52 protein-coding genes, 1 tRNA gene, 1 other RNA gene and 1 pseudogene (2 of these 55 only partly in view) are annotated in these 56,604 nt (G+C 62.9%); 22 read left to right on the forward strand and 33 right to left on the reverse strand.

Translation table 11 applies throughout. The features are described 5' to 3' along the window. The 8 genes from rimI to NKI96_RS16570 all read right to left on the reverse strand — a co-directional run. Nucleotides 1-215: the start of a ribosomal protein S18-alanine N-acetyltransferase gene (rimI, locus tag NKI96_RS16535; RefSeq protein WP_352459199.1), read on the reverse strand. It extends 280 nt beyond the left edge of the window; only the first 215 of its 495 coding nucleotides appear in the window; its start codon is at nt 213-215; the stop codon falls past the left edge of the window. After that, on the reverse strand, nt 215-892 hold the full coding sequence (gene tsaB / locus NKI96_RS16540; RefSeq protein WP_352805222.1) for a tRNA (adenosine(37)-N6)-threonylcarbamoyltransferase complex dimerization subunit type 1 TsaB: 678 nt from the start codon (nt 890-892) through the stop codon (nt 215-217). The genes rimI and tsaB overlap by 1 nt, the downstream gene beginning before the upstream one ends. Nucleotides 893-999: 107 nt before the next feature. Continuing rightward, nucleotides 1,000-2,115 (reverse strand): DUF1513 domain-containing protein, encoded by a 1,116-nt coding sequence (locus NKI96_RS16545; RefSeq protein ID WP_352805225.1) that lies wholly within the window; start codon nt 2,113-2,115, stop codon nt 1,000-1,002. A 3-nt stretch (nt 2,116-2,118) separates the two neighbouring features. Continuing rightward, nucleotides 2,119-3,198: an imelysin family protein gene (locus tag NKI96_RS16550; RefSeq protein ID WP_352805227.1), complete on the reverse strand. Its 1,080-nt coding sequence runs from the start codon at nt 3,196-3,198 to the stop codon at nt 2,119-2,121. Continuing rightward, nucleotides 3,198-4,787, reverse strand: coding sequence for a di-heme oxidoreductase family protein (locus NKI96_RS16555; RefSeq protein ID WP_352805230.1), 1,590 nt, complete (start codon nt 4,785-4,787; stop codon nt 3,198-3,200). The genes NKI96_RS16550 and NKI96_RS16555 overlap by 1 nt, the downstream gene beginning before the upstream one ends. 12 nt (nt 4,788-4,799) lie before the next feature. Further along, a complete protein-coding gene (bfr, locus tag NKI96_RS16560) occupies nt 4,800-5,285 on the reverse strand; it encodes a bacterioferritin (RefSeq protein WP_023669537.1) in 486 nt (161 codons plus the stop codon). Beyond that, nucleotides 5,251-5,562 (reverse strand): (2Fe-2S)-binding protein, encoded by a 312-nt coding sequence (locus NKI96_RS16565; protein WP_023669536.1) that lies wholly within the window; start codon nt 5,560-5,562, stop codon nt 5,251-5,253. The genes bfr and NKI96_RS16565 overlap by 35 nt, the downstream gene beginning before the upstream one ends. A 59-nt stretch (nt 5,563-5,621) precedes the next feature. Beyond that, nucleotides 5,622-6,914 carry an imelysin family protein gene (locus NKI96_RS16570; protein ID WP_027049334.1) on the reverse strand — a complete coding sequence of 431 codons (1,293 nt, stop codon included), beginning with the start codon at nt 6,912-6,914 and terminating at the stop codon, nt 5,622-5,624. Nucleotides 6,915-7,405: 491 nt separating this feature from the next. On the opposite strand from NKI96_RS16570, the gene NKI96_RS16575 reads away from it, so the two are divergent. Beyond that, the gene (locus tag NKI96_RS16575; protein WP_023821520.1) at nt 7,406-8,659 is read left to right on the forward strand and encodes an NAD(P)/FAD-dependent oxidoreductase; all 1,254 of its coding nucleotides are present in this window, start codon (nt 7,406-7,408) and stop codon (nt 8,657-8,659) included. Between the two features lie 131 nt (nt 8,660-8,790). On the opposite strand, the gene NKI96_RS16580 is transcribed toward NKI96_RS16575, so the two are convergent. After that, nucleotides 8,791-10,068, reverse strand: coding sequence for a 4-aminobutyrate--2-oxoglutarate transaminase (locus tag NKI96_RS16580; RefSeq protein ID WP_023821519.1), 1,278 nt, complete (start codon nt 10,066-10,068; stop codon nt 8,791-8,793). Nucleotides 10,069-10,266: 198 nt separating this feature from the next. Here NKI96_RS16580 and NKI96_RS16585 point away from each other — a divergent pair. Beyond that, nucleotides 10,267-11,038, forward strand: a pseudogene (locus NKI96_RS16585) (efflux RND transporter permease subunit); the annotation flags it as partial. A 10-nt stretch (nt 11,039-11,048) separates the two neighbouring features. On the opposite strand, the gene NKI96_RS16590 reads toward NKI96_RS16585, so the two are convergent. The 12 genes from NKI96_RS16590 to ffs form a co-directional block, all read right to left on the reverse strand. Beyond that, nucleotides 11,049-11,387, reverse strand: a complete 339-nt coding sequence (locus tag NKI96_RS16590; protein ID WP_023821517.1) for a hypothetical protein — start codon at nt 11,385-11,387, stop codon at nt 11,049-11,051. Between the two features lie 14 nt (nt 11,388-11,401). Continuing rightward, nucleotides 11,402-12,151: an ABC transporter ATP-binding protein gene (locus NKI96_RS16595; protein ID WP_023682022.1), complete on the reverse strand. Its 750-nt coding sequence runs from the start codon at nt 12,149-12,151 to the stop codon at nt 11,402-11,404. Next, nucleotides 12,148-12,984 (reverse strand): ABC transporter ATP-binding protein, encoded by an 837-nt coding sequence (locus NKI96_RS16600; protein ID WP_023821516.1) that lies wholly within the window; start codon nt 12,982-12,984, stop codon nt 12,148-12,150. Before NKI96_RS16600 ends, NKI96_RS16595 begins: the two co-directional genes overlap by 4 nt. A gap of 10 nt (nt 12,985-12,994) precedes the next feature. After that, nucleotides 12,995-13,915, reverse strand: coding sequence for a nickel transporter permease (gene nikC / locus NKI96_RS16605; RefSeq protein WP_023692597.1), 921 nt, complete (start codon nt 13,913-13,915; stop codon nt 12,995-12,997). After that, nucleotides 13,912-14,979: an ABC transporter permease gene (locus NKI96_RS16610; RefSeq protein WP_023692598.1), complete on the reverse strand. Its 1,068-nt coding sequence runs from the start codon at nt 14,977-14,979 to the stop codon at nt 13,912-13,914. The genes nikC and NKI96_RS16610 overlap by 4 nt, the downstream gene beginning before the upstream one ends. A gap of 19 nt (nt 14,980-14,998) precedes the next feature. Further along, nucleotides 14,999-16,642 (reverse strand): ABC transporter substrate-binding protein, encoded by a 1,644-nt coding sequence (locus NKI96_RS16615; protein WP_023682026.1) that lies wholly within the window; start codon nt 16,640-16,642, stop codon nt 14,999-15,001. A 264-nt stretch (nt 16,643-16,906) separates the two neighbouring features. Then, complete coding sequence (locus NKI96_RS16620) at nt 16,907-18,184, reverse strand: lytic murein transglycosylase (protein WP_023692599.1); 1,278 nt, start codon at nt 18,182-18,184, stop codon at nt 16,907-16,909. Between the two features lie 195 nt (nt 18,185-18,379). Beyond that, on the reverse strand, nt 18,380-18,985 hold the full coding sequence (gene recR / locus NKI96_RS16625; protein ID WP_023692600.1) for a recombination mediator RecR: 606 nt from the start codon (nt 18,983-18,985) through the stop codon (nt 18,380-18,382). Nucleotides 18,986-19,081: 96 nt separating this feature from the next. Next, nucleotides 19,082-20,050 carry a cell wall hydrolase gene (locus NKI96_RS16630; RefSeq protein WP_023692601.1) on the reverse strand — a complete coding sequence of 323 codons (969 nt, stop codon included), beginning with the start codon at nt 20,048-20,050 and terminating at the stop codon, nt 19,082-19,084. A gap of 218 nt (nt 20,051-20,268) precedes the next feature. Next, nucleotides 20,269-20,592 carry a YbaB/EbfC family nucleoid-associated protein gene (locus NKI96_RS16635; RefSeq protein ID WP_023669519.1) on the reverse strand — a complete coding sequence of 108 codons (324 nt, stop codon included), beginning with the start codon at nt 20,590-20,592 and terminating at the stop codon, nt 20,269-20,271. A 31-nt stretch (nt 20,593-20,623) separates the two neighbouring features. After that, complete coding sequence (locus NKI96_RS16640; RefSeq protein ID WP_023669518.1) at nt 20,624-22,435, reverse strand: DNA polymerase III subunit gamma/tau; 1,812 nt, start codon at nt 22,433-22,435, stop codon at nt 20,624-20,626. 204 nt (nt 22,436-22,639) lie between these two features. Continuing rightward, nucleotides 22,640-22,736: signal recognition particle sRNA small type (ffs, locus tag NKI96_RS16645), an RNA gene on the reverse strand. A 157-nt stretch (nt 22,737-22,893) separates the two neighbouring features. Between ffs and NKI96_RS16650 the strand changes: the two genes are divergently transcribed. The 3 genes from NKI96_RS16650 (at nt 22,894) to NKI96_RS16660 (ending at nt 24,671) form a co-directional block, all read left to right on the forward strand. Continuing rightward, on the forward strand, nt 22,894-23,313 hold the full coding sequence (locus tag NKI96_RS16650; protein ID WP_023682032.1) for an HIT domain-containing protein: 420 nt from the start codon (nt 22,894-22,896) through the stop codon (nt 23,311-23,313). Nucleotides 23,314-23,348: 35 nt separating this feature from the next. Beyond that, complete coding sequence (nudC, locus tag NKI96_RS16655) at nt 23,349-24,290, forward strand: NAD(+) diphosphatase (RefSeq protein WP_023807724.1); 942 nt, start codon at nt 23,349-23,351, stop codon at nt 24,288-24,290. Between the two features lie 75 nt (nt 24,291-24,365). Further along, nucleotides 24,366-24,671 carry a Dabb family protein gene (locus NKI96_RS16660; protein ID WP_023692603.1) on the forward strand — a complete coding sequence of 102 codons (306 nt, stop codon included), beginning with the start codon at nt 24,366-24,368 and terminating at the stop codon, nt 24,669-24,671. A gap of 7 nt (nt 24,672-24,678) precedes the next feature. Here the strand turns inward: NKI96_RS16660 and NKI96_RS16665 are convergent, their stop codons facing one another. After that, complete coding sequence (locus NKI96_RS16665) at nt 24,679-25,542, reverse strand: prephenate dehydratase (RefSeq protein WP_023692604.1); 864 nt, start codon at nt 25,540-25,542, stop codon at nt 24,679-24,681. A gap of 23 nt (nt 25,543-25,565) precedes the next feature. Then, on the reverse strand, nt 25,566-26,291 hold the full coding sequence (locus tag NKI96_RS16670) for a 3-deoxy-manno-octulosonate cytidylyltransferase (protein ID WP_023669513.1): 726 nt from the start codon (nt 26,289-26,291) through the stop codon (nt 25,566-25,568). 193 nt (nt 26,292-26,484) lie between these two features. Between NKI96_RS16670 and NKI96_RS16675 the strand changes: the two genes are divergently transcribed. The 7 genes from NKI96_RS16675 (at nt 26,485) to NKI96_RS16705 (ending at nt 36,047) form a co-directional block, all read left to right on the forward strand. Beyond that, the gene (locus NKI96_RS16675) at nt 26,485-27,150 is read left to right on the forward strand and encodes a c-type cytochrome (RefSeq protein ID WP_023692605.1); all 666 of its coding nucleotides are present in this window, start codon (nt 26,485-26,487) and stop codon (nt 27,148-27,150) included. Between the two features lie 151 nt (nt 27,151-27,301). Beyond that, a complete protein-coding gene (locus NKI96_RS16680) occupies nt 27,302-29,179 on the forward strand; it encodes an extracellular solute-binding protein (RefSeq protein ID WP_023692606.1) in 1,878 nt (625 codons plus the stop codon). Next, nucleotides 29,179-31,047 carry an extracellular solute-binding protein gene (locus NKI96_RS16685; protein ID WP_352805237.1) on the forward strand — a complete coding sequence of 623 codons (1,869 nt, stop codon included), beginning with the start codon at nt 29,179-29,181 and terminating at the stop codon, nt 31,045-31,047. Before NKI96_RS16680 ends, NKI96_RS16685 begins: the two co-directional genes overlap by 1 nt. Nucleotides 31,048-31,221: 174 nt before the next feature. Continuing rightward, entirely contained in the window at nt 31,222-32,319 is a 1,098-nt protein-coding gene (locus NKI96_RS16690) for a microcin C ABC transporter permease YejB (RefSeq protein WP_023669509.1), read from the forward strand. After that, nucleotides 32,319-33,458: an ABC transporter permease gene (locus NKI96_RS16695; protein WP_023682037.1), complete on the forward strand. Its 1,140-nt coding sequence runs from the start codon at nt 32,319-32,321 to the stop codon at nt 33,456-33,458. The genes NKI96_RS16690 and NKI96_RS16695 overlap by 1 nt, the downstream gene beginning before the upstream one ends. Further along, nucleotides 33,455-35,086, forward strand: a complete 1,632-nt coding sequence (locus NKI96_RS16700; RefSeq protein ID WP_023692608.1) for an ABC transporter ATP-binding protein — start codon at nt 33,455-33,457, stop codon at nt 35,084-35,086. Before NKI96_RS16695 ends, NKI96_RS16700 begins: the two co-directional genes overlap by 4 nt. Before the next feature lie 19 nt (nt 35,087-35,105). After that, entirely contained in the window at nt 35,106-36,047 is a 942-nt protein-coding gene (locus NKI96_RS16705; protein ID WP_352805239.1) for a 2-hydroxyacid dehydrogenase, read from the forward strand. 12 nt (nt 36,048-36,059) lie between these two features. Here NKI96_RS16705 and NKI96_RS16710 read toward each other — a convergent pair whose 3' ends face one another. Then, nucleotides 36,060-36,416 carry a hypothetical protein gene (locus tag NKI96_RS16710; RefSeq protein WP_023692609.1) on the reverse strand — a complete coding sequence of 119 codons (357 nt, stop codon included), beginning with the start codon at nt 36,414-36,416 and terminating at the stop codon, nt 36,060-36,062. 103 nt (nt 36,417-36,519) lie between these two features. Then, nucleotides 36,520-37,452 carry a class I SAM-dependent DNA methyltransferase gene (locus NKI96_RS16715; RefSeq protein ID WP_023692610.1) on the reverse strand — a complete coding sequence of 311 codons (933 nt, stop codon included), beginning with the start codon at nt 37,450-37,452 and terminating at the stop codon, nt 36,520-36,522. Nucleotides 37,453-37,556: 104 nt separating this feature from the next. On the opposite strand from NKI96_RS16715, the gene NKI96_RS16720 reads away from it, so the two are divergent. Further along, on the forward strand, nt 37,557-38,567 hold the full coding sequence (locus NKI96_RS16720; RefSeq protein WP_023692611.1) for a ligase-associated DNA damage response exonuclease: 1,011 nt from the start codon (nt 37,557-37,559) through the stop codon (nt 38,565-38,567). A 244-nt stretch (nt 38,568-38,811) separates the two neighbouring features. Continuing rightward, nucleotides 38,812-40,410, forward strand: coding sequence for a cisplatin damage response ATP-dependent DNA ligase (locus tag NKI96_RS16725; RefSeq protein ID WP_023692612.1), 1,599 nt, complete (start codon nt 38,812-38,814; stop codon nt 40,408-40,410). A gap of 7 nt (nt 40,411-40,417) precedes the next feature. Here the strand turns inward: NKI96_RS16725 and NKI96_RS16730 are convergent, their stop codons facing one another. Both NKI96_RS16730 and NKI96_RS16735 read right to left on the reverse strand, forming a co-directional pair. Continuing rightward, nucleotides 40,418-41,677: a hypothetical protein gene (locus tag NKI96_RS16730; protein WP_023692613.1), complete on the reverse strand. Its 1,260-nt coding sequence runs from the start codon at nt 41,675-41,677 to the stop codon at nt 40,418-40,420. A 57-nt stretch (nt 41,678-41,734) separates the two neighbouring features. Then, the gene (locus tag NKI96_RS16735) at nt 41,735-41,956 is read right to left on the reverse strand and encodes a hypothetical protein (protein WP_155927300.1); all 222 of its coding nucleotides are present in this window, start codon (nt 41,954-41,956) and stop codon (nt 41,735-41,737) included. 72 nt (nt 41,957-42,028) lie between these two features. Between NKI96_RS16735 and NKI96_RS16740 the strand changes: the two genes are divergently transcribed. The 6 genes from NKI96_RS16740 to NKI96_RS16765 all read left to right on the forward strand — a co-directional run bounded on the left by NKI96_RS16740 (nt 42,029) and on the right by NKI96_RS16765 (nt 47,914). After that, nucleotides 42,029-42,104 (forward strand) — tRNA-Thr (locus NKI96_RS16740). 492 nt (nt 42,105-42,596) lie between these two features. Beyond that, entirely contained in the window at nt 42,597-42,785 is a 189-nt protein-coding gene (locus NKI96_RS16745) for a hypothetical protein (protein WP_352805244.1), read from the forward strand. After that, entirely contained in the window at nt 42,785-43,966 is a 1,182-nt protein-coding gene (locus NKI96_RS16750; protein WP_352805247.1) for an acyltransferase family protein, read from the forward strand. The genes NKI96_RS16745 and NKI96_RS16750 overlap by 1 nt, the downstream gene beginning before the upstream one ends. Next, nucleotides 43,963-45,075 carry a glycosyltransferase family 2 protein gene (locus NKI96_RS16755; protein ID WP_352805250.1) on the forward strand — a complete coding sequence of 371 codons (1,113 nt, stop codon included), beginning with the start codon at nt 43,963-43,965 and terminating at the stop codon, nt 45,073-45,075. Before NKI96_RS16750 ends, NKI96_RS16755 begins: the two co-directional genes overlap by 4 nt. Continuing rightward, nucleotides 45,072-46,118, forward strand: coding sequence for a glycosyltransferase family 2 protein (locus tag NKI96_RS16760; RefSeq protein WP_023708196.1), 1,047 nt, complete (start codon nt 45,072-45,074; stop codon nt 46,116-46,118). The genes NKI96_RS16755 and NKI96_RS16760 overlap by 4 nt, the downstream gene beginning before the upstream one ends. Then, nucleotides 46,118-47,914: an ABC transporter ATP-binding protein gene (locus NKI96_RS16765; protein WP_352805252.1), complete on the forward strand. Its 1,797-nt coding sequence runs from the start codon at nt 46,118-46,120 to the stop codon at nt 47,912-47,914. The genes NKI96_RS16760 and NKI96_RS16765 overlap by 1 nt, the downstream gene beginning before the upstream one ends. Nucleotides 47,915-48,037: 123 nt before the next feature. On the opposite strand, the gene NKI96_RS16770 is transcribed toward NKI96_RS16765, so the two are convergent. Genes NKI96_RS16770 through NKI96_RS16790 form a run of 5 tightly spaced genes read right to left on the reverse strand, consistent with a single transcriptional unit; the run spans nt 48,038 to nt 53,277 of the window. Further along, entirely contained in the window at nt 48,038-48,868 is an 831-nt protein-coding gene (locus tag NKI96_RS16770; protein ID WP_023688780.1) for a dipeptide ABC transporter ATP-binding protein, read from the reverse strand. Beyond that, complete coding sequence (locus NKI96_RS16775; RefSeq protein ID WP_352805253.1) at nt 48,868-49,713, reverse strand: ABC transporter ATP-binding protein; 846 nt, start codon at nt 49,711-49,713, stop codon at nt 48,868-48,870. Before NKI96_RS16775 ends, NKI96_RS16770 begins: the two co-directional genes overlap by 1 nt. Next, on the reverse strand, nt 49,713-50,597 hold the full coding sequence (locus tag NKI96_RS16780) for an ABC transporter permease subunit (protein WP_352805268.1): 885 nt from the start codon (nt 50,595-50,597) through the stop codon (nt 49,713-49,715). Before NKI96_RS16780 ends, NKI96_RS16775 begins: the two co-directional genes overlap by 1 nt. 26 nt (nt 50,598-50,623) lie before the next feature. Beyond that, a complete protein-coding gene (locus NKI96_RS16785; RefSeq protein ID WP_352805255.1) occupies nt 50,624-51,631 on the reverse strand; it encodes an ABC transporter permease subunit in 1,008 nt (335 codons plus the stop codon). A gap of 47 nt (nt 51,632-51,678) precedes the next feature. Continuing rightward, nucleotides 51,679-53,277: an ABC transporter substrate-binding protein gene (locus NKI96_RS16790; RefSeq protein ID WP_023669491.1), complete on the reverse strand. Its 1,599-nt coding sequence runs from the start codon at nt 53,275-53,277 to the stop codon at nt 51,679-51,681. 475 nt (nt 53,278-53,752) lie between these two features. On the opposite strand from NKI96_RS16790, the gene NKI96_RS16795 reads away from it, so the two are divergent. Then, nucleotides 53,753-55,744: a long-chain fatty acid--CoA ligase gene (locus NKI96_RS16795; protein ID WP_352738728.1), complete on the forward strand. Its 1,992-nt coding sequence runs from the start codon at nt 53,753-53,755 to the stop codon at nt 55,742-55,744. A gap of 28 nt (nt 55,745-55,772) precedes the next feature. Next, nucleotides 55,773-56,480, forward strand: coding sequence for a class I SAM-dependent methyltransferase (locus NKI96_RS16800; RefSeq protein ID WP_031242494.1), 708 nt, complete (start codon nt 55,773-55,775; stop codon nt 56,478-56,480). Nucleotides 56,481-56,564: 84 nt separating this feature from the next. On the opposite strand, the gene NKI96_RS16805 is transcribed toward NKI96_RS16800, so the two are convergent. Then, nucleotides 56,565-56,604, reverse strand: the end of a protein-coding gene (locus NKI96_RS16805; RefSeq protein WP_156932359.1) for a hypothetical protein. The gene runs 182 nt beyond the window's last position; only the last 40 of its 222 coding nucleotides appear in the window; the start codon falls outside the window, past its right edge; it ends in the stop codon at nt 56,565-56,567.

Below are 56,604 nucleotides of genomic sequence, written 5' to 3' on the forward strand. Positions count from 1 at the left end.
AGCACGAAGCCGACCGGCGGCTTGGCGCCCTGGCCGATTTCGCGCGCGGCATAGCCGAACACGGTTTCCTGTTGGAGCAACGCGGCGAATTCGCCATCGGTCCAGGGCCGGACGAAATCCTCGCGATGCAGCACCGACGCTGCCGGGCTGTCGGCGATGGTCAGCGGCTCGAGCGCATAGTCCCTGCGGCGCGGCTGGAGGAAAGGGATGCGCATCACTTTTCCTGCCTCGACAGGATGAACCCGGCCTGCGGCTTGGCATCGGCGCCGCGCAGATAGAGTGGCTTCGGCTTGTCGCCCTCGCCTTTTGCAGCGGCGAGCCGGGCGTAGACGGCAATGTCGGCGGTGGCAGCCGTCGGGCCGATATCGAAATCGCGACCGGCCGCGGCTGCGATCTGCACGGCGGCCGTGCCGGCAAGCACCGGACGATTGTCCGCCGCCATTCCCGCGGCTTGTGCAAGTGTGGTCACCGCCGGACCATAGCGCAAAATCGTATCTGCGTCGTAAAACGCGGCATGGATTTCCTCGCGGCCGGCATCGAGAGCGGCCAGGACCGGGCGGCCGGGAAATGCTGCCCTCGCCTCGGCCGCCAGCGCCTCCAGTGTCGTTACCCCGATCGCCGGGATCTTCAGCGCCAGCGCCAGGCCGCGCGCCGCCGAGACGCCCACCCGCAGGCCGGTGAAGGAACCCGGACCGATGGAGACCGCAACGGCGCCAAGGCCGGCATAATCGGTGCCGTCCGCTTTCAACGCTTCGTCAATGACAGCCATCAGGTGTTCGGCGTGGCCTTTGCCGAGATCGAGTACCGTGCGGCCGAGCTCTCTGCCGCCCGATGCGTCATAGACGCAAGCGGCGCAGAGATTGGCGGCACAGTCGATGGCGAGCAGTTTCATGGGCGACCGGTTCGAAAAACAGTCTCCCTCTGCCCGCCACGGCGCGCCGCCGCAAGAGCCAGCGCGTAAATTGTTAAGCGGCTTCGCTTCGGTGCAGGCCGGACGGCTTACGCCGCCGGCGCGATGCGCAGCATGTGGTTGTCCCAGACATAGTCGGGCTCGGAGCGCGTCGCGCCGCTGCCTTCGATGATTTCGCCGGCACCCGTGGTTGCCATGAAGCCCGGGCCGTCGGGCGCCAGGCCGCAGACCTCGACCAGCGCCTTGGTGGCGACGATCTTGCCGCTGGCGGCGTCGATCACGGCCAGCGAATTGCCTTCCGGCGAAGACACCGCGACCGTGCCGGCAATCGGGTTGGTGGCGACTGAGCCGATGTAATTCCGGAAGCCGGATAGCACGTCCTGCGGCATGTCGAGCAGCTGCAGCCCCTTGCCGCGCGTGGCGCGGCCGACCAGCGGTGGCCGCTCGGTGCCCGGCCCGCGGTACTGGCAGCCGAACCAGATGGTGCCTGTGGGGTCGGCATCCATGTGGCGAATCGACAGCTGGTGCAGAGCCGGCGGCAGTTCGTGCTTTTCGATGAGATCGCCGGTTGTGCGATCGACCAGCACATAGGACGGCTTCATGGTGGCGATGTTGAGCTCGGCGCGGCCATAGTCGGGATGGGTCTCGATGCCGCCATTGGCGATGGCGATCGTCCGGCCGTCTCCGAGCAGCAAGAGCTCATGCGGCCCCATGCCATAGGTCGGAAACTCGCCGATGCGGCTGAACTTGGCCCGTGCGTCGTAGATCCCGACGACGCCGGCGGCATTGTCGAAATTGTTTTCGGTGGCGTAAAGCAGCGCGCCGTCGGTGGAAAACACACCGTGGCCGAAGAAATGCCGACCGGTGATGCTGGCGATGGTCAGCGGCGGCTCGCGGCCGGCATGGTCGAAGACCACGGCGAAGGTGCCGGGTTGCCGGGCGAAGACCACGGAGCGCTTCGAGACCGGATCGAACGTGACGTCGTGGCCACGGTCGGGCAGGTCGATCGCATGCAATACTTTTCCGGCTTCCGACAACACAGCGGCGCCAAAGCTGCCGTCGCGCTTGACGAAGGCGGTGGCAAAGACGGCATCGGCGGCAAGCGTGTCCGCCCAGGCCCGCGGCGCCATTGACGCGACGAAGCCGGCGCCGGCAGCTCTGAGAAAATCGCGGCGGTCCATCAGCGGCGTGCGTGTCGCAACCATTGGTCAGTCCCCGTCCAGTGACGAAAAGCCGGCGGTCAGGCCGAACTCGGCGGTTAGCCGGGTGCCGATCAAGCCCGACAGGCTGGAGGTGATCAGCGCGAAATGTTCGAGTTTTCCGCGCTCCGCGGGATCGGCGAGCGTCTTGTCGATCCGACCCTGGATGGATTTGGCAGTAGCAACGCCATTGATGAGCTGGATATGGATGGATTCCGCCATCCATCTGCTATCCTCGGGCAGCGCGTCGCCGAGCTTCGAGGCCTGGAACAGCGCATCAATGCCGGAGAGGTTGCCGGCTAATGAAAGGCCGGTGTTTTGCGAGCGCCAGTAGATCGCTTGCCTCGGCTTGTCACCCTGCGGTTTGGCGCCGAGAAAACCTTTGAGGCGCACGTCGCGGACCATTTCCAGCTCGTTGATGAAGACGCCGACCAGTTCGGTCACCGCTTCGGTGCCGTCGCGGTAAAACGCATTGTCGGGTCCGGGATTAGCCCACAAGGCTGCAAAACCGTCCGGTTTTTTCCAGGCCGCGTCGACATCGGCCGCCATGGTCTCGATGTTCTTGGCGACTGCCGCGCCATAGGCGCAGCGATAGGGCTCGTCCTTGCCGACGAGCGTCTCGGCGCCGTCGCCGTAAAGCACGAACTCAAGCGCCCCTAATCCCTGCATCGCGACACTCTTGCCCGCCAGCTGCGCCGGATCGGTGGCGGTCGGATCCTTGCCGGCCAGCGCCGCCTGCACCTGCTTCAGGCCGATGCTCTTTCGGTCCGGCCAGTAGAGCATGCGCTCCAGCCGGTTGTTCTCCTTGATTGGCCCGAAGCCGATGATTTCAGCCGACGACCAGGCTGCGACCGTGGCCGAGAATCCGGCATGCGCGGCATCGAGGTTGCCCTGCGACGGCGCCTGGCAGAGCGCGTCCATGGCCTTCGCCAAGGTGCCGGCATGGCCATGCAGGCTGGCATAGGCGGGGCGGACAAATCCGTCGATCGCTCTTTGAATGACATCGGAGGCTTTCACCGAGGCCGATGCCGGGGACGCACCGAACAGAGCCAATGGGAGGAGTAGAACAGGCAAAACCCGCTTGAGCATCAGAATGACTCCAGGAATTTTATGAGAGCATCGCGGTCGGCCGTATTGGCGGCGGCAAAGCGATCGCGCGCCTTCTGCCCCTCGCCGCCATGCCACAGGATCGCTTCGGTAAGCGTGCGCGCACGCCCGTCATGCAGGAAGAAAGCGTTGCCGTTGACGGTCTTTGTCAGGCCGATGCCCCATAGCGGCGGGGTGCGCCATTCACTGCCCGTGGCATCGCCCACCGCCTGGCCGTCGGCAAGGCCAGGCCCCATGTCGTGCAGGAGAAAGTCGGAATAAGGCCAGATCAGTTGGAACGCCTGCGCCTTGTTCCCGCGCATGGTGACGAATTTCGGCGTATGGCAGGCAATGCAGCCCATCTCGTAGAACAGCTTCTTGCCGGCGAGCACGGCGGGTGCGCCGACATCGCGCCGCGCCGGCACCGCAAGGTTCTGTGAATAGAAGGTGACGAGGTCCATCACCGGTGGTGGCGCCTCGACCGGGCCGAGCCGCTTCTGCACGCCATTGGGCATGGCTAAGCAGGCCTCTTCGGCTGCGGTGCAATCGCCCCAGTGGCTAGGCTCTTCCGGCGTCGAAATGCCGATATCGCCGGCAAAGGCGTCCGCCGCCTGCTGGCGGATCGATGCGGTCTGCGCCTTCCAACCGAAGCGGCCAAGCGTCAGTTGCCCGCTGCTGAGGTCACGCACCATGTTGGGCTTGCCGGAAATGCCGTCGCGGTCGTCGGGATCGGCATGGGCAAGGAGGTCGGCCGGCGCGATCTGCTCGATCAGGCCAAGGCCGATCATTGGCGGCGTCAGGCGCGGCGACAGCGTGGTGCGCGGGTCAAGCGGGCCGTAGCCAAGCCCGCCGACCGAATAGCTCGGCTTGCGCAGCCAAACCACGCTGCCGTCGCCGAGCGTGACCTTTTCCTCGCGATAATCGACATACATGCGGCCTTCGCCCTTGAGGCCGGGCACCGCCAGTTCCTGCAACTGCGCGCCGTAGACCGGATCGGGGAAGTTCAGCACCTTGTGCACGGCAATCTCGGCCTTTTCCTCGGCCGTGCTCGCATCGCGCGCCAGCCGCAGGAACATCGACGTGGTGCGGCGGTCGGCGGCCGGCGGTCGGCCGCGGCCATCCTTCAAATGGCAATTCTGGCAGGCGCGCTCGTTGAACAGCGGTCCGAGACCATCCGAGGCCTGGGTCGAGGATGGCGACGACACCCAGTTCTTGCGGAAAAGCGCATTGCCGAGCTTGAAATTGCCCTGTTCCTCGAAGGTGATGTTTTCAGAGGGTTGCGAGAAGGCGTCGCGGTCGACCTGCTTGCGCGACGTGCCGCCGCCGCCTTGCATCGTTTCGAAGGATTCGGGCTTGGAGAAATCCTGGGTTGGCCTGGTAACGGCAAGGACGCGGGCCTGGTCCTTCGGCGTCAGGTCGGTGCGGCTCGTGGCGAGGCCGACCGGTTCCGACGATCCGGCCAGGGCCGGGGCCAAAATTGCCGCCAGGGTTACAACCGAAAGCCCGCGAAAGGCCTGATATCGCGGGTTTTTGAGGAGCAGCGGGCCGGCGGCCCGCCGCAAGCGGCGCAGAATATCTATGGGGCGCCGCATTCCTGCATGGTCCTATTCCGCCTCGTCCGCCGATGCGGCGTTGAGCTGGCCGTATTTTTCCTCGCCGATCGAGGCAAGGAGGTCGAGCTGCGTCTCGAGGAAGTCGATGTGACCTTCCTCATCCGCCAGCAATTCCTCGAACAGCTTCATCGTCACGTAGTCGCCGGCTTCGTTGCAGATCTCGCGCGAACGCTTGTAGGCGGTGCGTGCGTCATATTCGCCGGCGAGATCGGATTCGAGCACTTCCTTGACGTTCTGGCCGATGCGCAACGGCGCCACGGACTGCAAATTGGGATGCCCTTCGAGGAAGATGATACGGGCCACCAGCCGGTCGGCATGGTGCATCTCCTCGATCGATTCGGCGCGTTCCTTCTTTGCCAGCTTGGCATATCCCCAATCTTCGAGCAGGCGGAAATGCACCCAGTATTGATTGACGGCGCCAAGCTCCAGGAACAGAGCCTCGTTAAGCCGCTCGATGATCTGCGGTTCGCCTTTCATGGATTCTGCTCCCATATTGGACGCGCAGGCCTCTGACGCGATCCAGGTGTGAAACGATGTCCACGCCGCTCGCCTCCGAACGGGTGTGGTAATTTTCGGTGACCCGAATGATCGTTTCGACCACATTTGGGAAGCAGCCGCAACAGCGACCGCGCTTTTGCATCGTGTGATAGACCTTCGCCGGCACGATCAGTTGCCAGGGGTCCTGATCCAGCAGATCGACGATCGTCTGCTCGATCTCCTTTTCGGTGATGATGTTGCAATGGCAGATCAGCATGGATTGGCTCTGGCTGACGGCGCCCCTCCGCGCCGTTTGGCTGGTGGTTGGTTGGGGTGCTACTTGAACACCTTGTCCGGTGCGTCGAGGCTGTCGGACCCCTCGAAGGCTATGTTGTTCAGCTTCAGCGCGCCGACGGCGCGTTCGATCGACTTGGTCTGGTCGACCAGCGCGTCGATTGCCGCCTGCACGGTAGCATTGCCTTCGGTGTTGCCCTCGGCGATCTGCTGGTCGTAGGCCTCGCCGGCCACTCCCCGCGCCTTGATCGCCTCCATCTTGGCGACCGAGACATCGAGCTTGTCGGACAGTTCCTTGTCGATCGCCGGATCGGCCGCCTTGACCATATCGTGCACCGACGGGCCTGAAACGACGGTGCCGTCGGTGCGCGTGTAGCTGGCGAGATAGGCGGCGCGGATGCCGATGGCGTCATAGAGATGCGAGTTGTAGGTATTATCCGAGAAGCAGTCGTGCTCCTCTTCGGGATCGTGCAGCAGCAGGCCGAGTTTCATGCGCTCCCCGGCCAGTTCGCCGTAGGACAGCGAGCCCATGCCGGTGAAGATCACCGAGATAGCGGTGTTCGGCTGGCCATCGACGAGGTTCTTGCGGGCGGCGCCGTCTTCCTTCCAGTTGCCGACCATCTCCTGCAGGTCGGAGACCAGAAGATCGCTGGCCGACTTCAGATACTCGGCCCGGCGATCGCAATTGCCGCCGGTGCAGTTCTTGAGGTCATAGTCGGTGTACGGACGCTCGCCGGCGCCCGGGCCGGTGCCGTGCAAATCCTGGCCCCAGAGCAGGAATTCGATGGCGTGATAGCCGGTGGCGACATTGGCCTCGATGCCGCCGGCTTCCTGCAGCGTGCCGGCGAGGAACTCCGGCGAAAGCTTCGAGGCGTCGACCTTCTTGCCGTCGATCTCGATGTCCTTGTTGGCGATGACATTGGCGGTGTAGAGCGCGTTGGCGTCGGACTCGGTGCCGTAGCTCTTGGCGACGTAGTCGATCAGGCCTTCGTCGAGCGGCCAGGAGTTCACCTTGCCTTCCCAGTCGTCGACGATCTTGTTGCCGAAGCGGTAGACCTCGGTCTGCTGGTAGGGCACGCGCGACGCCTTCCAGGCATCGCGGGCGGCATTCAGCGTGTCCGCCGACGGGTTGGCAAGCAGCGCGTCGACAGCCTTGTCGAGCGCCTGCGCCGTGGTCAGCGAATCCTCGTACTTGGCCAGCGCGATGTCGGAATAGGTCTTGATGACCGCCTTGGCATCGATCTCCGCCGCCTTGGCCGGCAGGATGAAAACCGCCGCCGTCAACATAGCCGTGGCACCGATCGCAGCCAGTCTGCCGCCATATCGCGCTGTCATCATCAGTCTCCAGTTCAAAGGGGATTCGGTAAAAGGCGCGCGTGCCAAACGGTGCCGGGACATAGGCATGCCGTAGGACACCACAGATGCCGCGCCGCTCTGCGGCTCACGGGAGAAAGACACCAAATGCCTCCAATCGAACGGGTTCAAGGCCCAAACATCAAAGGGATGCGCTGACGCGCGAGCCTCCATAAAACGATGGCGAGGCCGGAAGTCAACTGGTGAACCCTGGAAAATTCAATTGAAACAACAGTTTAGAATTATTCTAAACTAGCACTATCAACTTTAAATCGTAGCCAGCAGCCAAGGTGAGAGACGCCGCGATTGACAAGCGACCGTTCCGGGTGCGACCCGGACCGGGGCTCTTGCGACGGCGGCAGACAATCGCCATCTGGCGGAACGGCTCACAATCAAAGCATGATGTCGTCCAAAAACCGCTTCACACTTTTCGGCATCATGCTCCATGATTTGAAACAGGAATTCGGGTTGCGATGAAGAACGGGGTCGTCATTGTCGGTGCGGGTCATGCGGGCGTGCAAGCGGCCGCCAGCCTGCGCGAGGAAGGCCATGACGGGCCGGTCATCCTGATCGGCGACGAAACCGATCTGCCCTATCACAAGCCACCGCTGTCGAAGACCTTCATCAAGGACGCCGATGCCAAGCCGCAACTCTTGCGCGGCGAGGCCTTTTACACCGGCAGCGCCATCGACTTCAGGCCGGGCATCCGAATCGACAGCATCGATACGGCAGGCCGCAAGCTGGACATAGCGGGCGGCGGCGTGCTGCCGTTCGACCGGCTCATCCTGGCCACCGGTTCGCGGCCGCGGCTCCTGCCGCTACCGGGCGCCGACCTCTCGGGCGTGCTGTCGCTGCGCTCGATCGCCGATGCCCGGCTGATCCGCGCGCTCAGCGCCCAAAGCGAAGACGTGGTCATCCTCGGCGGCGGCTTCATCGGGCTGGAGATCGCGGCAACGCTGAGGGCCGCCGGCCGCAACGTCACCGTGGTCGAGGCCGTCGACCGGCTGCTTGGCCGGGCGGTAGCGCCGGTGGTGGCGAGCCATGTCCGCCAACGGCTGGAGGCGATCGGCGTGCGTATCCTCACCGGCACCACCATTGCCAGGCTGGAAGGGGAAAACGGCCATGTCTGCGCTGCCATCACCTCCACCGGCGAAAGGCTGCCCGCGCGCATGGTCATCGTCGGCATCGGCGCCGTGCCGAATGTCGAACTTGCTCAGGCTGCCGGACTGACTGTCGCCAATGGCATCCGCGTCGACCAACAGATGCGCACCTCAGTGCCTGATATTCTGGCCATCGGCGACGCCGCTTCCTACCGCCACTGGTCGACCGGCGGCGAGGTGCGGCTGGAATCGGTGCAGAACGCCACCGACCAGGCGCGGCTTGCCGCACGCACGATCACCGGCCATACGGGCGCCTATGCGGCGGTGCCGTGGTTCTGGTCTGACATCGGGGACATGAAACTGCAGATGGTCGGGCTGACCTCGGGCGGCGACAGCCATGTCGTGTTGGGCGACCTCGCTGAGAACAAGTTCTCGATCTACCACTATGCTGGAAGCCGGCTGCTCGGCATCGAATCCGTCAACAGGCCGGGCGACCATATGCTGGGCCGCAAGATGCTCGGGGCCGGGTTTTCGCCGATGGCGCAGACGATTGCTGAGGGACCTGACGGGCTGAAGGCTGCACTGGCAGCGTTCCAGCAGGATGAGCCGGCACGGGCTGCGGGCTAGACGCACTTACCCTCCCCCTTGTGGGGAGGGTCGCTGCGAAGCAGCGGGGTTGGGGTCGGCGCGAGGCCCCCACCCGGACCTGCGGTCCGACCTCCCCACAAGGGCCCACAAGGGGGAGGTAGGGGTTTGCGCTAGGCAGCGCAGACTTCGCGGATCGAGCTTTCCAGAATGTCGAGCGCCTCGTTCATGACATTGTCCTGGATGGTGATCGGAGCCAGGAAACGGATGACGTTGCCGTAGACGCCGCAGGTCAGCAGGATCAGCCCCTTGTCGAGCGCCTTCAGCCGGATCGCATTGGCGATCTCGGCCGACGGCAGGCCCTTCTTGACGTCGTTGAACTCGACCGCGTTCATGAAGCCGAGACCCCTGATGTCGACAATCTCGGGCACATCGTCGCGGATCGACTGCAGCCGCTGTTTCAGCCGGGCGCCCAGCGTATTGGCGCGGTCGCACAGCTTTTCGTCCTCGATTACGTCGAGCACGGCGTGTGCTGCGGCGACACCGATCGGGCTGCCGCCATAGGTGCCGCCGAGCCCGCCAGGACCGGGCGCATCCATGATCTCGGCGCGGCCGGTGACCGCCGCCAGCGGGAAGCCGCCGGCCAGGCTCTTCGCCATGGTGGTAATGTCGGCCGCGACCTCATGATGATCCATGGCGAACATCTTGCCGGTGCGGGCAAAGCCGGTCTGCACCTCATCGGCGATCAGCAGCATGCCGTGCTGGTCGCAGAGCTTGCGCAGCGCCGTCAGGAATTCGCGCGGCGCGTCGTAGAAGCCGCCCTCGCCCTGGACCGGCTCGATGATGATGGCGGCAACGCGAGCCGGATCGACATCGGCCTTGAAAAGTCTGTCGAGCGCGGCAAGCGAATCGGCAACCGACACGCCATGCAGCGGCACCGGGAAGGGCGCGTGGTAGACGTCGCCCGGCATGGCGCCGAAGCCGACCTTGTAGGGCACGACCTTGCCGGTCAGCGCCATGCCCATGAAGGTGCGGCCGTGGAAGCCGCCGGCAAAGGCGATGACGGCTTGGCGGCCAGTGGCGTTGCGGGCGATCTTGATGGCGTTCTCGACGGCTTCAGCGCCCGTGGTGACGAAGATGGTCTTCTTCTCTAACTTGCCGGGCAGCATGCCGTTCAGCCGTTCGGCCAGCCGCACATAGCTCTCATAGGGCACGACCTGGTGGCAGGTATGGGTGAAGCGGTCGAGCTGTGCCTTGACCGCCTCGATCACCCTGGGATGGCGGTGGCCAGTGTTGACGACGGCGATACCGGAGGAGAAATCGATGTATCGGCGGCCTTCTACATCCCAGATCTCCGAATTCTCGGCGCGGTCGGCATAGATCTGCGTCGTCATGCCGACGCCGCGCGAGATCGACTGGTTCTTGCGCTCGGAAATGGCTGCGTTCTTCATTTCGTCCCTCATCGGGCCGACGCCCGTTCTCGTTAGATGAATGCCAAGGCCTCTTCTGACCTTATTTCACGTTTTCCTCAAGTCGGCACCGCCGCCGGGCGATTGGGCCTGTCATCGATGCGGGCCACTTCGACAGACCGGTCTTAACCAGCCGACCGATACACGTACGGGGCAGTCCGTGACAGCTCACCCGTCAACGGGAACGGCGAAGCGATCCCGCTCGCGGCAGTGGCGACTTCCGCTACGACCTCGAACAGCCGACGGTGTGGCGGCGCAACCGCATCCCGACGATCACCGTTCGCGCAGGCCTCGTTGGCGCGTGCTGCCGGCCACCGTCGTCAACGAATTGAAGCCGTCGGTCGACGCCTTCATCGCCAAACTGCCGCCCGGCTATTCCGTTGCAACCGCCGGCTCGGTCGAGGAAAGCGCCAAAAGCCAGGGACCGATCGCAGCGGTGGTGCCGCTGATGCTGTTCGTGATGGCGACCATCCTGATGATCCAGTTGCAAAGTTTTCAGCGCCTGTTCCTGGTCGTGGCGGTGGCGCCGCTCGGCCTGATCGGCGTGGTCGCGGCCCTGGTGCCGAGCGGCGTACCGCTCGGCTTCGTCGCCATTCTGGGCGTCCTGACGCTGATCGGCATCCTGATCCGCAACTCGATGATCCTGATCGTGCAGATCGAGGATCTGGTGGCCGAGGGCCAAGACCGCTGGGAAGCCGTAGCGAAGCGACCGAGCACCGCATGCGGCCGATCGCGCTGACGGCCGCGGCCGCCAGCCTGGCGCTGATCCCGATCGCGCGCGAAGTGTTCTGGGGCCCGATGGCATACGCCATGATGGGCGGCATCATCGCCGGCGATCACGCTGCTGTTCCTGCCGGCGCTTTATGTGACGTGGTTCAGGATCAAGGAGCCTAAGCAGGGGGACGAACCATCTGTTCCAGAGAACGGCGAACTGGCGCAAAGCTCGACTTAGCCCTCCTGCATCACTCGTTGTCGTTGGAGGGTACAGGGAGTGATTTAGCGCGCTGCCAGGGCGACAATTTTGAACTGCGCCAAGCATGCCAGCCTTTTGGCAAATCGGCCAATTCCAGGATGCTCTCATCCCGCTGAACCACATTCTGGAGGCTGACGAGCATTATCTCGGGTTCATCTCGATTTTGCTTGTCGTTGCTATGAAATTGCCAACTGCCACCCTCATCGTTGTGGTTATCGTCGTCATCAGCTTCGTGCACAACGTATGCGATCCAGTCACCACGTTTAAATATGCTTCTGTCCGACAACACCGCGACATTGGGTGGGTCTTCGAACGTCCATTCCGCCATAGGAAACCCCAGATTCAAGCGGTCCGCACAAACCCCTCGCTCGCCCTCAACAGATTGCGCGTATAATCCTTCTCTACGCGATGCCCGATCAGCTGGCTCGCGGTGAGATTTTCCACCGCTTCGCCGTTCTGCATCACCATTAGGCGCTCGCACATATGGGTGATGATGGCGAGGTCGTGGCTGACCATCAGGAAGGTCAGCTTGCGCCGACGGCGAACCTCTTCCAGCAGGTTGAGCACTTCCGCCTGCACCGAAGCGTCGAGCGCCGAGGTTGGTTCGTCGAGCAGCAGGATCGACGGTTCGAGGATGAGCGCCCGCGCGATCGCCACGCGCTGACGCTGACCGCCGGAGAGCTGGTGCGCGTAGCGGAAACGGAAACCGTTGCCTAATCCGACCTCGTCGAGGGCGCGCTGGATGCGTTGCTCGCCATCGGCAAAGCCGTGAATGGCGAGCGGCTCCTGTAGCAGGCGGTCGACGGTCTGACGCGGGTGCAGCGAACCATAGGGGTCCTGGAAGACCATCTGCACTTCGCGATAAAAAGCCTTGTCGCGGCGCGCTCCCAGCGTCTTGCCATTGACCGTGATAGTACCGGATGCGACAGGCACCAGGCCGGCAATGGCTTTGAGCAGCGTCGACTTGCCGGAACCGCTCTCGCCGACCAGGCCGAAGGATTCGCCGGACTTCACCTCGAGGTTCGCCCCTTTCAGCGCGCGAAAACGGTCGAACACCACCTCCAGCCCTTCAATCGAAATGGCTGGCGTCATGCCGCCCACTCCGGCTTGCGGTCGAGCACCGGCAGCGGGTGGCGTTCGTAACCGATCCTGGGCATGCAGTTGAGCAGGCCGCGCGTGTAGGGATGCTTGGCGTCGCGCAGCTCCGACGCCTTGAGCTGCTCGACCACCTTGCCGGCATACATGACGATGACGCGGTCGCAGAAGGAGGCGACCAGCCGCAGATCGTGCGAGATGAAGATCAGACCCATGCCGCGCTCACTGACCAAGCGGTCGAGGATGCCGAGCACATCGAGCTGAACGGTGACGTCGAGCGCCGAGGTCGGCTCGTCGGCGATCATCAGTTCCGGTCCGGCGATCAGCATCATTGCGATCATGGCGCGCTGGCCCATCCCGCCGGACACCTCGTGCGGATGCAGGTCGAAGACACGCGAGGGATCGCGGATCTGCACAGCTTCCAGCATGGCCAGCGCCCGCTCGCGCGCTTCGGCCTTGGAGACCTTTTCATGCGTGCGCAGCGTCTCGACGATCTGGCGGCCGATGCTCATCACCGGGTCGAGCGAATATTTCGGATCCTGCAGGATCATGGCGATGCGTTTGCCGCGCAGCGCCCGGCGCTGGCGGGCGGGTATGTCCAAAAGATCGATGCCGTCCAAGGCGAGCTTCTTGGCCGAAACCAGAGCCTGCGGCGGCGTCAGCCCCATGATGGCGCGGCCGGTCTGCGACTTGCCGGAGCCGCTTTCGCCGACAATGCCCAGCCGCTCTCGGCCAAGCGAAAAAGTGACGCCGCGCACCGCCTGGATGAGGCCGGTCCGAGTCGGGAAGGTGACGCGCAGGTCGTCGACATCGAGAAGTGCACCGCTCATTGGTCACCACTCATTGGTCGCCACTCCGGGGATCGAGCGCATCGCGCAGGCCGTCGCCAAGCAGGTTAAAGCCGAGGCTGACGATGAGGATGGCGAAGCCCGGCGCGCCGGCCACCCACCATTGGTCGAGCACGAAGCGGCGGCCGGACGCGATCATCGTGCCCCATTCCGGCAGCGGCGGCTGGGCGCCCAGGCCGAGGAAGCCGAGGCCGGCGGCGGTGAGGATGATGCCGGCCATATCGAGCGTCACCCGGATGATGAGCGAAGAGATGCAGAGCGGCATGATGTGGCGCAGCACGATGCGGAACGGAGAGGCGCCCATCAATTGCACCGCCTTGATGTAATCCGAATTGCGCACGGTCATCGTCTCGGCCCGCGCAATTCGGGCGTAAGGCGGCCACGAGGTGATGGCGATGGCCAGCACCGCGTTTTCGATGCCGGGGCCAAGGGCCGCGACAAAGGCCAGCGCCAGGATCAGCTTGGGAAAGGCGAGGAAGATGTCGGTAATGCGCATCAGAATGGCATCGGTCCAGCCGCCGGCATAGCCGGCGACGGTGCCGACCAAAAGGCCGATGGGGGCTGCGATGACGGCGACAAGAATGACGACGTAGAGCGTCCAGCGCGAGCCGAAAAGAATGCGCGAATAGATATCGCGGCCGAGATCGTCGGTGCCGAACCAATGCGCCGCACTCGGCGCCAAAAGCCGCGCGTTCTTGAGATCGCCGATGGTCGGCGAATAGGGCGCCAGCACATCGGCAAAGGCGGCGACCAGCAGCAGCGCGATGATGATGAGCAGGCCGAGAAACGCCAGCCGGTTGGCGGAAAAGCGCCGCCAGGCGACATAGGCGCGGCCGAGCCTTGCCTGCATGCGCGAGGCCGGCCGATCGCTGAGCAGCCAATTGCGGCGCGTTTGGATTGCTTCGGCGCTCATCCTGTCTTCGTCCTCGGATCGAGCACCTTGTAGAGAACATCGGACAGGAGATTGATGCCGATGAACACCGAACCGATGACGATGGTGCCGCCGAGCACGGCGTTCATGTCGGCGTTCTGCAGCGAATTGGTGATGTAGAGGCCGATGCCGGGCCAGGAGAACACCGTCTCGGTCAGCACCGAACCTTCGAGCAGCCCGGCATAGGACAGGGCGATCACCGTGACCATCGGCACCGCGGCGTTGCGCAGCGCATGGCCCCAGATGATTCGCGTTTCAGACAGGCCCTTGGCGCGCGCGGCGACGATGTATTCCTGCGACAGCTCGTTCAGCATGAAGGAGCGCGTCATTCGGCTGATATAGGCGAGCGAGAAATAGCCCAGCAGCCCTGCCGGCAGGATGATGTGGCGGTAAGCGTCGTAGAAGACATCCCACTGGCCCTGCAGCGCGGCGTCGAGCAGGTAGAAGCCGGTGATCGGTGTGAATGTGTACTCGTAGACGATGTCGAGGCGGCCGGGAAAAGCCACCCATTGGAGGTTGGCGTAGAACAGGACAAGCCCCAAAAGCCCGATCCAGAAGATAGGCACGGAATAGCCGATCAGGCCGACAATGCGAACGATCTGGTCGATGAGACTGCCGCGTTTTACCGCTGCCAGCACGCCGAGCGGCACGCCGATCAACGAGCCTATCAGAGTGCCCAAAGTCGCCAGTTCGATCGTTGCCGGAAAGGCACGGCGGATGTCGGTCATCACAGGATTGGTGGTCAGCACAGAGGTGCCGAAATCACCGTTCAGCGCATGCTTGAGATAGATATAGAATTGCTCGATCAACGGAAGATCGAGCCCCATCTCGCGGCGGGTGCGCTCGACGACATTGGCCGGTGCGCGGTCGCCGAGCACCGCCAGCACCGGATCGATCGGGATGACGCGGCCGATGAAAAAGGTCACCGCGAGCAGGCCGAGATAGGTGGTGACGGCGATGACCAGGAAGCGGCCGATCGCCAACAAGATAGCGACGGCGCGGGCGCTTCCCTGCCCCGCCGTCGCCTGGTTTTCAATCGCGCTCATCAGGGCGCGTCCGCCGGCGCTATTCCTTGGAGACCGGGCCGACGAAGTTGGTGTCGAAGCTCGGACCGAGCGCAAAGCCTTTCAGGTTTTTGCGCAGGCCTGCCACTTCCAATTGCTGGTGGATGATGACGAAGGGGCTGGTGTCGAGGATCGTCTTTTCAAGGCTCTTGTACATATCGGCGCGCTTGCCGGCATCCTTCTCCAGCAAGGCTGCTTCGGTCTGCTTTGTCAGGTCCGGGATGTCCCAGGCATTGCGCCAGGCCAGCGTCTTGGTCTTGCCTTCATCCGAATTGTCCGGGTTTGAGGCAAAGGTCTGGGCGTTGGAGTTCGGATCGAAATAGTCCTGGCCCCACTGGCCGATATAGATGTCATGATTGCGGGCGCGGTATTTGGTCAGCGTCTGCTTGCCGTCGCCCGGGATAATTTCCAGCTTGATGCCGGCTTGGCCAAGCGTCTGCTGGATCGATTCCGCCATGCCCGTTGTCGGCTGTCCCGTGCGTACGTCCATGGTTACGCTGAAGCCGTCGGCCAGGCCGGCCTTGGTCAGCAGTTCCTTGGCCTTGGCGACGTCGAACTTGAACGGATTTTCGTCCAGTTCGCCCAGCACGCCCTTGGGCAGGAAGGTCTGGTGAATCTCGCCAATGCCCTTGAGGATGGTCGTGCTCAGCGCATCGTAGTCGACCAGATATTTGAACGCCTGGCGAACCTCGGGCTTGGCGAGGTTCGGATTCTTCTGGTTGAGACTGATGTAAAAGACCGTGCCCTTCGGCGCGCTGGTCGTGGTGAGATCGGCATTCTTGGCGATGGCGTCGAGATCGTTCGGCTCGAGGTTGCGGGCAACGTCGATGTCGCCTGCTTCGAGCGCCAGGCGCTGTGCCGAGCTTTCCTTCATGTTGCGGTAGATGACGCGGGCGAGCTTGGCCTTCTCGCCATTGTAATTGTCGTTGCGCTCGAGCACGACGACCTCATTGGCCCGCCATTCGCGCAGCTTGTAGGCGCCGGAGCCGGCATAACCGGTCTTCAGGAAGGCGTTGCCGAAATCGTTGTCCCATTTGTAGTCGGCACTCGGTGTCACCGCGGCGACATGTTCCTTGACCAGCTTTGCGTCGACGACCGAAGCGACCGTTGCCGACAGGCAGTTTAACACGAAGCTCGGCGCATAGGCCTTGTCGACGGTGAACTGGAAGGTGGTATCGTCGACGGCCTTGGCCTTGTCGGCAACATTGTCGCCGCTGATGCCGAACTGGTTGATGATGAATGCCGGCGGCTTATCCAGCTTGATGGCGCGCTCGAAGGAATAGGCGACATCGGCGGCCGTCAGTGGATTGCCCGAAGCGAACTTTAGGCCGGGCTTGAGCTTGAACGTATAGACCAGGCCGTCGTCGGAGACGGTCCAGCTCTCGGCAAGGTCGCCCTTGACCTTGGAGGTGTCGCTGAGGTCGAGGCGGACCAGCAGATCATAGGTGTTGCCGGTGACTTCGGCGGTCGACAGTTCGAACGCCTCGCCCGGATCCATGGAGATGATGTCGTCGATGGCAAAACCTTCGACCAGCGTGTCGGCGGGGGTCACGGCAAAGGCCGGCGCGACGCCAATGAGCAGAGCGGACATGGCAGCACCTGCGAGCCAGACGCGCGAACGTAGAGCAAACTTTTCCATCATCATGATGATTGTTCCCTGTTTTGTTGATTGTTGACCCCGAGTTCCCGGCTCAGGGCTGCAGTAATCTTTTTCGCGGCCGGAGGAGGACCGTTAGACCCCATACCGTGTTGATTTTTTTCCAGTTGGTCAACACCCTATCCGGCAGCCCTCCAACCGGCAACGGGCATTTTTGCGGGCCGGCATACTGGACCGGAATATGCTGTGCGCGTCGAAGCATGGGCGAGCCAATTGCAGCCGCCGATGGGGAAAAATCTGCTCTTTTCGGTGTTACTTGATGGCAGCGACCAGATCGGCGTCGGGGAAGCAGGTGGCGGGGCGGCCGTTCTTTTCCTGCCAGGAGCCGATCGAGCGGCGGGTCTTGAAGCCGGGCAGGCCGTCGGCGCTGCCGACATCGTAGCCCTTGGCCTCCAGCGCCCGTTGCAGCGCGGCGATGTCGGAACGATGCAGGCCGCCAACCGCACCCCAGTTGCCGACGAAATCAGCATCGCCATGGGCGATGCGGTCAGCGCCATGGCCGATGAACAGGGCGTAGAGGTCGCTGGTGTTGTATTGCTTCAGCACGTAGAAATTTGTCGTGGCGATGAAGGCCGGACCACTGCGTCCGGCCGGCATCAAAAGGAACCCTTCCGCCTTCAGTTCGCCGGCCGGAAAGGCTTTGCCGCCGACGCGGCTGATTCCCATCGCCGCCCAGGCTGAGATCTTCTTGCCCTGGTCGGGACCTTCGAGCGAGCAGGAAACGCTTTCCGGAACCGTCACCTCGAAACCCCAGCCACGCCCCTTCACCCAGCCATAGTGGACGAGATAGTTGGCGATCGAGGCCAGCACGTCCGGCGTCGAATTCCAGATGTCCGGGTGCCCATCACCGTCGTAGTCGACGGCGTGCTTCAGGAACGAGGTCGGCATGAATTGCGGCTGGCCGAGCGCGCCGGCCCAGGACGATTTCATGGCGCCGACCGGCGCCAACCCATGCTCGACGATCTCGAGCGCCGCCAGTACCTCGGTGCGGAAGAAGTCCTTCTTGGTCGACATGAACGCCTTGGTGCCGAGAACCTCGAAGGCGTCGTAGGGCATTTTCGCCGCGCCGAAGCCGGTCTCGCGGCCCCAGATCGCCAACAGTATCTCGCCCGGGACACCGTAGCGCTTTTCGATCGCAGCCAGCGTCTTGGCGTTGGCCGCCTCGCGCGTGCGCCCACCTGACGTGACGGCGCGCACCGTCTTTTCGGCGAAATAGGCGCCGGGCGAACCGAACTCGGCCTGATGCTGCTTCTGCGGCGTTTTGGGTTTCTCGCCGGGCAGGACGAGGTCGGGCAATTTGAGGTTCGGCTTCACGCCGTCGAAAGCGGCGTCGAAGGTGGATTTGGAGATGCCTTTGGTCTGGGCTTCCGGCCAGAGATCGGTTTGCAGCCAGGCGCGGAACTGGTCGTCGATTTTGGCGGCGGAGGCGGGGGAGATGAGGAGGAGGGCGAGCAGAGCTGCAAGAAATGAAAATAGTAGCAGCCTTGGAGGCTTGCGTTCCCTCACACCCCCCTCTGTCCTGCCGGACATCTCCCCCTCAAGGGGGGAGATCAGCCAGCTTCTCGGACGGCATTCTTCTTTCAACGCAGGTGGTAGGCGAAAACCGAAGCGACAGCCAATCTCCCGCCTTGAGGGGGAGATGTCCGGCAGGACAGAGGGGGGTGTTTGGCGCAAACCTCGAAGAATGCGAAGCTTTCATGTCGCACATCCTGCCCGCCAATTGCGTCAAAACGCCGTCCGCGAGCGCAAGGCCGCCGCCAGCGTCCCCTCATCCAGATAGTCGAGTTCGCCGCCGACCGGCACGCCATGTGCAAGCCTGGTGACCTTGATCTTGAAACCCGAGAGCTGGTCGGTGAGATAATGCGCCGTCGTCTGGCCCTCGACCGTGGCGTTGACGGCGAGGATCACCTCCTTCACCTCGCCGCCGGCGACGCGGTCGACCAGCGAGCGGACATTGAGCTGGTCGGGGCCGATGCCGTCGAGCGGCGACAGCGTGCCGCCGAGCACATGGTAGCGCACATTCATGGCCGCCGCCCGCTCCAGCGCCCAGAGGTCGGAGACATCCTCGACGACGATCAGCGTCGAGGCATCGCGGCGCGGATCGGTGCAGATCATGCAAGGGTCGGAGGTATCGACGTTGCCGCAGGTCGTGCAGATGCGCACCTTGTCGGCGGCTTCAGCCATGGCGGCGGCGAGCGGCGACAAAAGCTGCTCCTTCTTCTTGATGAGGTGCAGTGCCGCACGCCTGGCCGAACGAGGCCCTAGCCCCGGCACCTTGGCCAGGAGTTGGATCAGGCGTTCGATCTCGGGACCGGCGATTCGCTTCGACATCGCACTGATCTAGGATTTTTCCGCGCGCTTTGAAACATGCGCATACGCACCGAGCCCGCCATGCTGCCATGGCGGGCTCGGAAACTGTTTTAGGCGTCAGTAAGCTGACGCTGGCCGGGTCTGGTCGATAATCATCGCGCCGATAGCGTCGGTATTCTCAGGCGTTGACTGGAAGCCCATCGACGCTTCCTGCGTTGCCGATGGAACCGAGGTGATGTAGCGGGCGTTCAGCGTGCCGCCGAAACGCGAGGCATCGGGCTCGGCCATCGGCTCCTGCATCGCCACCTCCGTCTGCTTGGCGGCGATGCGGGCGCTCTTGGCGGGCGCCGCGGAAGCCGTCACATAGGTCTGCTCGGCCGGGGCACGTGTCGCCTTGGCTGCGCGAACCGCCGCGGCCTGCTTGGCCGGATCTGGACGGACAATGGTCTTCACCACCGGCTCGGCGTAGGCAACCTGCAACGGCGCTTCAGGCACAGGCGCGCGCGGCTGCGCCGAGGCAACCATGGTCGTGGATTCATCCGGCAGCGGCTGCCAGTTGCGACCGCGCTTCTCGTAGAAGGCGTTGCCGCCGGCAACCATGGTGTAATGCATGTTCTTGTAGGGGAACCTCAGGCCGGCGGTGTGGAAGTACATCGTGTTCTTCAGCTTGGCCTTGCGCTCGCCCTTGAGCACCGCATCGGCGGCCTCCTCGACATCGGGCATCGCTTTCGAATTCATCGCCCGCGTCATCACGCCGGGCGCGAACTGGCCCGGTTCGCCAACCACTTGGCAAATGGTGCTGCCATGATTGCCGGAGCGCAGCCGGTTCATCACCACCGTGCCGACGGCGATCATGCCGTCACGGCTCGAGCGGTTGGACTCGAAGAACATCGCCCGCTCCAGGCATTCCTTCTCCTTCGGCGTGTTGCGGTAGGCGCGCGTCGAAAGGAAGCTGGGCGTGATGGCGTCGGTCAGGCTGGCGACCGACAGGCCGTGCGAAGACGTGGTCTGGCTGCAACCGGCCAGGAACATAGGGGAGAAGATGATGCCGAGCAGAAGCGGCGTCTTCCATCGCGTCGCGATCAACAAAAATGCCTCATTGTCCAGATGCCATCCCGCCCCGAGATGTGGCAAGAATGAGACTCTTAAAGGCAAAAAGATGGCTAAAGGATTAGCTTTCGTGCAGCATAGGTAAAACTTTATAAATGCCCGGATATGTCTGCGTGAGCAAAGCCGGAGAAAGTCTTAACAACAGCCTCCGCAGCCGATTTCCCTTCATAATCAATTAACTGGTTGGAGCCGGCTCAGAACGGCAATTTCATTCCGGGCGGGATCGGCAAGCCTGCCGTCAGCGCCTTGGTCTTCTCCTGCATAATCTGCTCGACCTTATTTTTGGCATCATTGTGAGCGGCCAGCAGCAGGTCTTCGAGAATCTCGACCTCGTCCTCCTTGAACAGCGACGGATCGATCTTCAGCGACTTCATTTCGAACTTGCCGGTCAGCGTGACATTGACCAGCCCGCCGCCCGCCTGCCCGCTTGCTTCAATCGTCGCGATCTCGTCCTGCATGGCCTGGAACTTGGCCTGCATTTCCTTCGCCTTGCCCATCAGGCCGAGAAGATCTTTCATGGTCGGGTCCTTTGCGGATTCGTGGCTATGGTCAGGTTTCGTCGTCGTCGGATGGCGGCTCGACCGGCGCTTCGGCCTTGTCGGTGTCGACTTCCGGCGCGTCGGGAATGCGCACGTCGATAATCTTGGCGCCGGGAAAGCGCGCCAGGATGGCGGCCACAGCCGGATCGCTTTTCGCGTCGGAGAAAGCAGTCTCGCGCCTGGTCGATTCCATCTCGGCCAGCGTTTGGCCGCCCTCTTCCTTCGACAATGACACCAGCCAGTTGCGGCCGGTCCAGGCGCGCAGCTTCGTCGTCAAGTCGTTGAGCAGCATCTTGGGCGCATCGGCGGTCAGGCCGACGTCGATACGGCCGGGCTCGATGCGCACCAGGCGAATACAGCTCTTGACCAGCACCTTGAAGGCGATGTCACGCTGCGCGTCGGCAAGAGCGACAATATCGGCCAGCGATTTCAGCGGCGGCGATTGCGGCTCGACGACCGGCTGCGGAGGCGCGACAAAGGCGACCGGGGGCGCGTCGACCAATCGCATGGTTTGCGCACCGGCTGGCCCGGACGGCATCCGGGTCTGCGCTACCGCGCTGGCGCCGCCGCCATTGCCGGCATTTACCGGCGCACCATTCGGGCGTGACACACCACCGGACGCCGGAGCGCCGCTCTCTAGAGATTTCAGCGCCTCGTCCAGCGTCGGCAGGTCGGCGGCATGCGCCAGGCGGATCAGCACCATCTCGCCGGCGCTGACCGGGCGGTTGGACGACTGCACCTCGGGAATGCCTTTCAAGAGCATCTGCCAGGTCCGCGACAGAACCTTGACCGACAGCGTGCTGGCGAAGTCGGCGCCGCGGCGGCGCTCATCCTCGGACAGGGAAGCGTCGTCGGCAGCCGTCGGCACGAAGCGCAGCCGGGTGACGAGGTGGTTGAATTCGGCCAGATCGGTCAGCACGGCAGCCGGATCGGCGCCGGTGTCGTACTGGTTGCGGAATTCGGCAAGGGCGGCCGCCACATCGCCCTTCATGACATGTTCGAACAGGTCGACGATGCGGGCGCGGTCGGCGAGACCCAGCATGGCGCGCACCGCCTCGGCGCTGACGGCGCCGCCGCCATGGGCGATCGCCTGGTCGAGGATGGAGAGCGAATCGCGGGCCGAGCCTTCGGCGGCGCGCGCGATCATCGCCAGCGCGTCGTCGTCGACCGATATGCCTTCCTTGCCGGCAATCGAGGAGAGGTGCGCGACCAGTGCGCCAGCATCGATGCGTCTCAGGTCGAAACGCTGGCAGCGCGACAGCACGGTGATCGGCACTTTGCGGATTTCGGTGGTGGCAAAGATGAATTTGACGTGCGGCGGCGGCTCTTCCAGCGTCTTCAACAGGCCGTTGAAGGCCTGGGTGGAGAGCATGTGCACTTCGTCGATGATGTAGACTTTGTAGCGCGCCGACACCGGGGCATAGCGCACGCGCTCGATAATGTCCCTGATGTCGTCGATGCCGGTATGCGACGCGGCGTCCATCTCGATGACGTCGACATGGCGGCCTTCCATGATCGCCTGGCAGTGCTCGCCCAGGAGGGCGAGGTCGACCGAGGGATGGTCGACCGTCGGCGTCTTGTAGTTGAGCGCCCGCGCCAGGATGCGCGCCGTCGTGGTCTTACCGACGCCGCGCACGCCGGTCAGCATCCAGGCCTGGGCGATGCGGCCTGTGGAGAAAGCGTTGGTCAAAGTGCGGACCATCGGCTCCTGGCCGATCAGTTCGGAGAAATTCGACGGACGATATTTGCGCGCCAGCACGCGATAGGCGACGGCCTTTTGCTTCTCCAGGTTTTCGGGGTCCGAATTTCCGGCTTCGCTCATTCGCCCGTAAAGCTCCAAAAGGCCGCGTCTCAGCGTAGCCGATTCCTGCTAGATCGTTTCACCGTTTTCTGAAACGGCAAACCGCTCTACCCTTTGCTTTAACGCAATTCCGGACGGGAAACCGCTCACACTTTCCCTGGAATTGCTCCAATAGTCTCGCCCGCGCTGCAATGCGTCGTCAATGTCGCGAGAGGGGCCGATGAGGTGGGAGGCTGGAACAATGACCCGTTCCGGGCTCGTTAGGGCTGCTTCCTTCCGGACCTGACCCGGTTGGCGAGTGGATCGTCCACCACCAACCTCCCGCGTTCCATATCGGCAATTCAGCGATCAAATGCAAGGGTGCATTGAGAATCGGATGCCCTTGAACTCCGCCGCTCAATGAATCGCTTGCAGCCCCCGTGCAGCCGCTCTAGCGTCATGAGTTTGGGAATAATGCGAGAAGCGCAAGGGAGACGCCAATGCTACCGGGCCTCAAGGCCGGATTCACGCTCGACTCCAGGCTGGAGGCGGATAGCGAGCAGCTGATGTGGCTCGGCCTGTGCGAGCTCAGGGTGATGAATGATAGCCGCTGGCCATGGCTGGTCCTGGTGCCGCAGCGGCCGGGGGCCGAAGAAATCCACGACATGACGCCGCTCGACCAGGCGATGTTGACCTTCGAAACCAACATGGTGGCGCAGGCGCTGAAAAGAACCACGGGCTGCACCAAGATCAACACCGGCGCGCTCGGCAACATCGTTCGGCAATTGCATGTCCACGTCATCGCCCGCTCGGAAGGCGATCCGGGCTGGCCGGGGCCGGTGTGGGGGCACGGCATGCGCGAGCCCTATGAGCGTTCAGGCATCCGCCAGTTTGCGCAACAGATCAAGGCGGCGCTATAAGCCGCCTGTGTCCATTCCTAGACGTTCGAGCTTCCATGACCTTTCGCCTTTTTGACGCGCCCTTGCGCGAACCGAGCCAGTTCGTCGGCTTCGCCGGAAACACGATTGATCGGCAATCCGAGAACCGCGCCGACGATTCCGTCGAAAAGGCGTTGGCCGATCCCTCGGCACGTTTTTTGCCGATGCATGGCGGACGGCTGTATCTGAAATTGCACGATGGCAGCTTCGACCCTTGGTTCGATCTGGCTGAGAGCCAGAAGCTGCAGCCATCACTCGCACAAGGCGTGCTGCTTGGCTTTGCCGAGAGCGGCCCGGTCCTTGCCGTGCCGGTCGGCCTCGATCCCGAACAGCTGCCGGAGACCATGAAGGCGATCGATTATCGCTCGGTCTATATGCAGGGGCTGATCGACGAGGCGGCAGCGGGCGCGCTGGCGCAAGGCGCCGCCCTGCTTGCCTGGCATGCCACCCATCGCTTCTGCAGCAAATGCGGCCATGAATCGCAAATGCGGGCCGGCGGCTACAAGCGCCATTGCCCAAATTGCGGCACCGAGCACTTTCCACGCACCGATCCGGTGGCGATTATGCTGACGGCGACGCGGGAAAAATGCCTGCTCGGCCGCGGCCGGCATTTCGGGCCCGGCATGTACTCGGCGCTTGCCGGCTTCATCGAGCCGGGCGAGACGATCGAGGCGGCGGTGCGCCGCGAAACGCTGGAGGAAGCCGGCATCCGGCTCGGCCGCGTCGTCTACCATGCCAGCCAACCCTGGCCGTTCCCCTATTCGCTGATGATCGGCTGTTTCGGCGAACCGCTCAATGACGACATCCAGGCCGATCTCAACGAGTTGGAAGATTGCCGCTGGTTTTTTCGCGACGAGGTGCGTTCCATGCTGGAGAGGACGCACAAGGACAATCTGGTCACGCCGCCGAAAGGCGCGATCGCGCATCATCTGATCCGCGCCTGGGTCGACAGCGAATAAGACTTGTTATTTTACGCAATTCCGGACGGAAAACCGCTTCACACTTTTCCTGGAATTGCTTAACGGGAGCAAAAAATGATCCGTCACACCGTGGTTTTCACCCTGAAGCACCCGCAGTACTCGCTGGAGGAAAAGCGGTTCCTCTCCGATGCCAGGCGCATTCTCAGCGCAATCAAGGGCGTCACCCATTTCGAGCCGCTGCGGCAAGTCAGCCCGAAGAACGACTATCACTTCGGCTTCTCGATGGAGTTCGTCGATCAGGCCGCCTACACCAGATATAACGAGCATCCCGACCACGTTGCCTTCGTGCGCGACCGCTGGATCCCGGAAGTCGAAACCTTCATGGAAATCGACTATGTGCCGCTGACCCTGCTGGTTTAGGGGAACCTTAGTCCGCGACCTTCCACTGCTCGCGCGACTCGCTGGCGGGATAGACACCCAGAATGCGCACTTCGCGCGAGAAGAAGCGCAGTTCGTCCAGCGCCAGCTTGACCAGCGGATCGTCGGGATGGCCCTCGATATCGGCGTAGAACAGCGTCGCGGTGAAGGCGCCCAACTGGTAGCTCTCCAGCTTCGTCATGTTGACGCCGTTGGTGGCGAAACCGCCCATTGCCTTGTAGAGCGCAGCCGGCACGTTGCGGACACGGAACATGAAGGTCGTCATCATCTTGGTGTCGGCCGAGGGCCGTTCGGCCAACCGCTTGTCCTTGGTCAGGACGACGAAGCGGGTGACATTCGAGTCCGTGTCCTCGACATTCTTCTCGATGATGTCGAGGCCATAGAGTTCTGCGGCGAGCGCAGGCGCCAGCGAGGCCATGGTGCGGTCCTTGAGTTCGGAGACCAGCTTCGCCGAACCCGCCGTGTCGCCGGCAATCACCGGCTTCCAGCCATTCTTGCGGATGTATTTGCGGCACTGTCCCAGCGCATGGATATGGCTGTGCACGGTCTTGATCTCTTCGCGTTTGACGCCGGGCAGCACCATCAGTTGGAAATGGATCGGCAGGAAATATTCGCCGACGATGTGGAGTTTCGATTCCGGCAAGAGATGATGGATGTCGGCGACGCGGCCGGCGATGGTGTTTTCGATCGGGATCATGGCGAGGTCGGCCTTGTTGGTCTCGACCGCGTTGAAGGCATCCTCGAAGGTGGGGCACGGCAACGGCTCCATCGAAGGGAACATGTTGCGGCTGGCGGTGTCGGAATTGGCGCCCGGTTCGCCCTGGAAGGATATTCTGTTGGTCTTGTCAGGCATGCCGATATCTCAGGTTGAAGGTCTCAGGAAAGAATTTGTCGGGCGCGTTCGAGGTCTTCCGGCGTGTCGACGCCCAGCGGCAGCGATTGCACGATCTCGGCATCGATGCGCATACCGGCCTCCACCGCCCGCAACTGCTCCAGCCGCTCGCGCCGTTCGAGCGGCGAAGGTTTTAGCGCGACGAAGCGTTCGAGGGCTGAGCGCCGATAGGCGTAGAGGCCGACATGGTGATAGAGCGGCCCCTCGCCCCAGGGCGCGGTGGCGCGGGTGAAATAGAGCGCCTTCAGCCGCGTCGCCGACAACGGCGAACCGACGATCTTGACGACGTTGGGGTTGGCCTTTTCCTCGTCGCGGACGATCTCGACGCCGAGCGTGGCGATGTCGACCGCAGCGTCCTCGAACGGTTTCAGCGCCGCACCGATGATCTTGGGATCGATGGTCGGCAGGTCGCCCTGCACATTGACGATGGTTTCGACCTTGCGATCGGGGTCGAGGGCGGTCAGCGCCTCGAAGATACGGTCGGAACCGGATTCGTGGTCGGTGCGCGTCATCACCGCCTCGAAACCGTGCGCGCGCACCGCTTCGGCCACGTTGCGCGTGTCGGTTGCCACCACCACCCGGCCAAGCCCAGCCTCAGCGGCGCGGCGGGCGACATGGACGATCATCGGCGCGCCGGCTATGTCGGCCAGCGGCTTGCCCGGCAGGCGCGTCGAGGCCATGCGGGCCGGGATCAGGATGAGCGTGGACATCGAGGTTGCAAGGCGTTCGAAAGAGGATGGGGAAAGTGGCAAAAGGTCTCACTGGAAGCGCCCTTATAGGTGTTGCAACGCCCAAGCAAAAGACCTAGTTTCCGCCCGATTTGACCGGCTCGACGGGGTGGGTCACGATACCGACGGACGGAGTGGACGGAGAGGTCCGCCGGAAAAGGGAGCCCTGGGGCGTATGGATTCCAACGAAGTCAACAAACTGCTCGCCGGGTTGCTTGGAACCTGTTTCGTCGTCTTCTCGGTCGGTTTGGTGTCCGACGCCCTGTTTGCCTCGCCGGCGCCGGAAAAACCCGGCTTTGCCATCGAGGCGACGGAGCCTGCCGAAGGCGGCGCCGCCGGACCCGCAGCAGAGGCGAAGCCGATCGCCGACCTTTTGGCCACCGCCAATGTCGAGCAAGGTGCGGCCGTCTTTAAGAAATGCCAGGCCTGCCATTCCGGCGAAAAAGGCGGCCCCAACAAGGTCGGCCCGGATCTCTGGGACATCGTCGACCGCCCCGTCGCCGAGCATGAGGGCTTTGCCTATTCGGCCGGCATGAAAGAGTTTTCCAAGGGCGGCGCCGAGAAGTGGACCTATGACAATCTCAACCACTTCATCACCTCGCCGAAGAAATTCGTGAAGGGCACGGCGATGGGCTTTGCCGGCCTGCCGAAGGACGAGGACCGCGCCAACGTCATTGCCTATCTGCGCACGCTGTCGGATAGCCCGAAGGCGCTGCCGACGCCAGGTGCCGCCGCCGATGCAACGGCGCCGGCCAAGCCGGCCGAGGGTGCCGCTCCGGCCAAGCCGGCTGAAGGTGCAGCTCCCGCCCCTGCGACGCCGGCACCGGCGCCCGCCAAATAACCGAATTGTCATCTCCATGACCTCAAAAAAGCCGGGTTCAGCCCGGCTTTTTGTTAGGAAAATCGCATATGCGGCGACAAAGCCGCCGCATGGCGGTTTTCACCGGCGTCAAATCATTTAGGATTGCCGGGCATCGCGACGAGGAGAACGCATGACGGTTGGCCGAACGCTTCTGAGGTCCTTTCTGGTTGTGGGCGCCCTCGCAGGCGGCCTGCAGGCATCCTTCCCCCAGGAATGGCACACCACCTCTTCGCTGATCGGCCCCTCCAAATATGGCGAGAACTTCCAGCGCTACGATTATGTGAATCCGGATGCACCGAAGGGCGGTACCTACAATTCGGTCGTTTCCGGCACGTTCGACAGCTTCAATCCCTATATCGTTCAGGGATCGCCGGCGGCCGGCCTGCAGCCATTTGGCGGCGGCCTGCTCTACGACACGCTGATGGACCAGGCGACTGACGAAGGCAGCGTCAGCCACCCGCTCGTCGCCGATGCCTACAAGTACCCGACCGACTATTCCTCGGCCACCTACCGGCTCGACCCGCGGGCGAAATGGCATGACGGACAGCCGATCACAGTCGACGACGTGATCTGGTCGTTCCAGGTGCTGAAGGCCAACAGCCCGATGTACAGCCGCTATTTCGAAAACGTCACCGACGCCGTCGCTGTCTCGGACCGTGAGGTCGAGTTCCACTTCGACCAGAAGGGCAATCGCGAACTGCCCAAGATCCTCGGCGACCTTGTCGTGCTGCCCAAGCATTGGTGGGAAGGCACCGACGCCAATGGCAAGAAGCGCGACATCACCAAGGGGACGCTGGAGCCGCCGCTGGGCTCGGCTGCATACAAGATCGCCAGCTTCAAGGCGGGGTCGGAAATCGTCTGGCAGCGCGTCCCCGACTATTGGGGCGCCAAGCTGGCTGTGAAGATCGGTCGGGAGAATTTCGACACGCAGCACTTTACCTACATTCTTGACGACAACGCCTCCTGGGAGGCGTTCAAGAAAGGTGGCCTCGACGATATCAAGCCGGAAAACAGCTCGAAGCGCTGGGCGACATTTTATGATTTCGCGGCGATCAAGGCCGGCGATGTGATCAAGCAGGAGTTCAAGACCACCTCGCCCGAGCCGATGCAGGCTTTCATGCTCAACCAGAGACATAGGTTGTTTGCCGATCGTCTGGTCAGGGCCGCGCTCACCTACCCGTTCGATTTCGAATCGATGAACCGCACGCTGTTCTTCGGTTTCAACACTCGCACCCACAGCTATTTCCAGGGCACGGACCTAGCCTCTAGCGGCTTGCCGCAAGGCAAGGAATTGGAGATCCTGGAGAAGTACCGCGACAAGCTGCCGCCGGAAGTATTCACCCAGGAATTCAAGTTGCCGGTCTACGATTCGCCGCAGGCGGAGCGCAAATATCTGAAGCAGGCGGTCGACCTGTTCGCCCAGGCCGGCTGGGTGATCAAGGGCGGCAAGATGGTCAACGCCAAGACCGGCGAGCCATTCAAGTTTGAAATCCTAGGCTCGAATGAAACCGACCAGGTCATTTCCAGCCCCTGGATCGCCAATCTGCGCAAGATCGGCGTCGATGCGACACTGCGCATCGTCGACCCGAGCCAGTACACCAACCGCGTCAGAAATTTCGATTACGACGTCATCACAGGACAGCTCCAACAGTCGGAATCGCCCGGCAACGAGCAGCGCGATTTTTGGAGCTCCAAGTCCGCCGACACACCGGCATCGCGCAATTATTCCGGCATCAAGAACCCGGTCGTTGACGCCCTTGTCGACCGCATCATTTTTGCCACGGATCGCGATGACCTCGTCGCCACCACCCATGCGCTCGATCGCGTGCTGCTGTGGAATTACTATGTGGTGCCGCAATACTATCGCGCCGTTGTGTGGCTGGCTTACTGGAACAAGTTCGGCATCCCGGAAAAGCAGCCCGGCTACCGTGGCGCCGATATCGATTCCTGGTGGATCGATGCGGACAAGGAAAAGGCCCTGGCCGCCAAGTACAAGGGCAGCAATTGATGGCGGGGCTCCCTCGCCGCGATTTCCTGGCCCTCAGTGGCGCCGCGGCTGTTGCTGCGCTGCTGCCGGGCAAGGCTTTCGCCGCCAGCCCAACCGGCGTGAAACTGCATGGACTGTCGGCTTTCGGCGACCTCAAATACAAGCCGGACTTCACTCATTTCGACTATGTCAATGTCGATGCGCCGCAAGGTGGCGTCTTCAACTTCCTGCCGCGCAACTGGCTTGCCAACCAGACGCCGCTGACCTTCAACACGCTGAATTCGTTCGTCCCCAAAGGCGATTCGCCCCAGCGCACGGAGATGTGCTTCGATTCACTGATGGTGAGAGCGTACGACGAACCTGACGCCGTTTACGGGCTGATCGCTGACGGCGTGACGATTTCCGACGACCGCAACGACTTCACCTTCTCGCTGCGCCCGCAGGCCCGCTTCCATGACAGCACGCCATTGACCGCAGAGGATGCCGCCTTCACCTTCAAGCTGCTCAAGGACAAGGGGCACCCGTACTATTCCCTGCCGCTAACGCATCTGGATGACGGGATCGCCGTGGATGCCCACACGCTGCAGCTTAGGTTTTCCGGCAAGCAGACAAGCCGCACCATCCTCAACGTCGTCGAGTTCCCGGTCCTGTCGAAGGCGTTCTACACGACCAACCCGTTCGATTCCTCGCAGATGAACCCGCCGTTGGGGTCAGCCGCCTACAAGGTCGGTCGCTGGTCGGCAGGGGCCTGGATCGAATATGAGCGTGTGGCTGATTATTGGGGCAACGACCTGCCGGTCAATCGCGGCCAGAACAATTTTCAGCGGATTCGCGTTGAGTTCTATCAGGACCGTAGCGTTGCCTTCGAAGCGTTCAAGAAGGGAGAAATCCTCTACAGGGAGGAATTCACCTCGCGCGTCTGGGCGACCGGCTACGACTTCCCAGCCTTCACTGCCGGCAAGGTGGTGAAGCACGAATTCCCGGCCGAAACGGTGCCTTCGATGCAGGGCACCGCCGTCAACCAGCGGCGCGAGCAGTTTCGCGACTCGCGCGTGCGGCAGGCGATCGGGCTGTGCTTCGACTTCGAATGGACGCGGCGCAATTTCTTCTACGGTTCCTATGAGCGCTCGCAATCCTGCTTCGAGAAATCCGAATTTCGCGCCGAGGGCAGACCGTCGGCACAAGAATTGGCTCTTCTTGAGCCGCTGCGTGAGCAGATTCCCGCCGAGGCTTTTGGCGAAGCCGTGATCCAGGACGCGTCGAACGGCTCCGGCCGCGACCGGCAGTTGCTTGGCAAGGCGGCCAAGCTTCTGGCCGAGGCCGGCTGGAAACGGTCCGGCAATTTCGTCGTGAACGACAAGGGTGGTCGGTTGTCCGCAGAGTTTCTTGTCGACGACGAAGTCTTCGAACAGGTCTACTCGCCCTGGGTCGAAAACATGAAGGCGGTCGGCATCGATGCCTCGATCCGGCTGGTGGATGCCGCGCAATATCAGCTGCGGCAGAATTCGTTCGACTACGACCTCGTCTCGGTCGCGGCCTCGTTTCCGGCGACGCCAACCCGTGATGACCTCGAAACCATTTTCCATTCGCGAGCAGCTACCGTATCGGGCTCTCGCAATCTGCCGGGAACGTCGAGCCCGGCCATCGACGCCCTGGTTGACGCCGCAGGTGCCGCCGAGGGTCGCGAAAGCCTGACAATTGCCATGCGCGCGCTCGACCGGGTCTTGCGTGCACGGAGGGATTGGATTCCAAGTTGGTTCCTGGCGAATCATCGAAGCGCCTATTGGGACATGTTCGGTTTTCCCGAGCGGAAACCCGATTTCGACTTCCCGGTCGAAGCGCTGTGGTGGGTCGACAAGGGCAAGGCGGCAAAAATTGGCAAAGGGTAGGCTGTTGCGCGGCACTTTACCCTCCCCCTCGTGGGGAGGGTCGGTGAGCACTTCGTGCGCAGCACGAATGGCGAACCGGGGTGGCGGTGTGACGGCGTACGCCGGATCGAGACTACCCCCACCCCGCTCCGCTTCGCGGATCGACCCTCCCCACAAGGGGGAGGGTGAAAGCTGATGGGCGCCTACATACTGCGCCGTATCCTGCTGATGATACCGACCCTGTTCGGCATCATGGCGGTTGCTTTCGTCGTCACTCAATTCGCACCGGGTGGACCGGTCGAGCAGGTCATCGCCAGCCTGACCAACCAGGGCGGCAGCGACCGCCTCGGCAGCGGCGGCGGCGATGCAGGAGGCGGCGGCAATTTCGATGTGGCCGGTGACGTCGGCTCGAAGTATCGCGGCGCGCAAGGGCTCGATCCGGAATTCATCAAGAAGCTGGAAAAGCAATTCGGCTTCGACAAACCACCGCTCGAACGCTTCGGCATGATGCTGTGGAACTATGCCCGCTTCGATTTCGGCGACAGCTATTTCCGTGACATCTCGGTTCTTGACCTGATCCTGGAGAAGATGCCGGTGTCGATCTCGCTTGGGCTGTGGATCACGCTGTTGTCCTATCTGATCTCGATCCCCCTTGGCATCCGCAAGGCGGTCAAGGACGGCTCCGCCTTCGACGTCTGGACCAGCGGCGTGATCATCGTCGGCTATGCCATACCGGCCTTCCTGTTCGGCATATTGCTGATGGTGCTGTTCGCGGGCGGCTCCTTCTGGGACTGGTTCCCACTGCGCGGCATCGTCTCCGACAATTGGGACCAATTGTCGTGGCCCGACAAGATCGTCGATTATTTCTGGCACATGACCTTGCCGCTGACGGCGCTGGTGCTGTCGGCCTTCGCGACGACGACGCTGCTGACCAAGAACTCCTTCCTGGAAGAGATACGCAAACAGTATGTGGTGACGGCCCGTGCCAAGGGCCTGTCGGAGCGGCGGGTGCTTTACGGACATGTGTTCCGCAACGCAATGCTGATCGTCATTGCCGGCTTTCCAGCGGCCTTCATCTCGGCCTTCTTCACCGGCTCGCTTTTGATCGAGAACATCTTTTCCCTCGACGGTCTCGGGCTGCTCGGTTTCAGGTCCGTGTTGGCGCGCGACTATCCGGTCGTGTTCGCCAACCTCTATATATTTTCGCTGCTTGGCCTGTTCGTGACGCTGTTGTCCGACCTGATCTACACATGGGTCGATCCGCGCATCGATTTCGAGCGGAGAGACGTCTGATGACGCAGGCTGCAGCCGAGATCACACCGACAAGGATCGCCCGCCCCTGGCTGTCGCCGCTTAACAAGCGGCGCTGGCAGAACTTCAAGGCCAACCGGCGCGGCTACTGGTCGTTGTGGATATTCCTCGCTCTGTTCGTGCTGTCGCTGTTTGCCGAACTGATCGCCAACGACAGGCCGATCGTCGCCTACTACAAAGGCGAGATCCTGTTCCCGGTGGCGGTCGCCTACCCCGAGGAAAAATTCGGCGGCTTCTACGCCGTCACCGACTATCGCGACCCGGTCATCCGCGACGAGATCAACGCCAATGGCTGGATGATCTGGCCGCCAATCCGCTATTCCTACCGCACCGTCAACAATGCGATCCCCGACGCCGCTCCCGCAAAACCGTCATGGGAATACGACGCGCAGAGGCGATGCAGCCAATATCCGCAAGGCGCTGCCGATCCTGACTGCATTGTCGGCAACTGGAACTGGCTGGGTACCGATGACCAGGCGCGCGACGTGCTGGCGCGCATCATCTACGGGTTTAGGATTTCCGTGCTGTTCGGGTTGATCCTGACTGCGGGTTCGTCGGTTATCGGCGTCGCCGCCGGCGCGCTGCAAGGGTATTTCGGCGGCTGGACCGACCTTCTCTTTCAACGCTTCATAGAAATCTGGTCGGCGATACCGCTGCTGTATCTGCTGCTGATCGTCGCCGCCATCCTGCCGCCGGGCTTCTTCATCCTGCTCGGGCTGATGCTGCTCTTCTCCTGGACGTCGCTTGTCAGCGTGGTGCGCGCCGAATTCCTGCGCGCACGCAACTTCGAATATGTCAACGCGGCCCGCGCGCTTGGTGTGTCCAACCGCACCATCATGCTGCGCCATCTTCTGCCTAATGCCATGGTGGCGACGCTGACCTTCATGCCTTTCCTGGTCAGCGCCTCGATCTCGACACTGACCTCGCTCGACTATCTCGGCTTCGGCCTGCCGCCCGGCACCGCGTCGCTCGGCGAACTGCTAAAACAGGCGCAGAGTAACCTCAATGCCCCCTGGCTCGGTATATCGGGCTTCATCGTCATCTCGCTGATGCTGTCGCTGTTGGTGTTCATCGGTGAAGCAACGCGCGATGCTTTCGACCCGCGCAAGGCGTTCCGATGAGCAGCGAACTCCTGCTCTCCGTCCGCGATCTCAGCGTTGCCTTCACCCAAGGCGGCAACGAGTCGACCGCCGTCGACCACATCTCCTTCGATCTCGCCAAGGGCGAGACGGTGGCGCTTGTGGGCGAATCCGGTTCCGGCAAATCGGTCTCGGCGCTGTCGGTGCTGAAGCTTCTGCCCTACCCGACGGCCAGCCATCCCTCGGGCAAGATCCTGTTCCAGGGCGCCGACCTTTTGGCGATGAACGAAAAGCAGTTGCGCAGCGTGCGCGGCAACAAGATCACCATGATCTTCCAGGAGCCGATGACCTCGCTCAATCCGCTGCACACGATCGAGCAGCAGATCGTCGAGATCCTGGCGCTGCATCAGGGCATGGGCGACCGCCAGGCCAAGGCGCGCACGCTGGCGCTGCTCAACGAGGTCGGCATTCGCGAACCGGAAAAGCGGCTCGACGCCTATCCGCACCAGCTGTCCGGCGGCCAACGCCAGCGCGTCATGATCGCCATGGCGCTGGCCAACGAGCCTGAACTGCTGATCGCCGACGAGCCGACGACGGCGCTCGACGTCACTGTCCAGGCGCAGATCCTCGAATTGCTGGCGGGGCTGAAGAGCCGCAAGGGCATGTCAATGCTGTTCATCACCCATGATCTCGGCATTGTCAGAAAGATCGCCGACCGCGTCTGCGTGATGACCAAGGGCAAGATCGTCGAGACCGGACCGACGAAGGACATCTTCGCCAACCCGCAGCACGCTTATACCAAGCACCTGCTCGCCGCCGAGCCGAAAGGCAAGCCGCCGGCCGCCAACGACGCCGCCAAGCCGGTTATGACCGGCAAGGACATCAAGGTTTGGTTCCCGATCAAAAAGGGTTTCTTTCGCACCACCGTCGACAATGTGAAGGCGGTGGACGGCATCGACGTCACCGTGCGCGCCGGCCAGACCCTCGGCGTCGTCGGCGAATCCGGCTCCGGCAAGACGACGCTCGGCCTGGCGCTGGCGCGGATGATCTCATCGACCGGCACCATCCAGTTCAACGGCAGCGACATCGACCAACTTTCCTTCAACGCCATGCGGCCGCTGCGCCGCGAGTTGCAGATCGTTTTCCAGGACCCGTTCGGCTCGCTCAGCCCGCGCATGTCGGTCTCGGAGATCATCGAGGAAGGCTTGAAGATCCATGAGCCGAAGCTGTCGCCCGACCAACGCGACGACAAGGTCGTCGCCGTGCTGAAGGAGGTCGGGCTCGATCCGGCGACCAGGAACCGCTATCCGCATGAATTCTCCGGCGGCCAGCGCCAGCGCGTCGCCATTGCGCGCGCCATGGTGCTCAATCCGCGCTTCGTCATGCTGGACGAACCGACCTCGGCGCTCGACATGAGCGTGCAGGCGCAAGTGGTCGACCTCTTGCGCAATCTGCAGGCCAGGCACGACCTTGCCTATCTGTTCATCAGCCACGATCTGAAAGTCATTCGCGCCCTTGCCAATGACGTCATCGTCATGCGCAATGGCAAGATCGTCGAAGCCGGCCCTTCCGAACAGATTTTCGAGCGCCCGCAGACCGACTATACGAAGGCGCTGATCTCGGCCGCGTTCAAGATCGAGACGGCGCCAGTCGGTATCGTTAGCGAATAACAGGGAATACAATCCGCAAATGGAAAAAGGCAAAATCCTGCTTGCCGTCACCGGCTTTCATCCGCAGCGCTGGCGCGAGCTGCTGTCGGCCGAGCGCGAAGTGGTGCTGGAGCCGCACGGCGCCTCTGACCCGTCGATCACCTATGCGGTGGTGTGGAAGCAGAAGCCGAACCTCTTGAAATCGCTGCCGAATCTACGCGCAATCTTCTCGATCGGGGCCGGCGTCGACCATATCTTCGCCGATCCCGGCCTGCCCGATGTGCCGATCGTCAAAGTGGTCGCTGACAACCTGACGCAGTACATGACCGAATATGTCGTCTGGCGCGTGCTCGACCATCACCGCCAGGGCATGCTCTATCGTGCGCAGCAGCCGAAGAAGACCTGGCACGAACCGCCGCAGCGGCCGGCCGGTGACATCTCGGTCGGCATTATGGGGCTCGGCAATCTCGGCCGCGCGGCGGCATCGGTGCTGTTGTCGCTCGGCTTTGCCGTCAATGGCTGGTCGCGCAGCGACAAGGCCATGAAAGGCGTTGCGACCTATGCCGGAGAGGCCGGGCTGATCCCCTTCCTCAACGCCACCGACATACTGGTGGTGCTGCTGCCGCTGACGCCGGACACGCACGGCATCATCAATTACGGCGTGCTGAAGGAATTGCGCAAGCGCAACGGCCTCGGCGGCTCGGTGCTGATCAATGCCGGGCGCGGCCGGCTGCAGAAGGACGCCGACATCTTGCGCGCGCTGGGCGACGGCACGCTGAAGGAGGCGAGCCTCGACGTGTTCGAGGTCGAGCCGCTGCCGAAGACCAGTCCGCTATGGAGTCACCCGAAAGTGTTCGTGACGCCGCACGCGGCGGCGACCTCCGACCCTGTCCACCTGGCGCCGAGCATGTTGCGGCAGATGGATGCCTTCGAGCGCGGCGAAAAGCTTGATAACGTGGTCGACCGCAAGGCGGGGTACTGAGGAAGTCCAGGTTCAGCTCGGCAGACTGAACTTCTTCTGCTTGTTGGGCGTGCCGCAGTCGCGGCGGACGATCGAGCGGTTCATGGCATCGATCTGGCCGCTTGCCAAGTCGGTGTCGCGCTTGCTTTTGGAGCGCATATCCGGCGTGAACGGGCCGAAGCCCATCGCCGGATTGGAGAAGCTCGGCTTGGCGTCCGTCGACAGATGGTATTGCTGCGCCAGTTCGTTGCGCTGCGCCAGCAACTGGTCGCAAGGCACATTGTCATACTGCAGCGACGATTGTACGTCCTGGTCCTGCCGCTCCGACATCGAGCTGCTGCAGCCGGCCATCGCCAGGCAGGACGCCAAGACCATCATGTTCCAGCGCATGTGTTCCTCCTCAATGCCTGCCGAGGGCTTTTCTCGGCTTGTATCCTACCTGATGCCGCGCCAGCCGCAAAAATCCTATTCACGTTTTCGAACAGACGAGACATCAACCCTTGGACGAGGGCACCGCCAGCGCGGCAAGCCCGCCGACCGGCTGGCGGCGATCCCAGCGGATGACGGTCGGCTGCATCGACAGCACCGACAGGCCGTTTGCGGCAAGCACCCGCTCGACATAGGCTTGAGAATGGGCGTAGCGACGAGACGGCTGCAGCGCAAAACCGGCGTCGCCGCCCGCCCCGCCCTTGGCTGGCGTTTCGACGGAAAAGGCAAACAGGCCATTGGTGGCCAGAATGCCGGCGACGGTCTTCACCACGCGATCGAGCGCGCCGACATAGATGAACACGTCGGCCGCCGCCACCAGATCGGCTTTCGGCCCGGCATAGGCGAAATGCTGCAGATCGGCCTTGGCGAGCAGGTCGTAGACGCCCTTGGCGCGGGCCTTTTTCAGCATGGCGGCGGAGATATCGTAGCCCTCCAGCCGTTCGGCGACCGGCCGCAGTTTCTCGCCCATCAGGCCGGTGCCGCAACCGAGATCGAGCGCCAGCGAAAAGCGGCCCGGTCTTGCCGCGCGAATGGCGCGATCGAGAAACTCCGGCAGCCGGTAGCCGAGCTTGTCGACCAGCGAGTCCTCGAAAGTCTCGGCATAGTGGTCGAACAGCGTCTCGACGAAGGCGCTGGGTGGCGCTGCGGCAGCCGGCGCCTTGCCGATCAGCTGCAGCTTCAGCGCAGCACCCAGGCGATCCACCGGGTCCAGTTTCAGCGCCGTCGCCCAGGCTTGAGCCGCCACGTCGAGCCGCTCGGCCGTCTCCTGCATCTCGCCAAGACGGAACCAGCCCGCCGCCCATTGGGGCGCCAGTTCCAGCGCGCCGAGCAGCAGCTCCGCCGCTGCCGCGTGCTCGCCCGAGCCGAAAAGCATCTCGGCATAGTCGGCGCGACGGTCGGCGGTCAGGTCGCCGGACGAGATTTTCAGCGGTTGCATGGCGATGGCCCCGCCGGCTATGCGGCCGGTGGCTGGCTGTAGGCCGAGTCAGCAGTCTCTTGCAACAGGCTTCCCGCGCTGGAATTAGCCACTATCTTGAGTGGATGCGCGCCAGCGAACTGCTTCATCCCCGGCCTGAAGGCCTTTATTGCCCATCCGGCGATTTCTTCATCGACCCGGTGCGGCCAGTCGACCGGGCGTTAATCACGCATGGCCATTCCGACCATGCCCGCTCCGGCCATCGTTCGGTGCTGGCGACGCAGCAGACGCTCGACATTATGGGGTTGCGTTATGGCGAGGATTTTGCCGGGACAACGCAAGCGGCCGTGCTTGGCGAAGCGATGGCGCTGAACGATGTCAGCGTCACCTTCCATCCGGCCGGCCATGTGCTGGGCTCGGCGCAGATCGCGGTCGAGCACAAGGGCAGGCGCATCGTCGCCTCCGGCGACTACAAGCGCCAGAAGGACGCGACCTGCGCACCGTTCGAACCGGTCCAATGCGATGTGTTCATCACCGAGGCGACCTTCGGCCTGCCGGTGTTTCACCATCCGCCCGACACGGAGGAGATCGCCCGCCTGCTCAAATCGGCGGCGCAGTTTTCCGAGCGATCGCATCTGGTCGGCGCCTATGCGCTGGGCAAGGCACAGCGGGTGATGCGGCTGCTGCGCGATGCCGGTTATGACAAGCCGATCTATATCCACGGCGCGCTGGCCAAGCTCAGCGAATATTACCAGAACCAGGGCATCGACCTCGGCATTCTGGAGCCGGCAACCGTCGACAGCGGCGGCAAGCAGGATTTCACCGGGGCCATCGTTGTCGGCCCGCCATCGGCCTTCGCCGACCGCTGGGCGCGGCGCTTTCCCGACCCGATCTCGTGCTTCGCCTCGGGCTGGATGCGCATCCGCCAGCGCGCCAAGCAAGGCGGCGTCGAACTGCCGCTGATCATTTCCGACCATGCCGACTGGGATGAACTGACCGCCACCGTCAAGGAGACGGGCGCCGGCGAAATCTGGGTGACGCATGGCCGCGAGGAAGCGCTGGTGCGCTGGTGCGAGCTGGAAGGCATCGCCGCCAGGCCACTGCACCTGGTGGGATATGAGGACGAGGGCGATTGATGGTGATTTTTGATCCAGAAATCGCCGGCGCGGCGATCCTTCCCACCCCCCTCTGGCCTGCCGGCCATCTCCCCCGCAAGGGGGGAGATCAGATGTCACCTCCGCTTTCGCCAATCGCCAACCTCGCAAGATGGGCGGCAAGATCAAGGCTGCCAATCTCCCCCCTTGCAGGGGAGATGTCCAGCAGGACAGAGGGGGGTGCGCCAGAACGCAAACCTCTGCCGTCAACGCGGTCCTTGCATCCATGAACCGCTTTGCCGAACTCCTCGACCGCTTGGTGCTGACGCCGTCGCGCAATGGCAAGCTGACGCTGCTCGTCGATTATTTCCGTAGCGTCGAGGACCCCGACCGCGGGCTGGCGCTGGCGGCTATCACCGGCGACCTCAACATTGCGGCGGTCAAGCCGGCGATGCTGCGCACGCTGGTCACCGAGCGCATGGATCCGGTGCTGTTCGGCTATTCCTACGACTATGTCGGCGACCTCGCTGAAACCGTGTCGCTGGTCTGGCCGCAAACGCCGGGACATATCCCCAACCGGGAGCCGACGCTTGGCGACGTCGTGGCGAAGCTGCAGGCGGCGAGCCGCTCGGACGGACCCAAGGTGCTGGCCGGGCTGCTCGACAGCGCCGGCATTTCAGCGCGCTTTGCCATCATCAAGCTGGTCACCGGCGGCTTGCGCATCGGCGTTTCGGCGCGGCTGGCCAAACAGGCGCTGGCCGATTTCGGCAAGGTCGATGTCGCCGAGATCGAGGAGCTGTGGCACGGGCTGACGCCGCCCTATATCTCGCTGTTCGCGTGGCTGGAAGGCAAGGCCGAGAAGCCGAAGCGGACCGCACTTGCCCTGTTCAGTCCGGTGATGCTGTCGAACCCGGTCGGCGACGGCGACCTCGAAAAGCTCGATCCGGCCGACTATGCCGCGGAATGGAAATGGGACGGCATCCGCGTTCAGGCGGTGTGCGAGGGCGGCGTGCGCCGGCTCTATTCGCGCACCGGCGACGATGTGTCCGGCGCATTCCCCGATCTCGCCCAGGCAATGGATTTTTCCGCCGCGCTCGATGGTGAATTGCTGGTCGGCGAGCCGGTGGCGACCGGCACCTTTTCGGACCTGCAACAGCGGCTCAATCGCAAGAGCGTGGCCCCGAAGATACAGCAGCAATACCCGGCGTTCATGCGCTGCTACGATGCGCTGCAGATCAACGGCGAAGATTTGCGCGCGCTACCTTTCCGCGAGCGGCGGGCCCGTCTTGAGGCCTTCATCACAACGCTGGACCCGCACCGTTTCGATCTGTCGCCATTCGTCGAATTCCCGGATTGGCAAACGCTGGAGGAACTGCGCCGCGCGCCGCCGCACCCGATCATCGAAGGCGTGATGCTGAAGCGCTGGGATTCGCCCTATCTCGCGGGACGGCCGAAAGGCCCGTGGTTCAAGTGGAAGCGCGATCCGCACACGGTCGATGCTGTGCTGATGTATGCGCAGCGCGGCCATGGCAAGCGGTCAAGCTTTTATTCCGACTATACGTTCGGCGTCTGGTCGGGGCCGGAAGGCGCAGAGGAACTGGTGCCGGTCGGCAAGGCCTATTTCGGCTTCACCGACGAGGAGCTGAAGCAGATCGACAAATTTGTCCGCGACAACACGGTCGAGCGTTTCGGCCCGGTGCGCTCGGTGCGCGCCGACCGCAGCCAAGGCCTGGTGCTGGAGGTGGCGTTCGAAGGTCTCAACCGTTCGACTCGCCACAAATCCGGCGTTGCGATGCGATTTCCGCGCATCTCACGGCTGCGCTGGGACAAGCCGACCGCCGAAGCCGACCGCATCGAGACGCTGCAGGCGCTGCTGGATCGCTAGGCAGCGCTCACGGTTCGATCGAGACGCGGATCTCGTAGATGTCGACCGCCTTGCCCTGCTTGTCGAAGTCGGAGTTGATGGCGATGCTGCCGGCGGCGCCCGGGGGCTTGTCGGGGAATTTCACGTCGAACAGATATTCGTTACGCTGCTGGCCGACCGCATAGCGCTTGCGGCCGCAATCGCCGAGATCGCCGAAATTGCAGTCGACGGAGATCTGCGTGTTCTTGCCGTCCTCGGCGCGGGCGACGATGTCGAACACGGCATGTTTGCCGGCAAGCTTCTCCAGCACGCCCTGCCCGACATCGAAGCTGATGGCCGAGCCGGAAGCACCGGAGCGGATGCGCAGGAAGGAGCCGGTGTCGTCCTGCACGACATCGGCCTTGGCGTCGGACGGGGTCGCCACATGCGTTGGATCGGTGGGTGTAAACACGTTGATCCAGTCGCGCGTCTGTTCGGCGACACCAGGCTGCTGCGGCGCGCCAGGCTGCTGCGGCTCAGTTGTACCGGCAGGCGGCGTGAAGTCGTCATCGTCGACGGTCGGCGGCGCTTCGGGCGGCGCCGTGTCGAGCTGCGCCGGCGTCTTGAACACCCCGGTCTGCACGGCGAAATAGAGGCCGATGCCGGCGGCGGCGAGCAACGTCACGCCAAAGAAGATCGCCGTCAGCGGCAGGCGGCGGCCCCTTATCCGCCTTTCATCGCGGTCAGGCGCCACTTCCGCCGCGGCCTCGGCCGGCGCGGAATCGGCCATATCGATCGCCGGGGCGCCGGGCAGCGTGGCGTCAGGCATGATGTCGGGGACGACCGGCAGCACGCGCGAACGCGGCGCGTCGGATGCCTCGGGCTGAACCGGTCCATCAACGACGATCGCCGGCGACGGTCCGGCCGCGACACCTGTCGGGGCATCGACCGCGGGCGCTTCGGCGGCGCCCTGTACGGCGTCTTGCGGCTGCGCAACGCGTTGCGTCAGCGCGGTATCTTGTGTCTGCGCAGCGCTCTGCGTCTGCGCAGCGCTCTGCGTCGGCGCAGCGCTCTGCGTCTGCGCGGCGACATCGGGGACCGCGGGCAGGAATTCGGATTCGATCTCGGCGATCTTTTCCTGCACCGCCTTACGGCGCTTGATGGCGGCTTCCACCGTCACGCCGGGATTGGCCTGGAGCACGCGGTCGAGCGCCGCGAAAGCCGACCGATAGACCCGCTCGCGAAATGCCCGGTCCTCGGCGTTGCCTTTCTCGAAGGCGTTGCGGATCGCTTTTTCGATCGCGTCCAAGCGAATTCCCCTGTCCGTTCGCTTACATTGCCATGATCGTTAGCCGCAGGCGACCAATCAATCAACGGGCGAGCGCCCGCATTCTGCCTTACAGGCCTGTTCAACGCCCATTTCGATGCCTTTTAGCAATAAAATCAGTCCGTTTGCCGCCTTGCCGGGCGATTTGCGCGCAGTCCGGCGCGACGTCTCCGCGTAATCGAAAAAGCAAACGAGGCGATGGCTTATTCCGCGCCAATGGAAAATGACGGAACGAATTGCCGGATCCAGCCTTGAAATCACGGTTGCCCATCTTGAATTAGCGGCCGGTTGAGTCTATCACCCAGCCGATCCTGGAGGCTTCGCGCTTCCTGGGCCGCTTTAGCTCAGTTGGTAGAGCACATCATTCGTAATGATGGGGTCAGGTGTTCGAGTCACCTAAGCGGCACCAGTTCTCCATCCGACGCAAGCGTGACGGCAGGTGCAAGGCTAATGCACGTCACTCCCTACGCCAACACCGGCACTTCCCGTCTGCCTCGTCGACATGCGCCATATGGCCGCCGCCACAGGATTGCGTCGTCAGACGCTTGACCATCGACTATGCTGCATCGCGCAAGATCGACAACCTAGAGAACCCGACACTACAAGCATAATTTATAAGATACAAAACCACTACCTTAGAATAATCTTCGTCAATTTTGACCTATATCAGACACTCCGGATTATAGTTGTGTAATTAAACCGGGTCTTTTCTGACATGGTACCACTTCTCGTACAGCATTGCGGACGTGAAAAACCCTCAGTGACGCAACGCACTCGCAAATCATACCCATTTTTAGCACTAACTCACACAAATATTACAGCTCGATAGATATTTTGTGTTGCACTGCACCATTGCCCGGTTGCACCATTTCTTGGGGGATTTGGTACTGGGAAGTGCGCCGTGGAGGATTCCGCCAAGTTGATCACCTTGAATTTTTCGCTGGCCAGCACCGATTTCGAGGCTGCCCCGCGCAAAAGGCGCGGGTTTGATGTTGTCGGCGCACTCTCGACGCTGGCAGGCCTCGACCTGAGGCCCGGAATGCAGGGCCGCTGGCTTCATCGGAGATTTCAGACCGGCGGAAATGGCTGATGGCGGTCGCGCGTGACAATCAGTTGGACGCTCTGCGCGCCATCGCTGTCACGATGGTTCTCTATTCCCATTTCCTTGCACCCAACGGGTCCTCCTTTTGGGGCCACATCGGGGTGCGGCTTTTTTTTGTGCTGAGCGGCTTCCTGATCACACGACTGCTGCTCGAAGCGCGCGCCGCGGCCGAATTCAAAGCCGGCCCTGCATTGAGTTCCTTCTACATCAGGCGCGCGCTGCGCATATTCCCGCCCTATTTCGCCGTGCTTGGGTTCGTCTGGCTGACCGATCTGGAGCAGTCCAGTGGATCGCTCGTCTGGCATGCGCTTTACCTGTCGAATTTTTGGTACGCGCTGCGCAACGAATGGACGCCCTGGCTACTCTGCCATTTCTGGAGCCTGAGCATCGAGGAGCAGTTCTATATCGCCTGGCCGCTGGTCGTGCTTCTCGCACCCCGCCGGCGGGTGGAAGCGATCACTATCGGCGTCATCCTGTTGTCGCTGGCCTATCGCTTCTACTGGCCGATCACCGCCACCCCGGCGCTAGCGCGCGACCTGCTGCCGCCAGCATCGATGGACGCGCTGGCGTTTGGTGCTTTGCTTGCCTGCCGGCGGACCAGAGGCGCCGGCCTGCCGCAATGGATGCGGCTAGGCTGGCCAGCCCTTGCGGCTGTCTTCCTGGCGATTGAGTGGCTTATCCCTGCGCCGGCCGATCCTATGCTGGAATGGGCCCGCTGGGCGTTACTGCAGATCCTGCCCCTAGTGCCGCTGGTGGCCGTTGTCGCCGCCTGTTCAGCCGGCCTTGGCGGCGTCCTCGGCAGGGTTTTCGAACTGCCACCGCTGCTGTCACTGGGCCGCATCAGCTACGGCGTCTATCTTTACCATCCGATCCTTCTTTCGCTCGCCGTCAAGTCACAGCCCTGGATCCCGCTCAATGTCTCGGAGCAGGGGCCAGGGCGTTTCCTGGTCGCGAGCGCCGCCACGATCGCCGTCGCTTCGATCTCGTGGACGGCTTTCGAAAAGCCGCTCAACGGCGTCAAGCGCCGCTTCCCCTATGTAGCGCGCCGCCGCTCCCAGGCACGCTCTGGCGATGCCGGCTGGCTCGGCAGGGCGGCGGACGCCTATCCCGGCGGATCCCCCGATGGCCGCGCCGCACTCGAACTCCGGCGAACGGATGCGCAGAGATGACCACCGCGCCGCTCGTCTCCGTCCTGCTGCCGGTCTACAATGCCGGGCCTTATCTCACCGCTGCGCTGGAGAGCATTCTGCGGCAAGACTACGATCGCCTGGAGGTCATCGCTATCGATGACGGATCGACTGACAACTCGCTCGAGATTCTCGAACGATACCGCCGGGCAGACAATCGCGTTTCTGTCATCTCGCGTGAGAACCGCGGCCTCGTCGCCACCCTCAATGAAGGGCTACGACTGGCCCAGGGCGAGCTTGTTGCGCGAATGGATGCGGACGATGTCGCCTATCCCCGGCGCCTCTCGCGCCAGGTCGCACTGTTCGAGCGGCGGCCCGATCTCGGCTTCTGCGGCGCCTGCGTCGATACCTTGCTTCACGGCCGTATCGCCAAAGGCAGGCTAGACCCGGTGTTCCGGCTCGGCCGGCTCGACATATTGTCGATGTTCTTTACGATATTCTTACATCCGACGGTGATCTACAACAGGAATGTCATTGGGAACAACGATCTCTATTACGATCCCAAATATAGACATGCCGAGGATTTTGATCTCTTCAGACGGCTTGCCGGCCGTTTCCCGGCGACCATATTGCCCGATAGCCTGCTCGTCTATCGCATCCATGCGGGAAGCGTGACCATGCGGCATGCCAAGGAAATGCGCAGGACGCATTTGCGGATCGTGGCCGAAAATCTCGAGCGTGAGGGGCTTGCGGAAACCACAGCGGATCTGCGCGACATCGGCGAGGCCGTCTCTTTCGACACGGTTTCGCGCGCAGCCGATTTCATCCGTGCGCTCGAAGAGCGGATTTCGGAGCTGCCGACCGACACACGGCCAAGCTTCGAGGCAGGCGCGCTGAACCTGTTCTATTTCCTCTACCAACTCGTCGGCGACGAAGGAGAACCGCCGCTGACCCACGAATTGCTCACGCGGACGGCGAGATGGAATTTCATCCGGCGCCGCGAACAATATGCGCTGCGTCCCGGCGTCTGGGCGCCTTGGCTCAGCCTGCTCTCGATAAGGGCCGGAAAGCGGGCGGACGCGGTGGCCTACTTCTTCAAAACCACGCCGGCCGAAGCGGTGCTTACGCGTTATCAGCGGGGACTGGTATGACCGACAGGCCCCACCCGCTCCTGCGCGATCACCAGTTTGCGAGTGCGGCTGTCCCGACATCTCCCCGATCGGAGCGGCCGTCGCTCGAGGTCAGTTTCATCGTCTGCACGCGCGACCGCGCCGCTGTGCTGGAGGCTTGCATAGCCTCGATCCAGGCCGCATGCCGGGTGCACGCCACCTTCGCGGCAGAGTTGGTGGTGGTCGATAATGGTTCACGGGACGGCACGTCAAAGCGGCTGGCCGCTATCGCCGAAACTTCCGACATCCCAGTCACAGCCGTCTCGGAGACTCGCCCCGGACTAGCCGCTGCCCGCAATGCCGGATTGGCGCGAGCGCGAGGCCGCGTGCTGGTCTTCGTCGACGACGACTGCAAGCTCGACCGCGACTATCTCCGCGACCTGGAGCGGCACTACCGAAGTGGCGAGAAGTGGCTGATCCGCGGCGGCCGGGTCGAGCTCGGTGATGCCCGGGACCTGCCCTTCACCATAAAGCTCTGCGAGGCAAGCGAGCGGCTGACCCCGGCGGTCCACCCCGGCGGCTTCGTGCTCGGCTGCAACATGACCATGCACCGCGACGTCGCGGCCCGCATCGGCTCGTTCGACGAACGCTTCGGCGCTGGCGGCCCGCTACGCTCGGCTGAAGATACTGATTATCTCGTGCGGGCGATGCTGCTCGGCATGCCGGTCGAGTACGTGCCCGACATGACGGTCTTGCATCATCACGGCCGGCGAGACCGCAAGTCGATCGACAGGCTGCACCGCGACTATAGCCTCGGTAATGGTGCGCTGTGCCTGAAACATGTCCGCCACGCCCCTTGGCTGCTTCGCCATGTCTATTGGTCTGCGCGGGCCGCGTTCAGGGAACTGGCGGGCCGTCCTCGCTTTGACCGCGACCTCGATCTGTCGCACTGGCCTATTGTCGTTATGAATCTGGCAGGTGCCGCCAGATTTGCGCTGCTCGTCATGATGGGATGGCCAAAACGGCTGCCGTTGCGCCACGACCGACAAGCCAGCGAAGCCAATGCGGAGGCCAGAGCGCGATAATGTCACTGATTCCGTCAGCCCTGCCAATGCTGCGCCGCGCGCTTGGTGGCAGGCTGTTGCGGCTCGTTCCCGTCGTGGTGGGGCTCGGGCTTGCGGGCGCCGCGCTGGAAGGCCTCGGCATCGGTCTCATCATTCCGCTGCTTGGCATCATTATGGGACGTGGCGAAACATCAGGCATGGCCGGTTTCTCCGCCCTCCTCCAGCAGGTTGGAGCGGACCTCGGCGAGCGCCAGCGGCTGATCGCCATTTCGGCCGCGATCCTCGGTTCGATCGTACTGAAAAATGTCTTTGCCTTCGCCAACACGCTGCTGACCAGCTACATCTACGGCAAGGCAGGTTATTCGATCCGTAGCGCACTGTCGGAGCAGTTGCTCAGGGTCGGCTACCCCTTTTTCCTGCAGCAAAGCCCCGGGCGGCTGCTCAACATCATCTCCAACGAATCCTGGCGAGCATCCGACGCTATCCAGGCCCTGCTCGGCGCGATCGTCAGTGCCTCGGCCGCCGTCATCCTGCTCGCCTTCCTCCTGCTCCTCTCTTGGCAGATGACGCTGCTGGTGACGCTAGGGCTGGCGCTCGTCCAGCTGGCGCACGGGGTTTTGTCGTCCAATCTGAAGGCGCCGAGCCGCAGCGTCGTCTCGCGCAACAGCGCACTGGCGTCGCAGATGCTGCATCTGGTGCATGCCGGGCGCCTAATTCGCATCTTCGGGCAGGAGAACCGCGAAAAGGGGGTCTTCGCCAAAGCGTCCGACGGGGTGCGGCGGGCGGCTTTCGTGCTTTCAATCCGCCAGGGCGTCTTGCCGCCACTGACCGAGGTGTTGCACGCGATGCTGTTCCTGGCGGTGGTGATCGGAGCCTGGCTGGCGAATGTAAGCTTCCCGCTGACCGTCGCCTTCCTCATCCTGCTCTACCGACTGCAGCCGCATATGCGCGCCTTGCAGATGTCCTGGAGTCAGTTGCAAGGCATGAGCGGCTCGCTGGAGGAGGTACAATGGCTGCTCGATCCTTCCGACAAGCCCGAGGCGCCGCAGGGCAGCCTGCCGTTCGACGGCTTGCGCCAAGGGATCAGCTTCGATGATGTGAGCTTCGCCTATTCCGGTCCCCTGTCAGACCCCGACGCGCGCGAGGCGGTGCTGCATAAGGCGGTGTTCGACATCCGCAGCGGCCGCTCGACGGCGCTGATCGGCCGCTCGGGCGCCGGCAAGACAACGATCGTCAATCTCCTGTGCCGCTTCGTCAAACCCGACAGCGGCAGGATCCTCGTCGATGGGGCACCGCTCGATGAAGTCGACCCAAGCCAGTGGCGGCGGAACATTGCCCTGGCCAGTCAGGAGCTGGAACTGGTCGATGGCACCATTTTTGAAAACATTATCTACGGCTACGACACGGCGTCGGCCAGCGACGCCATGCGCGCCGCAAGGCTGGCCGAGGCACATCAATTCATCGAGCACCTGCCGCAGGGCTACGCGACGCTGGTCGGATACCGGGGCATCAACCTGTCAGCCGGACAAAGGCAAAGGATCGCCCTGGCGCGGGCGCTGGTGCGCGATCCCGATATTCTCATCCTCGACGAAGCCACCAGTGCGGTGGATGGGTTGTCAGAAGCCGCTATTGTCGAGACGCTGAAGTCGCGGGCCGGCCGCCGCACCACCATTGTCATCAGTCATCATTACAGCACCATATCGTTCTGCGACGACGTGGTGATCTTGAGCCGCGGTCGGGTGAAAAAACAGGCCCCCTTCGCAACCCTGGCAATGCTCAGCATGGACGAGCTTTACCAGCACGGAGCGGGTGAGTGATGGGGCGCACCCCGACCTGCGACGCGGCTTGCGCCCGGCAGCTCGCAGATTGCGATCAATCCTGCCGGCAAACCACCGCCGCGACGCATTTCCGATTGTTCAAAAACAATTCTCGGTGGGAGGTCAGGCGGCCTTCTTCTTCGCCAGCCGCGCCTTGATCGAGGCGACGTCGGCGCGCGGCGTCGCGGCGAACAGCGTCCTGGTGTAGTTGTGCTTGGGGTCGGCGAAGACCTCCTCGCGCGAGCCGTATTCGACGGCTTCGCCGAAATACATCACCATCACATCGTCGGCGATGTAGCGCACGACCGACAGATCGTGGCTGATGAAGACATAGGTCAGCTGGAATTCGTCCTGCAGGTCGGCGAGCAGGTTGAGCACCTGCGCCTGCACCGAAAGATCGAGCGCGGAGACCGGTTCGTCAAGCACCAGCAGGCTCGGGTTCAGCATCAGCGCGCGGGCAATGGCGATGCGCTGGCGCTGGCCGCCCGAGAACATGTGAGGATAGCGATTGTAGTGCTCGGTACCGAGGCCGACTTTCTTCAGCATCCTCATGGCGAGGTCGCGCCGCTCTTCGGCCGGCTTGTCGGTGTTGATGAGCAGCGGCTCGCCCAGCACATCTCCGATCTTTTGGCGCGGATTGAGCGATCCGTAAGGGTTCTGGAAGACGATCTGCACCTTGCGGCGCATCTCCCTGGTCAGGCCGTTCCTTGCGATGTCGACCTTGTTGCCGTCGATGAACAGCTCGCCCGACGTTGCCGGATCGATCAGCGTGATGATGCGCGCCAGCGTTGACTTGCCGCAGCCCGATTCACCGACGATGGCCAGCGTCTTGCCCTTGTCGACGCTGAACGAGACGCCCTTGACCGCATGCACGGTGCGCGCGCCGCGAAACAGGCCGCCGCCGACGTGATAGTCGCGCACGATGTCCTTGCCTTCGACGACCTTGATGCCCATCAGACGCTCCCGGCAGCCGGTTCGAACAGCATGTCCGAGACGGTCGGCAGCCGGTCGCCGACGGCATTTTCCGGCAGTGCCGACAAAAGCGCGCGGGTGTAATTGCTCTTCGGCGATTCAAACAGCGACAGCACGTCGGCCTCTTCCATCTTGCGCCCCTTGTACTGGACGATGACGCGGTCGGCGGTCTCGGCCACGACGCCCATATTGTGGGTAATCATGATCAGGCCCATGCCGTATTTGACCTGCAGCGAGACCAGCAGGTCGAGGATCTGCTTCTGGATGGTGACGTCGAGCGCGGTCGTCGGCTCGTCGGCGATCAGAAGCTTCGGATTGCAGGCGATGGCGATGGCGATCATCACGCGCTGGCACTGGCCGCCTGACATCTGGTGCGGAAACGAGTTCAGCCGTTCGCCCGGCTCGGCAATGCCGACCTGCGTCAGCAATTCGATGGCGCGCTCGCGACGCTGGGTCTTGTCCATGCCCATATGGAAGCGCAGCACCTCCTCGATCTGGAAGCCGACGGTGAAGCACGGATTGAGACTGGCCATCGGCTCCTGGAAGATCATCGACATGTCCTTGCCGACGATCTTGCGCCGGTCGGCCGGGCTCATCTTCAGGAGATCGCGGCCGTTGAAGCTCATCTCGTCGGCAGTGACCGTCGCCGTCCACGGCAACAGCCCCATCACAGCCAACATCGACACCGACTTGCCGGAGCCGGATTCGCCGACGATGGCCAGCACTTCACGTTCGTTCACATGGAGCGAGACGCCATCGACCGCGCGGAACGGGCCGGATGCGGTCTGGAACTCGACGACGAGATTGCGGATGTCGAGCAGCGCCATTACGACCTCCTCAGCTTCGGATCGAGCGCATCGCGCAGACCGTCGCCGATCAGGTTGATGGCAAGCACGGTGATGAGGATGGCCAGACCGGGGAAGGTCACCACCCACCAGGCGCGCAGGATGAATTCACGCGCCGAGGCGAGCATGGTTCCCCATTCCGGTGTCGGCGGCTGGGCGCCAAGGCCGAGAAAGCCGAGAGCGGCCGCCTCCAGGATGGCGTTGGAGAAGGACAGCGTGCCCTGGACGATCAGCGGCGCCAGGCAGTTGGGCAGGATGGTGCGCAGCATAAGCCTTATATGGCCGGCGCCGGCGACCTTGGCGGCGACCACATATTCGCGGCTCTTTTCGGCCATGACGGCAGCGCGCACCAGACGGGCAAAGTGGGGTTGCAGGACAAGCGCGATGGCCAGCATGGCGTTGAACAGGCCGGGGCCGAGGATGGTGACCAGAACCAGCGCCAAGAGCAGCGACGGGAAGGACAGGATCAGATCCATGACCCGCATGATCGCCACGTCGACCCAGCCCCGGAAATAGCCGGCCAAAAGGCCGAGCGTGATGCCGCCGACAAGCGCCAGCGTGACCACGACGGCGCCGATGAGCAGCGAGAAACGCGCGCCATAGAGCAGGCGCGAGAGCATGTCGCGGCCGACCGCGTCGGTGCCAAGCAGATATTCCATGCTGCCGCCTGCCTGCCAGGCCGGCGGACGCAAGAAAGCGGTCTTGTCCTGGATGTCGGGCGCATAGGGCGCGAGCAGCGGTGCAAAGAGCGCGGCCAGCACCAAAACGATGAAGACGAACAGGCCGATGACGGCGCCGCGGTTTCCCGAGAAATAGTGCCAGAAAGTCCTGAAGCCGGTCAGTCGGTCAGGGTTGCCGGCGGCCATCGGGGCGATTTCGGTCGACTGGCTCATCACGCCGCCCTGATGCGCGGGTTGATGACGGCATAAAGCACGTCGACGATCAGGTTCACCGCCATGACGATAAGGGCGATCAGCAGCAAGCCTGACTGCACGACGACATAGTCGCGCTTGGATATGGATTCGACCATCCACTTGCCGATGCCCGGCCAGGCGAAGATGGTTTCTGTGAGAATGGCGCCGGCGAGCAGGGTACTGACCTGCAGGCCGATGGTGGTGGCCACCGGGATCAGCGCATTGCGCAGCGCATGCACGCCGATGACGCGGGACGACGACAGGCCCTTGGCGCGGGCGGTCCGCACATAGTCTTCGCCCAGCACTTCGAGCATGGCCGAGCGCGTCTGGCGCGCGATCACCGCCAGCGGGATGGTGCCGAGCACAATTGTCGGCAGCACCAGGTGACTCAATGCCGAGCGGAAAGCATCCCACTTGCCGTAGAGCAGGCTGTCGAGGGTCAGGAAGCCGGTGATCGGCTTGATAAAGAACTGAAGGCCGATGCGGCCTGAAACCGGGGTCCAGCCGAGATAGCCGGAGAAAAAGATGATCAGCAGCAGGCCCCACCAGAAGATCGGCATGGAATAGCCGACGAGGGCGGTGCCCATAAGCCCCTGGTCGAACCAGGAGCCGCGTTTGACCGCAGCAATGATGCCGGCCGGGATGGCCAGCACCATGGCGAAGATCATGGCGAAGACTGAGAGCTCGATGGTTGCCGGGAAGAGCGTCATGAAATCTTCGATGACCGGCCGCTTGGACGAAATCGACACGCCGAAATTACCGGTCGCGGCATCGCGGACATAATGCGCGTATTGCTGCCAGATCGGCAAATTGTAGCCGAACTGTTCCTTCAGTTCCGCGTAACGCTCGGGCGACACGCCATGCTCGCCGGCCATGGCAAGAATGGGATCGCCGGGCAGCAGCCTGACGAAAGCGAAGGCGCAGATGGTGATGCCGATCAGCGTCGGCAGCACCAAGACGATTTTGTTTAGGAGATATCGGAGCATCTTGAAAAGCGGGCGGCGCCTGATTGCGCGCCGCCCGCCTAACAGTTCTATTCGGCCTTGTCGACGCCGTCGAAGCGATGAATGCCGAGCGGGTCCATCATGAAGCCGCTGACATTCTTGCGCACGACTGCGTAGACTTGGCTGTGTGCCATGAGGAAGGCCGGAGCCTGCTTCTGGAAGACAACCTGCGCCTCTTCATAGAGCTTGGTGCGTTCGGCCTGGTCGCTGGTCTTCTTGGCCTTCTGGATCAGATCCTCGAAGTCCTTGTCGCACCAGCTGGAGTAGTTCGACACGCCGATGGCCGAGCAGGCGAACAGCGTGGCGAAGAAATTGTCCGGATCGCCATTGTCACCGGTCCAGCCGATCTGGAAGGCGCCCGGGCGCTCCTTCTTCTTGCCTTCTTCGCGGTACTTCGTCCACTCGTAGCTGACGATCTCCGCCTTGACGCCGACCTTGGCCCAGTCAGCCTGGATCAGTTCCGCGGCGCGCTGGAAGTTCGGGTTGTAGGGACGGACGCGGTCGGAGGCCCAAAGCTGGATCTCCTTCAATCCGGCATCGGCCAGCACCTTCTTGGCTGCTTCCGGATCATAGGCGTCGGACTTCACGTCCTTGTTCCACGACCACATGGTCGGCGGGATCAGGTTTACGGCCGGCGTGGCGCCGGCGTCCTGGAACAGCGACTTGATGAGCGATTCCCGATCGATCGCCTGGTTGAGCGCATGGCGCACTTCAGGCTTGTCGAGCGGCGGGATGGTGGTGTTGTAGCTCATATAGCCGATGTTGAGGCCAGCCTGATCCATCAGGGTCACGTCGGCGTTGGCCTTGATCGTGCCGATGTCGGCAGGATTCGGATAGGGCGCGATATCGCATTCGCCGGCGAGCACCTTCTGGATGCGGGCGGTGGCGTCAGGCGTGATCGCGAAGACGAGATCGTCGATCTTTTCCTTGCCCTTAAAGTAGTCCGGGTTGGCCGCATAGCGGATGACCGAATCCAGCTGGTAGTCGACGAACTGGAACGGACCTGTACCGACCGGCTTGGTCGAGAAGTCGGCCATCTTGCCGTCTTTTTCCAGCTGGTCGGCATATTCCTTCGACACGATCGAGGCGAAGTCCATGCCGAGATTGGCCAGCATCGGCGCGTTCGGCTCGGTCAGCGTCAGCTTCACGGTCAGGTCATCGACCTTTTCCCACTTGGCGACGTATTTCGGCATGTCCATGCCGGTGTAGTAGTCCCAGGTCAGGTTCGGCAGGTACTTCTCGCCGTTCCAGGGGTTTTCCTTGTTGAACTGGCGATCGAACGAAAAGACGACGTCGTCGGCATTGAAATCACGCGTCGGCTTGAAGAAATCCGTCGTCTGGAACTTCACGCCCGGATGCAGGTGGAAAGTATAGACCAGACCGTCGTCCGAAATCTCCCATTTGTCGGCGAGACCGGGCACAACTTCGGTGCCGCCATGCTTGAACTCGACCAGGCGCGAATAGACGGTGCGCGACGAGGCGTCGAAGTCGTTGCCGCCCGTCGTGGTACCCGGGTCGAAGTTGGCCGGCGAGGCCTCCGAGCAATAGACCAGCGTCTTGGCATTGGCCACACCGCCGAGGACGCTTGCAGCCAGCAACGCGGCTGCAAAAGTCAGTTTCTTTTTCATTGAGCACTCCCTGATGTTCTTCCAAGCCCCTCTATAGGCTCGCGAAGCGCGCATATAAGCACCGTTTTTCCGGCTTTGGAACACCCTGTTTGCCTACCCCACCGTAAGCAGAAAATATTTCTCGGTCTTTGACGAACTGCAGAAACAAATAGCAAAATCTGCTAATCACGGGATTGTTAACGACCGCATTTTTTCATTGATCGCAGCAATCGTAAGCCAAAAATCCACAAGCCTGGGTTTCGCCACCGAGATGACAGGACGGCATTGCCGAGCCGGCGTCGCGGGAAGGATTTCGACGGCAAATCTTTGCCGTCCTGCCGCTGGGGCAAGACTTGCACGGCCGCCGATAGTCGCAATAGATAGATGACACGCTGGATTTTCCGGGATCCGCGACATCGCTGCAGCGGAGGACGCCTCACCACATCGAGGCGGCGCAGCATGGAGCAGGCAACAGAACGACTTAGGGAGGCTAGAGGTGGCGAAAGCAACAAAGTCAACGGCCCCGGCGAAAGCAAAAGCGGCGAAAGCTTCAAAACCGGCCGCCGCTGCCGCCAAGTCGAAAGCGCCACCGGCCAAAGCCACTCCCGCCGTCAAGCCAACGGCAACCTCGACGCCGGCGAAGGCAAGCGCCAAGCCGGCAGCGAAACCTGCGGTCAACCGCGCTGCGAAGACAGCACCCGCTGCAAAGCCCGCCCAGCCGCCAGCCGCCAAGACAGCCGCGGCGAAGCCCGCCTCGAAGCCGTCGACGGGCGTGGCCAAAAAACTGCCGAATACGCTGACGGCGCTTGCCGCGGGCTTGCCGGAAAAGCCATGGCTAAAAAGCTATTCGAAAGTCGTGCCGGCGGAGATCGGCGCCCTGCCCTACAGTTCGATCGGCGACTTCCTCGTCGGCGCCTGCAAGCAGTTTTCCGGCCAGCCGGCATACGTCTGCATGGGCAAGTCGATCTCCTATGCCGAACTCGAGCGGCAATCGGCCGCCTTCGGCGCCTATTTGCAATTGAAGGGCCTGCAGAAGGGCGCACGCGTGGCGCTGATGATGCCGAATGTGCTGCAATATCCGGTGGCGATGATGGCCGTGCTTCGCGCCGGCTATGTCGTGGTGAACATCAATCCGCTCTACACGCCGCGCGAGCTCGAACATCAGCTCAAGGATTCCGGCGCGCAGGCGATCGTCATTCTGGAGAATTTCGCCAGCACCCTGGACGCGGTGATTGCCAGGACGGCGGTCAAGCATGTGGTGGTCGCGGCGATGGGCGACATGCTCGGCGGCCTCAAGGGCACGATCGTCAACCTGGTCGTGCGCCGGGTGAAAAAGATGGTGCCGGCCTGGTCGCTGCCCGGCCATGTCAAATTCAATGCGGCGGTGAAGGCCGGCGCCGGCATCGCCTTCAAGCCGGCCAAGATGGAAGCCAGCGACGTCGCCTTCCTGCAATATACAGGCGGCACCACGGGGATTTCCAAAGGTGCTGTGCTGCTGCACTCCAATGTGCTGTCCAATGTCGCGCAGAACACGCTGTGGCTGCAGGACGCCTATGCGATCAAGCCGAAACCGGCGCATCTCAACTTCATTTGCGCACTGCCGCTCTACCATATCTTCGCGCTGACGGTGAACGCGCTGATGGGCATGCAGCAGGGCGCCCAGAACGTGCTCGTTCCCAACCCGCGCGACATTCCCGGCTTCGTCAAGGAGCTGCAGAAATACCCGATGCACATTTTCCCCGGCCTCAACACGCTGTTCAACGCGCTGCTCAACAACGAGGATTTCCGCAAGCTCGACTTCAAGCCGCTGATCATGACGCTGGGTGGTGGCATGGCGGTGCAGAAGGGGGTTGCCGAGCGCTGGAAGGCGCTGACCGGCAATTCGATCACCGAGGGCTACGGGCTGTCGGAGACCTCGCCGGTGGCGACCGCCAACAAGTTCAGCGACAGCAATTTCACCGGCACGATCGGCCTGCCGCTGCCGTCGACCGAGATCGTCATCCGCGACGATGACGGCAACAACCTGCCGCTCGGCGAGGTCGGCGAGATCTGCATTCGCGGGCCGCAGGTCATGGCCGGTTACTGGAACCGGCCGGACGAGACCGCCAAGGTGATGACCAAGGACGGCTTCTTCAAATCCGGCGACATGGGCTTCATGGACGAGCGCGGCTACACCAAGATCGTCGACCGCAAGAAGGACATGATCCTGGTCTCCGGCTTCAACGTCTATCCCAACGAACTCGAGGAAGTCGTCGCCCAGCATCCGGGCGTGCTCGAAGTGGCGGCGGTCGGCGTGCCGGACGAGCATTCGGGCGAGGTGCCGAAGCTGTTCGTGGTCAAGAAGGACCCGGCGCTGACCGTCGAGGCACTGACCGCCTATTGCCGCGAGAACCTGACCGGCTACAAGCGACCCAAATACATCGAGTTCAGGACCGAGCTGCCGAAGACGCCGGTGGGCAAGATTTTGCGCCGGGCGCTGCGGGAATAGTTTGAACGGCGAGCCTGGCGACGGCGGGATGGCGGACGATAGTCGGCGTCCCGATGCAGTAGTGTTCATCAAGGCGAACCTGCGGCTTGCGCCCGTTCCCGCCCTTCGTGAAATCCAGCTCTATACGGCTCATTCCGGCAGCGGCCTGAGGCGGCTTGTCGAGTGGCGAGTTCATGGACCGGAAGACGGCAGCCAAACCAAGGAGCACGAAGCTGAGCCGCAGCCGCCCTACTGGGCCTATGCCTGGGCCGGCGGCGCCGTGCTTGCGCGCTATATACTCGACCATCCGCAAAGCGTGGCCGGCCGCCGCGTGCTCGACCTCGGCGCCGGCTCGGGCCTTGTCGGCATCGCCGCCGCCAAGGCCGGCGCCAGCGCGGTGATCGCGGCCGAGATCGACCGCAACGGCGTCGCCGCGATCGGCATCAATGCCGCGGCCAACGGCGTCGAGATCACCATTGTCGACAAGGACATCACCACAGGCCCGCCGCCGGCCGTCGACCTCGTGCTTGCCGGCGACGTGTTCTACGGCCGCGAGGTTGCTCTGCGGGTGATCCCGTTCCTCGACCGCTGCCTGGCAGCCGGCATCGAGGTGCTGGTCGGCGATCCCCGCCGCGCCGACCTGCCGCTGTCGCGGCTACGATTGCTCGCCGAATATCAGGTGCCGGATTTCGGCGACGCAAAGGGTGATGTGACCAAGCCGAGCGGTGTGTTTTGGTTCGAGCCGGAAGATTGCTAGCGCGACGCGGCAAAGCCCAGTCGCTCTGAATGGCCGGATTCTACTCATTGTGGACAAACCTCAAGGGGCAGAAAATAGATTGGATTAGCCGTTGATAGGAGAAGTCGAATGGCGTGGATTAAAG

The sequence above is a fragment of the Mesorhizobium sp. M0292 genome (genome assembly GCF_040321695.1).
Taxonomy (GTDB): Bacteria; Pseudomonadota; Alphaproteobacteria; order Rhizobiales; family Rhizobiaceae; genus Mesorhizobium.

Coding starts and splice junctions, on each gene's coding strand:
- tsaB (WP_352805222.1), bottom strand. CDS start 892: ATGAAACTGCTCGCCATCGACTGTGCCGCCAATCTCTGCGCCGCTTGC.
- NKI96_RS16545 (WP_352805225.1), bottom strand. CDS start 2,115: ATGGTTGCGACACGCACGCCGCTGATGGACCGCCGCGATTTTCTCAGA.
- NKI96_RS16550 (WP_352805227.1), bottom strand. CDS start 3,198: ATGCTCAAGCGGGTTTTGCCTGTTCTACTCCTCCCATTGGCTCTGTTC.
- NKI96_RS16555 (WP_352805230.1), bottom strand. CDS start 4,787: ATGCGGCGCCCCATAGATATTCTGCGCCGCTTGCGGCGGGCCGCCGGC.
- bfr (WP_023669537.1), bottom strand. CDS start 5,285: ATGAAAGGCGAACCGCAGATCATCGAGCGGCTTAACGAGGCTCTGTTC.
- NKI96_RS16565 (WP_023669536.1), bottom strand. CDS start 5,562: ATGCTGATCTGCCATTGCAACATCATCACCGAAAAGGAGATCGAGCAG.
- NKI96_RS16570 (WP_027049334.1), bottom strand. CDS start 6,914: ATGACAGCGCGATATGGCGGCAGACTGGCTGCGATCGGTGCCACGGCT.
- NKI96_RS16575 (WP_023821520.1), top strand. CDS start 7,406: ATGAAGAACGGGGTCGTCATTGTCGGTGCGGGTCATGCGGGCGTGCAA.
- NKI96_RS16580 (WP_023821519.1), bottom strand. CDS start 10,068: ATGAAGAACGCAGCCATTTCCGAGCGCAAGAACCAGTCGATCTCGCGC.
- NKI96_RS16590 (WP_023821517.1), bottom strand. CDS start 11,387: ATGGCGGAATGGACGTTCGAAGACCCACCCAATGTCGCGGTGTTGTCG.
- NKI96_RS16595 (WP_023682022.1), bottom strand. CDS start 12,151: ATGACGCCAGCCATTTCGATTGAAGGGCTGGAGGTGGTGTTCGACCGT.
- NKI96_RS16600 (WP_023821516.1), bottom strand. CDS start 12,984: ATGAGCGGTGCACTTCTCGATGTCGACGACCTGCGCGTCACCTTCCCG.
- nikC (WP_023692597.1), bottom strand. CDS start 13,915: ATGAGCGCCGAAGCAATCCAAACGCGCCGCAATTGGCTGCTCAGCGAT.
- NKI96_RS16610 (WP_023692598.1), bottom strand. CDS start 14,979: ATGAGCGCGATTGAAAACCAGGCGACGGCGGGGCAGGGAAGCGCCCGC.
- NKI96_RS16615 (WP_023682026.1), bottom strand. CDS start 16,642: ATGATGATGGAAAAGTTTGCTCTACGTTCGCGCGTCTGGCTCGCAGGT.
- NKI96_RS16620 (WP_023692599.1), bottom strand. CDS start 18,184: ATGTCCGGCAGGACAGAGGGGGGTGTGAGGGAACGCAAGCCTCCAAGG.
- recR (WP_023692600.1), bottom strand. CDS start 18,985: ATGTCGAAGCGAATCGCCGGTCCCGAGATCGAACGCCTGATCCAACTC.
- NKI96_RS16635 (WP_023669519.1), bottom strand. CDS start 20,592: ATGAAAGATCTTCTCGGCCTGATGGGCAAGGCGAAGGAAATGCAGGCC.
- NKI96_RS16640 (WP_023669518.1), bottom strand. CDS start 22,435: ATGAGCGAAGCCGGAAATTCGGACCCCGAAAACCTGGAGAAGCAAAAG.
- NKI96_RS16650 (WP_023682032.1), top strand. CDS start 22,894: ATGCTACCGGGCCTCAAGGCCGGATTCACGCTCGACTCCAGGCTGGAG.
- nudC (WP_023807724.1), top strand. CDS start 23,349: ATGACCTTTCGCCTTTTTGACGCGCCCTTGCGCGAACCGAGCCAGTTC.
- NKI96_RS16660 (WP_023692603.1), top strand. CDS start 24,366: ATGATCCGTCACACCGTGGTTTTCACCCTGAAGCACCCGCAGTACTCG.
- NKI96_RS16665 (WP_023692604.1), bottom strand. CDS start 25,542: ATGCCTGACAAGACCAACAGAATATCCTTCCAGGGCGAACCGGGCGCC.
- NKI96_RS16670 (WP_023669513.1), bottom strand. CDS start 26,291: ATGTCCACGCTCATCCTGATCCCGGCCCGCATGGCCTCGACGCGCCTG.
- NKI96_RS16675 (WP_023692605.1), top strand. CDS start 26,485: ATGGATTCCAACGAAGTCAACAAACTGCTCGCCGGGTTGCTTGGAACC.
- NKI96_RS16680 (WP_023692606.1), top strand. CDS start 27,302: ATGACGGTTGGCCGAACGCTTCTGAGGTCCTTTCTGGTTGTGGGCGCC.
- NKI96_RS16685 (WP_352805237.1), top strand. CDS start 29,179: ATGGCGGGGCTCCCTCGCCGCGATTTCCTGGCCCTCAGTGGCGCCGCG.
- NKI96_RS16690 (WP_023669509.1), top strand. CDS start 31,222: ATGGGCGCCTACATACTGCGCCGTATCCTGCTGATGATACCGACCCTG.
- NKI96_RS16695 (WP_023682037.1), top strand. CDS start 32,319: ATGACGCAGGCTGCAGCCGAGATCACACCGACAAGGATCGCCCGCCCC.
- NKI96_RS16700 (WP_023692608.1), top strand. CDS start 33,455: ATGAGCAGCGAACTCCTGCTCTCCGTCCGCGATCTCAGCGTTGCCTTC.
- NKI96_RS16705 (WP_352805239.1), top strand. CDS start 35,106: ATGGAAAAAGGCAAAATCCTGCTTGCCGTCACCGGCTTTCATCCGCAG.
- NKI96_RS16710 (WP_023692609.1), bottom strand. CDS start 36,416: ATGCGCTGGAACATGATGGTCTTGGCGTCCTGCCTGGCGATGGCCGGC.
- NKI96_RS16715 (WP_023692610.1), bottom strand. CDS start 37,452: ATGCAACCGCTGAAAATCTCGTCCGGCGACCTGACCGCCGACCGTCGC.
- NKI96_RS16720 (WP_023692611.1), top strand. CDS start 37,557: ATGCGCGCCAGCGAACTGCTTCATCCCCGGCCTGAAGGCCTTTATTGC.
- NKI96_RS16725 (WP_023692612.1), top strand. CDS start 38,812: ATGAACCGCTTTGCCGAACTCCTCGACCGCTTGGTGCTGACGCCGTCG.
- NKI96_RS16750 (WP_352805247.1), top strand. CDS start 42,785: ATGGCGGTCGCGCGTGACAATCAGTTGGACGCTCTGCGCGCCATCGCT.
- NKI96_RS16755 (WP_352805250.1), top strand. CDS start 43,963: ATGACCACCGCGCCGCTCGTCTCCGTCCTGCTGCCGGTCTACAATGCC.
- NKI96_RS16760 (WP_023708196.1), top strand. CDS start 45,072: ATGACCGACAGGCCCCACCCGCTCCTGCGCGATCACCAGTTTGCGAGT.
- NKI96_RS16765 (WP_352805252.1), top strand. CDS start 46,118: ATGTCACTGATTCCGTCAGCCCTGCCAATGCTGCGCCGCGCGCTTGGT.
- NKI96_RS16770 (WP_023688780.1), bottom strand. CDS start 48,868: ATGGGCATCAAGGTCGTCGAAGGCAAGGACATCGTGCGCGACTATCAC.
- NKI96_RS16775 (WP_352805253.1), bottom strand. CDS start 49,713: ATGGCGCTGCTCGACATCCGCAATCTCGTCGTCGAGTTCCAGACCGCA.
- NKI96_RS16780 (WP_352805268.1), bottom strand. CDS start 50,597: ATGGCCGCCGGCAACCCTGACCGACTGACCGGCTTCAGGACTTTCTGG.
- NKI96_RS16785 (WP_352805255.1), bottom strand. CDS start 51,631: ATGCTCCGATATCTCCTAAACAAAATCGTCTTGGTGCTGCCGACGCTG.
- NKI96_RS16790 (WP_023669491.1), bottom strand. CDS start 53,277: ATGAAAAAGAAACTGACTTTTGCAGCCGCGTTGCTGGCTGCAAGCGTC.
- NKI96_RS16800 (WP_031242494.1), top strand. CDS start 55,773: ATGGCGGACGATAGTCGGCGTCCCGATGCAGTAGTGTTCATCAAGGCG.